Below are 57016 nucleotides of genomic sequence, written 5' to 3' on the forward strand. Positions count from 1 at the left end.
CTGGTCTCGTTCGCCGGCAGCGCGACGGTCCTGGTGCCCGCGTCCGCCGACCGCGAGTCGGTCCGCGCCGGCATCCACGGCCTGCAGCTCGGTCCCGCGACCGCCGTCGGCGAAGGAATCTTCGCCTCGCTCCAGGCGATCACCACCGCCGGCAAACGGTTCTCCGACACGGGGCAGAGCGCGCCTCCGGCCGCCATCGTGCTGCTCTYCGACGGGGAGACCACCCGTGGGCGGCCGAACAACCAGGCGATCGAGGCGGCGCGGCAAGCCCGTATCCCGGTGGACACCATCGCCTACGGCACCGCCGACGGAACGCTCGACGTCGGCGGCCAGGAGGTGCCGGTGCCGGTCAACGAACAGGCGCTCCGTGACATCGCGGAGCAGACCGGCGGCTCGTACCATCGTGCCACCTCCGGCGACGAACTGCGTTCGGTCTACCGGGGGCTCGGTAGCTCGATCGGCTACCGGACCGAATACCGGGAGGTCACCACCTGGTTCCTCGGGCTGTCCCTGGGGCTGGGATTCGCCGCGGCGGCGACGTCCCTGGCGTTCACGTCCCGGCTTCCCTGAGGGGATCGACGCCGACGAGGGGGTCAACCGGACGCCCCGGGGCAGGTCGACCCCGATCGGGCGGGAGCCGTCGCTATCCGCCTCGCTGGGTGGCTACGCTGACTAACGTGGGGCAGCTCGACGCGGCCGGAATCATCGATCCTCGACTACGTTCCTCCTATGCGCGGGCCCGGGCGCTCAATGCCGCCCACGGCCGCACGTACTACCTGGCCACCCTGCTGCTGCCAGGGTGGAAGCGGCCCCACGTCCACGCGCTGTACGGCTTCGCCCGCTACGCGGACGAGATCGTCGACGATCTCGACTCCACGCTGACCGAGGCCGAGCGGGCGCGCTGGCTGCACGAGTGGGGCAGCCGGTTCCTTGCGGCGCTACGGGCGGGGACACCCGCCGTTGACGTCGGCACCGAGATGGCCGGCACCGGGAGGGACCGGCACCGCGCGGAGGTCTCGGTGCTGCCCGCGGTGGTCGACACCATTCACCGCTTCAAGATCGATCCGGACCACTTCGCGGCGTTCCTGGCCTCGATGGCGATGGACCTCACCGTGACGGAGTACGCGACCTGGGACGAGCTGACCGTCTACATGCACGGATCGGCCGCGGTGATCGGCCTGCAGATGGTGCCGATCCTCGAGCCAGTGGACGACAGCGCCCTGCCCTATGCCCGCGACCTGGGGATGGCCTTCCAGCTCGCCAACTTCATCCGCGACGTCGGCGAGGATCTGCGGCGCGGCCGCGTCTATMTGCCCCGGACTTCGCTGGACCTGTTCGGGGTCACCCGGGAGCAGCTGGCCGCCGGCGTCGTTGACGGGCCGGTCCGCCGGCTGCTGGCCTTCGAGATCAGCCGGGCGCGGGAGCTGTTCCGCGCCGCCGAGCCCGRCATCCGCCTGCTGCACCCAACCTCACGCGACTGCCTGCGGACGGCGTTCGTCCTCTACCGGGGCATCCTCGACGAGGTCGAGCGCGCCGACTACCGGGTGCTCGAACGCCGCGTGTCAGTCGGGCTCCCGCGCCGGCTGGCGGTCGCCGGACCCGCCCTGGTCCGGGCCGTCCGGGCGCGTCGCGGCCAGGGCCACGGGATGCCTCAGATCAGCTCACGGCCCCCCAGGTAGGGCCGCAGCACTTTGGGAACGCGTACCTCGCCGTCGGCGGTCTGGAAGTTCTCCAGCAACGCCGCCAGCAGCCGTGGGGTCGCCACGGCGGTGTTGTTGAGCGTGTGCGCAAAACGCACGGTGCCGTCGGTGTCGCGGTAGCGCAGGTTCGCCCGGCGCGCCTGCCAGTCGTGCAGCGTCGAGCAGCTGTGCGTCTCGCGGAATCGACCGAGCGAGGGGAACCAGGTGTTGATGTCGTTCATCCGGAACTTGCCGACGCCCATGTCCCCGGTGGCGCATTCGACGACCTCGTAACACAGCCCGAGGTCGGACAGGATCCGCTCGGCAGTGGCCAGCAACTCGGCATGCCAGCGGGCCGACTCGGCCTCGTCAGCGGCGCACAGCACGAACTGTTCGACCTTCTCGAACTGGTGGACGCGCAGCAGACCGCGGACGTCCCGGCTGGCGCTGCCGATCTCCCGGCGAAAGCACGGCGAGATGCCGGCGTAGCGGATCGGCAGGCGGCCCACATCGAGAATCTCCCCGGCATGCAGGYCGACAAGAGCCACCTCGGCAGTCCCCGCCAGGTAAAGGTCGTCGGCGGGGATCGCATAGATCTCCTCGCGGGCCTTGGGTAGCATCCCGGTGCCGACGAGCGGCTCCTCCCGGACCAGGGCGGGCACCGACACGGGGGTGAAGTCCAGCCCGCGCAGCAGGTCGAGCGCATAGGAATGCACCGCGCGCTCCAGCATGACCATGTCACCGACGAGGGCGTACGCCCGCTCCCCCGCGACCCGCCGGGCCCGGGCGAACTCCGCCCACCCTCGTTTCTCGGCCAGTGCCGTGTGGTCGAGCGGGGTGAAGTCGAACTCCGGCGGCTCGCCGACGGTCCGCAACACCACGTTGGCCGACTCGTCGGCTCCCACCGGCGCACCCGACCACGGGATGCCCGGCACCAGCAGCATCAGCTCGGACAGCCGGCCCCCGGTTCGGGCCAGCTGCTCGCGCAGGTCCTTCAGCTGGCGGTCGAACGCCTCGTGCTCGGCCCGCAGCTCGGCCCGCCGGGCCGCGTCGGCCCCGGCGAACTGCTTCGCGAAGCTCTTGCGCCGAGCCTGCGCCTCGTCCACCTCGAACTGCAGTTTGCGATTGTCCCGGTCGAGCTGCAGCAGTTCATCGACATCCAGATCAATGCCTTTGGCCGCGACCGCGTCTTTCACGGCCTGCGGATTCTCCCGGATAAAGCGCTTATCGAGCATGGAATCGCGTCAGCCTCTGATCGGTACCGCATTGTGCTTTGCGGTAACGCTACCAGCCGTCCGGCCCGCGCACCGGTCCGCTCCCGGCCCGGCGGGCACCCGCCCCGGCAGGCACCATGCGGGGCGATCCGCCGCTCACCGGTTACGGTGCACAGACCACACCAGAACCAGACCACACCAGAACCAGCAGACCGCATCAGAAGCGAGGGAGGCCGGCGACGGTGGCCAGTTCAAAGGAGCGACGTCAACGCGAGCTCGCCGAGGCCCGGGCGGCCCGGCAGGCGCAGCGGCGCCGGCTCGCCCATCGCCGTCGTCAGCAGCGGCTCGCGATCGTCGCCGGATTCATCGCGATCGTCGTCGCGGCATCGACGATCGCCGCGATCCTGCTCACCGGCAAGGACGACCAGCCCGACGTGGCCGCCGCCGGTGCCGCGACGACACCCACCGCGACCGCACCCACCGCGACCGCACCCACCGCGACCGCACCGACACCATCGGCCGCCCCCCGTCAGACCAGCAGGGTCGGGCAGTGCACCTACACCTCCAACGGGGAGGCCCCGGCCCGCGGCGCCACCCTGCCGGCGGCCGCGGCCACCGTCGACACGTCCCCGGCGACAATGGTGATCATCACCGACGCCGGCACCATCACGGCCGCCTTGGACGCCCAGAAGGCACCATGCACGGTGCACGCCCTGCGCACGCTCGCCGACGCCAGGTACTTCGACGGCACCACGTGCCACCGCCAGACCGGGGGGGCCGACGCAGGCATCTCGGTCCTGCAGTGCGGCGATCCCACCGGAACCGGCAACGGCGGCCCGGGGTACGGGTACGCCAACGAGAATACCCAGGGCGTGACCTACGACCGAGGCGTGCTGGCGATGGCGCACAGCCAACTGCCGGACAGCAACGGCAGTCAGTTCTTCATCAACTACCAGAACCCGACCCCGCAGGGCGCGGCGGCGCTCGCCGGCAATTACACCGTCTTCGGGAAGATCACCAAGGGACTCGACGTGCTCGACAAGCTCACCGGGCCCGGCGTCGAGGGCGGCGGCTCCGATGGTGCCCCGGCGAGCAAGCCGAAGATTCTTTCGATCACGATCACCCAGGGCGGCTGACCCGCCGGTCAACCGGCCCAGCGGCGGATGGTGTCGATGCGGGCCTGGAGCTGCGCGGCGGTGGCCTGGCCGCTCGGCGGACCGCCACAGGTCCGGCGCAGCTCGGCGTGGATCATCCCGTGCGGTTTGCCCGTGCGGTGGAAGTGTGCGCCGACAAGCCGGTTCAGCTCCTTGCGCAGCTCGCCGATCACCTCGTGCACGGGCCGGGTGGCCGCCTCGACCGCCGGCTGCACGCCCTCGCGGGCCGGCGGGACGACCGGCGAATCCGCGGCACGGGCAGCGGCACGGCGCGTGGCGGCCTGCTGGGCGGCCTGCTGGGCGGCCTCCCGCTGGCGCAGCAGAACCGCGACCTGATCGGGCTCCAGCAGGCCCGGCAGGCCCAGGAAGTCCTCCTCCTCGATGGACCCGGGGGCCGCCGGGGTGCCGAACTCGCCGCCATCGAAGATCACTCGGTCGAGATGGGCCGAGGATCCCAACGCCGTGAACAAGGTGTCCGGCTTGTCGGGGATGTCCTTGCGCCGGTTGGCGTCCCGCAGCGCGTCGTCGTCGAAGGCGTCCGGATCGCGCGGGGACTTCTCCAGGGCGTGGTCCCGCTGGACCTCCATCTCGCCAGCCAGCGCCAGCAGGGACGGCACGCTCGGGAGGAAGACCGACGCCGTCTCCCCGCGACCGCGGCCCCGAACGAACCGCCCGACGGCCTGGGCGAAGAACAGCGGGGTTGACGCCGAGGTCGCATAGACCCCGACCGCCAGGCGAGGCACGTCCACGCCCTCACTGACCATCCGTACCGCCACCATCCACCGGTCGGCCGACCGGCGAAAGTCATCGATCTTGGTCGACGCGGTCGGGTCGTCGGAGAGGATCAGCACGGGCGAGGTGCCGGTGATCCGGGTGAGCAGCGCGGCGTAGGCGCGCGYGGCCGCGTGATCCGTGGCGATGACCAGCCCGCCCGCGTCGGGCATGCCGCCGGCCCGCACCTGGGACAGCCGGGTGTCGGCGGAGGCGAGCACCGCCGGCATCCAGTCCCCGCCCGGGTCGAGCGCGGTGCGCCACGCGGCGGCGGTCTGCTCGTTGGTGAGCGGCTCCCCGAGTCGGGCGCTCAGTTCCGCGCCGGCACTGGTCCGCCAGGTCATCTCGCCCGAGTAGGCGAGGAAGAGCACCGGGCGGACAACCCCGTCGCGCAGCGCCTMGRCATAGCCGTAGKAGGAGTCCGCGATGCTGCGCATCACCCCGTCGGGGCCCGGCAGGTAGGTGACGAAAGGGATCGGGTTGACGTCGGAGCGAAACGGAGTACCAGTCAGGGCGAGGCGACGCGCGGCCGGGGTGAACGCCTCCCGGATCGCCTCACCCCATGACAGCGCGTCGCCGGCGTGGTGGATCTCGTCCAGGACGATCAGGGTGCGACGCGCGGCGGTCCGGGCACGGTGCAGGGCCGGATGCGCCGCCACCTGGGCGTAGGTCACGGCGACACCGGTGTAGTCGGAGGATGTCGCCCCGGCCGAGTTGCGGAAGTCCGGATCGAGGTCGACACCAACCTCCGCCGCGGCCACGGCCCACTGGCGTTTGAGGTGCTCGGTGGGCGCGACGACGGTGATCCGACTGATCTCGCCGGCAGTGAGAAGGTCGGCGGCCACCTGCAGGGCGAAGGTCGTCTTCCCGGCGCCCGGGGTGGCGACCGCCATGAAGTCCCGGGCGCCCGACGACGACCGTGACCGGTAGATCTCCAGGGCCGCACGCTGCCACGCGCGCAGCGGTCGGGCTGGTGGAACGGGACGTCGTGGACGAGGGCTTCGGTCGAGGGGGCCGGCTCTCACGCCATCACACTCTAGAAGGCGGCACTCGGCGAAGACGCTGGCGGCCGCAGGCGCGTCGGGATGACCACACTTTTGCCGTGGATGGTCCCGAAGGGACCACGCCCGAGCATGACCGTCTTATCTCACAGAGGGTTAAGCTCCTGGAGTCAACCGATTGACTTCGGAGGCCCCGATGCAGCTCACGACCGGTCCTTCGGCAGTTCCCCGCGCACCGGTGGCCTCCGCGCCAACACCTGAGGTATCCGGTGGTGACAGGACGCCCACCACCCGCACACCCAACACCCGCACACCCAACACCCGGCTGCGACTGAGTCGGGAGGAACGGGGCTGGTCGCAGGAACGGCTCGCCACCGAGATCCGTCGGTTCTCCGTCATCCACGAGGGTCGCGAGGCCGGGGTGACCGGCAACATGATCTGCAAGTGGGAGAAGGGCGACAAGAAACCAAGCCTGCGTTATCAGCGGTTGTTGCGGGCGCTATTCGGCCGGTCGTCGGCGGAGCTCGGTTTCGTGGATGACGAAGCGCTTCCCGCCGCCGTCGGAGCACTGCGGGGCGGAACCGGTCAGGGTACGGCCGTCGCCGCGTCGATGAACCTTGAACAGGCGGCCTGCGAGACGGGCGCCGCGGGCACACTCGTACTTCACCCCGGCACCGACATGATCGACACGAACGGTATTCCCGTGGAACGTCGGGACTTTCTCCGGCTCTTCGCCGCGGCGGGCGGCGTCGCCGTCGTGCCCATGAACGGCGTCACGGACACCCCGCCCTGGGAGCGCCTCTCGGCGGCGCTGCGTCGCCGTAGCACGGTGACCCCRGAGCTCGTCAACGAGCTGGGCCAGCTCACCGCGGGGCTGTACGGCTTAGAGGAACGCGTTCCCGCCCGGATCCTGATACAGCGGGTCACCGGGCATCTGAGCAGGCTCAGTCAGCTGCTGGAGACCACGAGCCGGTCCCCGGTGCGCCGTGAGCTGACCTCCACCGCCGGGGAGACGGCGGCGCTCGCCGGATGGCTCTCGTTCGACATGAACGACCTGCCCGCGGCCGTCGCCTACTACCGGGTGGCCATCGAGGCCGCCCGCGAGGCCGATGACCACGCCCTGTGGGCCTGCGTACTCGGTTACGAGAGCTACCAGACCGCCAGCCGTGGCCGCCACGACCAGGCCTGCGCGCTGCTCGGTGAAGCCCAGCGGCGAGCCGCCACGGGCAGCACGGTGATGACCAGGGCCTGGCTGGCTGCCCGGGAGGCCGAGGAGCAGGCCGCTCGCGGCGAGGGCCGGGCGGCGCTGGCCGCCCTCGACCGTGCCCAGGATGCCTTCGACCGGGGTGAGAGCGACGGGGACCGGGTCTGGACGCAGTTCTTCGACCGGGGCCGGCTCGATGGCCTGAAGGTCACCACCTACACGCGGCTACGGCGACCCGCCGCGGCCTACGCCGCCGCCACCGAGGCACTGCGGGCGGCCGCTCCCGGTGCGACGAAGAAGCGGTCGTTGCTGATGAGCGACATCGCGGAGGTGCACATCCAGCGGCGGGAGATCGAGGCGGCCTGCCACTTCGCGGCCGAGTCCCTCGCGATCGTGCTCCAGACGGACTTCTCGCTGGGCCTGGCCCGTATCCGCCGCGCCCGGGAGCACCTGCGGCCCTGGCAGCACACCCAGGCCGTGCGCGAGTTCGACGAGCAGCTGCGGGCACTCACCTGACGGTGGGTGCCGTCTCGGCGCTGATCCAGCCCAGATAGTCGGCATGGCCGGCGACGATCGGCGTGGCAATGATCTCGGGATTTTCGTAGGGGTGGAGGACCACGAGCCGCTCATGTAGCTCATCGAATCGTTCGGTGGTCGTTTTCGCCAGACAGAGCCATTCCTCGGCCTGCTCGATCTGGCCCTTCCAGCGGTAGGTGCTGCTCATCGGTCCGATCACCTGGAAACAGGCGACCAGACGCGCCTCCACCAGGATCCTACMGATACGGTCAGCGCTTTCCCGGGAGTCGATACTCACGATGACCTGAAGGTGACCCACGCGCACTCCCATCTCTAAAACGATGGATACGCAAGATACCCTACATCGATCAGTGGCGGTAGCCGTTGAATTTACGGCGTCCGGTAGGATGGTCCGTATTCTCCGCGTGACATTCCACCCGGATCCACCCGGAATGGGCGGTTCAGTCGCAAGCCGTTTACCGCCGGTTGATCGGGAGGGTACATTCCGGCGCGGAAAGGCCACGCTGGGCGCAAGAGACAGCACCCCACGCCGGCCGGAGAAGACCGGCCTGCTCCCGTAACCAGCCTGGTCTCACCCACCGGTTGGTCCTACCGCTGCCGCGGTCCCCCGCCCGGGTCGGTGCCACCGCCGCCCTGCGCTGGCTTCACCCGTCCCCGGCGGGCGCGCCGTGAGCCGACGACCCCTGGGTCTGGCACACGCGGTAGCAGTCGTAGACACCGCCGACGCCGCGCACGGCGCCGAGCACCTTGTCCAGTTGCTCCGGCCCGGTGACCTCGATCGTGAAACGCGCATGCGCGACCCGATCATCGGATGTGGTCGTCGAGGCCGCGCGGACGGACGCCGAGATCTCCGAGAGCACCTCGGTGATGTCCGCGAGCAGCCCGTAGCGGTCGAACGCCTCGACGGCGATCTCCGCGGGAAAAATCTGCGCCTGTGGTGCCGACCAGGTCGCCACCGCGACGCGCTCGCGGTCCGACCCCGCCTCGGTGGCGTTCATGCACTCCCGGCGGTGCAGAGACACGGTGCTGCCGTGCGTCGCGAAGCCGACGACCACGTCTCCGGGCAGCGGAAGGCAACATCGCGCCAGCCTCGCCGGCACCCGACCACCCACCCCGTCGTCTGCCACGGCCGCGAGGCTGGGCATCCCACGCCGGGCGATCGGACGGGTCGGCGACGGCAGGCCCGACGAGGCGCCGTCCGCGCCGCCGGCGGTCCGCGCCCCGCCGCCGCTCCCGGACCGGGTGGTCGTGACGCCCGGCTCGGCCGCCCCGGCGGCGGTGTCCCTGCGCTGCCGGGCCAGCCGGCGCCGGATACGTACCCGGGCCCGGGAGGTCCTGACGAAGTGCAACCAGTCCTCCGACGGTCCCGCGCCGGGGAGGTTGGAGGTCAGGATCTCGACGACGTCGCCGTTGCGCAGCCGGGTATGCAACGGGACGAGCCGACCGTTGACCCGGGCGCCGATCGCCCGGTGCCCGATGTCGGTGTGCACGGCGTAGGCGACGTCCACCGGGGAGGACCGGGCCGGCAGTGCGAGCATCCTGCCCTTGGGCGTGAACGCCAGCACCTCGTCGGCATCCAGGTCTGAGGACAGCGACTCGAGGAACTCGTCCGAGTCGACCTCCTCCTGCCAGTCCAGCAAGCTGTGCAACCAGGACAGGCCCTCCAGGCGGGCGCCGTCCGCGCCGGGGCCGACCGGTCGGGCGACGATCCCGGTCTCGGCCAGCCGGTGCATCGACGGCGTCCTGATCTGGATGTCGAGGGAGCGGCCGGCGCCGTCGGTCACCGTCGTGTGCAGGGACTGGTACATGTTGAACTTCGGGGTAGCCACGAAGTCGCGCAGCCTGCCGGGCACCGGTCGCCACAGGGCGTGGATGACACCCAGCGCCGCGTAACAGTCCGTCACCTCGTCAACGAGCACGAGGACGCGGACGAGGTCGGTGTAGTCCTGGACGGGCCGGTTGCGCTCCTGAGCCCGCTTGTAGATCGAGAACAGGTGGCTGACCCGGATGGAGACGGCGCCGTCGATGCGAGCCCCYGCGAGCCCGGCTCGCAACCGTGCCACCAGCGCCGCGACGGTTCCGGCCGCGCGCTCAGCGGCGGTGAACTCGTCCACCGTGGCGGCAATCCGGGCGTGCTCGGCGGGATGGAGCACGGCGAACGCCCGGTCCTCCAGCTCTCGCTTGATCACACTGACGCCGAGCCGGTGGGCCAGCGGGGCCAGGACCTCGAGCGTGACCCGGGAGATCTTCACCTGTTTGGGAGGGGACATGAAGGCGAGCGTGCGCATGTTGTGCAACCGGTCCGCGATCTTGATGACCAGTACTCGGTAGTCCCGGGCCAAGGCCACGATCAGCTTGCGCAGCGTCTCGGCCTCCGCGGCCTCCCCGAACCGCATCTTGTCCAGCTTGGTGACACCGTCGACGAGGTTGGCCACCTCCGCGCCGAACTCCTGGGTGACGGAGTCGAGGGTGTACCCGGTGTCCTCGACCGTGTCATGCAGCAGGGCAGCGATCAGGGTAGTCGTGTCCACCCCCAGCTCCGCGAGGACCTCGGTGACGGCGAGGGGATGGCTGATGTACGGATCCCCGCTGCGCCGCATCTGACCGGCGTGCAGCCGCTCGGCGACGCCGTAGGCGTGCACCAGCAGGCCGATGTCGGCGCGCGGATGATAGTCGCGATGCGCCTCGACGATGTCACGCAGCTCCGGCGGCACCTGGGACATCCGCGGTGTCGCCATCCGCCGGGCCAGGTGGGCGAGACGCACGCTCGCCTGCCGGGCCGCCGACAGGGCCCGGGAGGCCTCGTCGGCACCRCCGTCGGCCCGGGACAGCGCGGGGGTCAGACCGCCGCCGGCCGGCAGACCCGCACCCACGGTCTCAGCATCCACGGCACCCCCCTGATTCGACCCGTTAGACCTGTACGCCCGAGGTAACGCGGAAACAGCCGTATACGCCCTCGATGGCACGCACCGCACTCAGGATGTGCCGGAGATGCTTGGCGTCTCCCATCTCGAACGTGAAGCGGCTGACCGCCACCTGATCCCGTGTGGTGGCCACCGACGCCGACAGGATGTTCACGTGCCGGTCGGACAGTACCCGGGTGACATCCGAAAGTAGTTTGGTACGGTCCATCGCCTCGACCTGGATCACGACGAGGAACACCGAGCCCGACGACGGCGCCCACTCGACCTGGACCGTGCGGTCGTGCGGCCCGCCGCGCAGCCCCGACAGGTTGGAGCAGTCCGTCCGGTGGACCGACACGCCCTTGCCCCGGGTGRCGAAACCGGCGATCTCGTCGCCGGGCATGGGGGTGCAGCAGCGGGCGAGCTTCGTCCACACGTCGGGAGCACCGGTGACGAGCACCCCCGCCTCCCCGGTCGAGCGACGCAGCGTGCGGATCGGCAGCTCGGTCTCACCCGCGTCCTCCTCGGCCCCCTCCGGACCGCCGAGGGCCACGAGCAGCCGCGAGACCACCAACTGGGCGCTGACGTGGTTCTCCCCCACGGCCGCGTAGAGGGCGGCCACGTCGGCGTAGCGCAGGTCCTTGGCCAGGTTCAACAGCGCGTCCCCGCTCATCAGGCGGGACAGCGGCAGGCCGTGGCGGCGCATCGCGCGGCCGATCGCGTCGCGGCCGGCGACGATCGCGTCCTCCCGGCGCCCACGGGCGTGCCACTGGCGGATCTTCGTCCTGGCCCGCGACGAACGGACGAACATCAACCAGTCCTCGCTCGGGCCGGCCGAATGGGCCCGCGAGGTGAAGATCTCGACCGCGTCGCCGTTGTCCAGCGGGGTGTCCAGGGCCGCGAGACGGCCGTTGATCCGGGCCCCGACGCACTGGTGGCCGATGTCGGTGTGCACCGCGTAAGCGAAGTCCACCGAGGTCGACCCGGCAGGCAGCGGGATGACGTCGCCCTTGGGGGTGAAGACGAAAACCTCGTCGGTCTCGGCGGCGAACCGCAGGCTGTCGAGGAACTCTCCCGGGTCCGCGGTCTCCCGCTGCCWGTCGAGCACCTGACGCAGCCAGGTCATGAGGTCCGCATCGGGTCCGCCCTTGCGCCGACCGGCCCGCCCGCCCTCCGGGGTCCCCGCCGAGGGCCGGGCCGCAACCCCGTCCTCCTTGTACTTCCAGTGCGCGGCAATGCCGTACTCGGCCCGGTTGTGCATCGCGTGCGTGCGGATCTGCAGCTCGACCGGTTTGCCCTCGGGACCGATGACCGTCGTGTGCAAGGACTGGTACATGTTGAACTTGGGCATCGCGATGTAGTCCTTGAACCGGCCGGGAATCGGCTTCCAGGTCGCGTGCACGGTACCCAGCGTGGCATAGCAGTCCCGGACCGAGTCGACCAGGACGCGGATGCCGACCAGATCATAGATGTCGTCGAAGGAACGGCCGCGCACCACCATCTTCTGGTAGATCGAGTAATAGTGCTTCGGCCGCCCGGAGACGACCGCCTTGATCCGCGCGTCCCGCAGGCCGACCTGTACCTGCCCGATCACCTCAGCCAGATAGACGTCCCGGCTCGGGGCCCGGTCAGCGACCAGCCGGACGATCTCGTCGTACCGTTTCGGATACAACGCGGCGAACGAGAGGTCCTCCAGCTCCCACTTCAACGAGTTCATGCCGAGCCGGTGGGCGAGCGGGGCGTAGACCTCGAGCGTCTCCCGAGCCTTGCGTTCCTGCTTGTGCTCGGGCAGAAAGCGCAGGGTACGCATGTTGTGCAGGCGGTCGGCGAGCTTGACCACCAGCGCGCGTGGGTCGCGGGCCATCGCGACGACCATCCGGCGGATGGTCTCCGCCTGGGCCGCCTCGCCGACCTTGACCCGGTTGAGCTTGCTGACCGCGTCGACGATGAGCGCGATATGGTCACCGAAGGTGTCCCGGATTGCATCGACGGTAAGCGTCGTCTCCTCGAGGGTGTCGTGCAGCAACGCCGCGGACAGCGTCGCGGTGTCCATCCCCAGATCGGCGAGGATGCTCGCGACCGCGATCGGATGAGTGATGTACGGGTGGCCGGAGAAGCGCACCTGGCCGGCGTGCGCGGCGTCGGCGACCTCGAACGCCTGCTGCACCTGGGCGATGTCGGCGCGCGGGTGGTTCGCGAGCAGCCCACGCAGCACCGGGTCGAGAGCCGAGGGAGGCGTCGCCCGGTGCGTCGCAAGGCGGGAGAGCCGACCGCGTACCCGACGCGGCAGCGGCGGCGACTCGTGCCCCAACCGGGGGACGACCGGGGAACCGTCCTCGGGACGCCGTCCCATGCCGACCGCGGTGACCAGCTCGGACCCCCCCGGGGATCCACCCGGCGGCTCCTGCCCGCGGACGTCGCCACCATCCGCAGCCGGCGGCTGTGCCGGCCCGTGGACTGCCGGCCCGTGGACTKCCGGCCCGTGGACTGCCGGCCCGTGGACTGCCGACTCACGCGCCGCCGATCCGGCGGTGGCCCGCGCGGCATCGCCCACCGGCCGGGGCTCCCGGAAGGGAGTGACGGYGGGCTGCGAAACTCCGGTGGTCACCGGCGCTGCCTCGGGCACGGACCGCTCCTGCGTAAGGACTAGACACCGAGCCTAACGCCGCACTGGTCAGAAGCCTTCCGCGGACCTCGCCCGGGCGAGGTCAAATCGTCAGAAGGGAGACGACATCGAGCGGCGCGACCCGATCACGGCCCGGTAGGAAGGACAGCTCCATGAGGACCGCCAGCCCCACGACCTCCCCGCCACCAGCCGCGAGCAGGCTGTGTGCGGCGGCCGCGGTGCCACCGGTGGCCAACACGTCGTCAACGAGCAGGACCCGGTCGCCGTCGTGCACCGCGTCGGCGTGGATCTCGATCGTGGCGGCGCCGTACTCCAGGTCGTAGGAGGCGCTTCGGGTCGGCCCCGGCAGCTTGCCCTGCTTACGGATCGGCACGAGGCCGGTGCCCAGCCGGTCCGCGACCGGCGCGGCTAGCAGGAAGCCCCGCGCCTCGATGCCGGCGATCGTGGTGGCCCCCAGCGCCCGGGCCGCGTCCGCCAGCGCACCGATGACCACCCCGAAGGCGGTCGGCGTCGCGAGCAGCGGGGTGATGTCTTTGAACACGACCCCTGGCTGCGGCCAGTCGGGAATGTCGCGGATGTGGCCACGCAGGACCTCGGCGACCGCGTCGTGCGCGGCGGACCGCTGCGGTGCGTCGTCGATGCTCGTCATCGTGCCGCTTCTCCCACCTTCAGGGTCGTCTGGACTTCAGGGTTGCCCGGACATCAGGATCGTCCCGACATCAAGATCGTCCGGAGATCCGCGGCCACCCGATCGGAGCCCCGCCCAGATCCGCGCGGCCGGCGACCTGGCTCACCGGCGTTTCTTACCGCTCGGCCGTCCGCGCCGCCCGGGTTTGCGCCCCGCGGCGCGCCGGGCAGGGGGCGCGCCCGACGGTCGTCGGGCGGCACCGCCCAGGTTCGCCCCGGCCGGAACCGGTTCACGCGCGCCGGAGACGGGAGCGTCCTCACCCCAGCCGGCCGGATCGACCGCCGCGCCGGCGGGAACAGCCGTGYCCGGCACACCCGCGGCGGCCCGGACCCGCCTGGCGCGCTCACGGGCGACCCGCGCATCCAGCGCCCGCACGGCGGGATCGCCGCGCYTGAGGTCGACGAGCAGCGGCGTGGCAAAGAACAGGGAGGAGTATGTACCGGAGGCGATACCGACGAACTGGGCGAGCGCGAGGTCCTTCAGCGTGCCGGCACCGAGCAGACCGGCGCCGACGAAGAGGAGGGATGCGACCGGGATGAGGGCGATGAGGGAGGTGTTCAGTGAACGCACCAACGTCTCGTTGAGCGCGTCGTTCGTCGCCTCCGCGTAGGTCCGCCGCGTCGACGTGCCCATGCCCGCGGTGTTCTCCCGCACCCGGTCGAACACCACCACCGTGTCGTACAGGGAGAATCCGAGGATCGTCAGCACGGCGATGACCGTCGACGGCGTCACCTCGAAACCTACCAGCGAGTAGACACCCATGGTGACGACGAGGTCGTGAACAAGAGCGGCCATCGCCGCGAGCGCCATCCTCCACTCGAACCGTACCGAGAGGTAGATCACGACGAGCACGAGGAAGACGGCCAGGCCCTGGAGGGCCTTGTTCGTGATCGTCGATCCCCAGGACGAGCCGACGGTCGACACGGCGATGTCGCGGTCCGGGTTCGACACCGAGAAGCGCTTGGCCAACGCGCCGGTCAGCTCACGGGTCTGGGCGTCGGAGAGGGTCGGCGTCTGGATCCGGAACTGGTGGGAGGTCTCCAGTTGCTGGACCACACTGTCCGCCGGGTCGAGCCCGATGCCGGACAGCGTGTCCTCGACCTGCGCGACGGTACCGCCACCGCTGGGYAGCTGGAAGACCGCGCCACCGGAGAACTCGATACCGAAGGTGAAGCCACGGAAGATCATGCTGATGATGCAGACGGCGACCACGACGCCGGAGACGGCATACCAGGCCTTGCGCCGGCCGACGAAGTCGACGTTGAAGTCGCTGCGGTAGATCCGCCCGACCAGTGCCATCTCAGCTCTCCCGCCTCTGCCCGGCCGGCGCCGGCCGCTTGGCCAGTCGCGCCCGGGTGGAAGCGRCCGGTGCCACGCCACCGCCACGCCCGCCGAGGGTCTTCGGACTCAGGCCCGAGTACCGGCTGACCGAGAACAGTCTGCGCCGCACCAGCAACGTCACCAACGGCCGGGTGAAGATAAACATGATCACGACATCGCTCAACGTCGACAGCCCGAGCGTAAAGGCGAAGCCGCGCACCGAGYCGATCGACAGGATGTAGAGGACCGCGGCGGCCAGGAAGGAAACCGTGTCCGCGGAGAGCATCGTGCGCCGCGCGGCGGGCCAGGCACGATCCGTGGCCGCCCGGACCGTGCGACCGGCCCGGACCTCGTCTTTGATCCGTTCGAAGTAGACCACGAACGAGTCCGCCGTGACACCGATCGACACGATCAGGCCGGCGATGCCGGCCAGGGTCAGCGTGAACCCGATCGCCACGCCGAGCAGCACCACCGAGGCGTAGATCAGCAGACCGCTGACGGCGAGGGAGATGATCACGACCATGCCCAGCGCCCGGTAGTACAGGAAGGAGTAGGCGATGACGAGAACGAGTCCGATGGCGCCGGCGAGCAGTCCGCCGTGCAGCGAGTCACGACCGAGGGTCGGCGAGATGGACTCGGCCTGGGAGCGCTCGAAGGCCAGGGGAAGGGCACYGTAGCGCAGCACGTTGGCGAGGTCCTCGGCGTCGGACTGGCTGAAGCCGCCGGAGATCTGGGCCGATCCGGGGATGCGCTCGTTGGTCTGCGGCGCGGACTGCACCACCCCGTCGAGCACGATCGCAACCTGCTTGCCGATCGTGCTCTCGGTCAGCTTGGTGAACTTGTTCTGGCCCGGACCGGTGAACTCGACGTTCACGACCCACTGCCCGGTGGTGATGCCCGTGGTCCCGCCGCCGCCCTGCAGGCCCGCGGAGGCGGTCTTCACATCCGTCCCGACCACCGTGGCCGGCTTGAGCAGGTACTTCGTCGTCCCGGTCCGGTCACAGGCGGCGGTCCAGTCCTGCGGGCGGTCGGTGCTGACCGAGGCTTTGCGGACGTCGGCCGCTGCGCACGTCAGCGACTCGTAGCGAGCGAACACGTCGGCAGGCGGGCTGTCCCCGGTCGACCCGGTCGACCCGGTCGCCGCCGGCGCGGGGGCCGGGGCCGGAGAAGCCGAGGCCACCGGAGAAGCCGAGGCCGCGCCCACCGCGGGTGTGCCCGCGGCGGTCAGCGACACCGGCTGGGCGATCAGGCCGCGGCCCGTGCCGTCACCGAGCGCGGCCGGTTTGTTCGACGCGGCGGGTGCCGGGGATGACGGCGCGATGCTCGGCGTGCTCTGGCCGGCCGTCGGGGCCGGCTGGCCCGTCGCACCCGGCGTGGGTGCGGAGGCCGCCCCAGTGGGGGTGGGCACCGGGGTGGCCTGGCCGGACGTGGCGACCTCACGGAAACGCAGTTCAGCGGTCTGCCCGACCAGATCCACGACGTCGTTGCGGCCGCGGCCGGGCACCGAGATCTCGATCTGGTTGCCGGTACGATGAACCTCGGACTCGGCGACGCCCAAGCCGTCAACGCGCTGCCGGATGATGTCGACGGCCTGGTTGACGGCACCACTGTCGACGTTGTTTCCCTGCGTGGCACGAGGCGTGAGGATGACGCTCGTCCCGCCCTGCAGGTCGAGCCCGAGCCGGGGCTTCCAGTTTCCGGTAGCGGCCATGAGGCCGTAGAGGACGACGATCAGACCGCCGAGGATCCCCAGCCGGGTCCAGACGGAGATCCCCCTGGGTACCCGTGCCGAGCCGCGTGCCACCTGCGAGTCCCTTCCTCACGCGCCGGTGTGCCGGCGCTCGTTCGTCTCGCCGCTGCCCGGACCGGCGGTGCCCAAAGTATCCGAACGAATGTCACCGAGGGTGCGTTCCGCTCCCCGAACGGTAGTGCTCGGTCAGGTGACCGGCGATCACAGCTCCTTGCGGGGCGGGTGTGTCGTTTCACCGCCCGTGCCGCCGTCCCCACCGGGGAGGCCACCGCCGGGATGCGACGCCTCGGCGCCACCGGGGCCGTCGGAACCGTCGTCGTGTGACCGGGGTTCCCCGGAGGACTCCCCGCCGTCCCCGGCTCCGCCGGGCGTACTGATCACCCGAGCGACCGCGCTGCGCGAGAAGCGGCAGACGACATCGGGCGCAACCTCCAGCAGGAGGTCGCCGTCCTCCATCTCGACGACCGTGGCGTAGAGACCAGCGGTGGTCATCACCAGGGTACCGGGAACGATCCGCGATATCTGCTGCTGTTGCGCCTTGGCGCGGCGCCGCTGCATCGAGAAGAAGTAGACGATCACCAGGATGAGGATCAGCGGGAACAGAAGCCCGCTGATCGAACTGCCCCCGTCCTTGCCGGCCGCCACCGAAGCTGCCACGAGTACGTGCACGTCCTGCCCTCCTGATGTGTTGCGGCGATCGTACGTATCGATCGGATGCCTGTGGTGGGCAGGGCGGTTGTGCCCGGCACACAGGACCTCCTCCGGCCGGAATGGCCGATGCTACGGGGACGACTCATCCCGGACGGAGTAATCACCTTCAGTGACTACTCCCCGGCCGACCGACCCTCTCACAGTCATTCTCCCTCGGTGAACAGCGAGACCTGGGTACGACCGAGCGGATCGGTGACGGGGTCCAGACCGAGGTGCTCGAAGGCGGCGGGAGTGGCCATCCGGCCCCGGGCGGTACGGATCAGCAGGCCGGCACGCAGCAGGAACGGCTCGGCCACGTCCTCCACCGTCTCCGGTTCCTCCCCGACCGACACGGCGAGCGTGGTGAGCCCRACCGGACCGCCGCCGAACCGGGTGACCAGCGCCTCCAGCACGGCCCGGTCGAGACGGTCCAGTCCGAGCCCGTCGACGTCGTAGATCCGCAGCGCCGCCTGGGCGATCTCGCGGGTGACCACGCCGTCGGCCCGCACCTCCGCGTAGTCGCGCACCCGGCGCAGCAACCGGTTGGCGATGCGGGGCGTACCACGCGACCGGCCAGCGACCTCGGCGGCTCCCTCGGCGGTGAGGGTGACCCCCAGCAGGCCGGCCGAGCGAGTCAGCACCCGGGCGAGCTCGTCGGCGTCGTAGAAGTCCAGATGGGCGGTGAACCCGAACCGATCCCGCAGCGGGCCGGTCAGCAGGCCCGACCGGGTGGTGGCCCCGACCAGCGTGAATGGCGACACGTCGAGGGKGATCGCGGTCGCGCCCGGGCCCTTGCCCAGGATGACGTCAACCCGGAAGTCCTCCATCGCGGCGTAGAGCAGTTCCTCGGCTGGCCGGGCGATCCGGTGAATCTCGTCGAGGAACAGGACCTCTCCCGGGGAGAGGGCAGTGAGGATCGCGACGAGATCCCCGGCGCGTTCGATCGCCGGCCCACTGGTCATCCGCAACGGAACCTCGAGCTCCTGCGCCATGATCATCGCAAGGCTGGTCTTGCCCAGACCGGGCGGGCCCGACAGCAGGACGTGGTCCGGCGGGCGACCACGCGCCCGCGCCCCCTCGAGCATGATTGTGAGCTGCTCGCGCACCTTACGCTGGCCGACGAACTCGGCCAGGGTGCGCGGACGCAGCCCGGCCTCGAAGGCGCGCTCCTCGGGACTCGCCGCGGCGGACACCAGGCCGTCGTCACTCATGTCCCACCTCCGCGTACCCCCGCCCCTCGACRTACCCCCGCTCCGACCGACCGCCGCCCCGGCTGACCGCCGCCCCGGCTGACCACCGCCCGACGCGGTCGCGCGCCGCATGGCGGCGTCATAACGGCCCTCACCTGCGTAGCACGGCAAGACTCGCGCGCAGCAGGGTCGCGGTGTCGGGCGGAGCGCCGCCGGTTCCCGAGTCGGCCCCGGCCCGGGAACCCGGGGCGCCTTCCTTTCCCGGGACGTCTCCCTTGCCCGGGGCGGCCTGCTCGCCACCGGCTGCGGCGCCCTCGCCGACGGGCGCGGCCAGGACCACGAGCGCCCGGGACACGGCGGCGTCGGCCTCACGACCCGAGTAGCCCAGGCCCACCAGCGCCTCCCGCACGGTCGCCGCGACCCCGACGGCATCGGCCGGCATCGGTTCCGGTCCCGACGTCAGGCGCGGGCCGGGCAGCGGCGCACCGTCACCCGGCGGACCGAGCCGGTCCCGCAGGTCCAGGACGATGCGCTGCGCGCCCTTGCGCCCGATACCGGGGACCTTCGTCAGCACCGCGAGATCCTCCTCGGCGACGGCGCGGCGCACCGTGTCGGGATCGTGCACCCCGAGCACGGCCTGGGCGAGCTTGGGCCCGACCCCGGCCGCGCTCTGCAGGATCTCGAAGACGTCGCGCGCATCGGCGTCGGCGAAGCCGTAGAGGGTCAGCTCGGTCTCGCGCACGATCAGGGTGGTGGCGAGGGAGGCGGACTCCCCCACCCGCAGCCGCGACAGCGTCGACGGCGAGCAGTGGACGAGCAGGCCCACCCCGCCGACCTCGATGACGGCGGACAGCGGGGTCAGCGCGGTGACCGTGCCGGCCAACGACGCGATCATCGGGTGGGTCCGCCCGGCGCGGCGGAACGGAACCGGGCCAGCGCCGGCCCGCGCCACAGGTGGCAGAGCGCCAACGCGAGGGCGTCCGCCGCGTCGGCCGGGCGTGGCGCCTCGGTCAGCCCGAGCAATCTGGTGATCATAAAACTGACCTGCGCTTTGTCCGCCCGGCCGCTGCCGGTCACCGCGGCCTTCACCTCACTGGGCGTGTAGAGACSCACCGGCAGGCCTCGCCGGGCGGCCAGCACGATGGCGACCGCCCCGGCCTGCGCGGTGCCCATCACGGTACGCATGTTCGCCTGGCTGAAGACCTTCTCGACCGCGACCGCCTCCGGGCGGGTGCGATCGAGCCAGGCGTCGATGCCATCGGACACGGCGCACAACCGTTCGGCGACCTCGGCGGTGGCGGGGGTGCGCACCACCCCCACCTCGACCAGGTGGGCCCGGATGCCGAGGCCACCGTCGACGACCCCCAGGCCACACCGGGTCAGCCCCGGATCGACCCCCAGCACCCGCATCCACCCTCCCGACCGCACGTTCACAAGAACATTCGTTCGATTCTAGGGGCGGCGGCACAACCGGACATCCACGACACGCCCAACAGATCGCCCGAGAGGACGATCAGCTGCCGACGAGCTCCATCACGTCATCGGAGATGTCGGCATTGAACCAGACGTTCTGGACGTCATCGAGATCCTCGACCGCCTCGATGAGCTTGAGGACCTTGGCGGCGGGTTCGGCCTCCAGCGACACGCTCACACTCGGCAGCCAGGAGATGTCCGCGKAGGTGACCGCCAGGCCGGCATCGGTGGCGGCCACCCGCACGGCGTGCAGATCGGTCGCCTCGGAGACCACCTCGAAGGCCTCCCCGACGTCGTTGACCTCCTCCGCGCCGGCGTCGAGCACAGCGAGCAGTACGTCGTCCTCGGTGAGGCCGGCGGTCTTCTCGATAAGCACGACACCCTTGCGGTTGAACAGGTACGACACCGACCCCGGGTCGGCCACCGTGCCGCCGTTACGGGTGATCGCCACCCGGACATCCGACGCCGCCCGGTTACGGTTGTCGGTCAGGCACTCCACGAGGATCGCCACCCCGCCCGGGCCGTACGCCTCATAGGTGATGTCCTCGTAGTTCACCCCACCGGCGAGCTCGCCGGAACCCCGCTTGACGGCCCGTTCGATGTTGTCGTTCGGCACGGACTGCGACTTCGCCTTGGCGATGGCGTCGGCGAGCGTCGGGTTGCCCGCGGGGTCTCCGCCGCCCGTCTTGGCCGCCACCTCGACCGTCTTGATCAGTTTGGCGAACAGCTTGCCCCGGCGGGCATCGATGACCGCCTTCTTGTGCTTGGTGGTCGCCCACTTGGAGTGGCCGCTCATGACCTGCCTCTCTTGCGCCCGATCATCGACCGGACCCGGACGATCGGACGCTGTCGACGAATAGCCGGTGCACCCGGGCATCACCGGTCAGCTCCGGATGGAACGCGGTGGCCAGCAGCGGTCCTTGGCGGACCGTCACCGGCGCCTCGGCGACACGGGCCAGGACCTCGACCGCGTCTCCTGCCTTTTCTACCCATGGTGCCCGGATGAAGACCGCGTGCACAGGTGGCCCCGCCACCCCGACGACCTCGAGGTGTGCCTCGAACGAGTCCACCTGCCGGCCGAAGGCGTTACGCCGGACGACGATGTCCAGTCCGCCGATCAGTGGTTGATCCGGCCGACCGCCCACGACGTCCCGCGCAAGCAGGATCATGCCAGCACATGAACCGAACACGGGCAACCCCGCGGCCACCGCCGCCCGCAACGGCTCCAACAGCTCGAACACGCGCAGCAACCGGCCGATCGTGGTGGATTCACCTCCGGGCAGGACGAGCCCGTCGACCTCGGCGAGCTCCACCGCGTGGCGCACCGCCACCGGCCGCGCGCCGGCCTCGGTGAGCGCCCGGGCGTGCTCGCGCACATCCCCCTGCAACGCGAGGATGCCGATCCGCGGGCCACTCACCAGCCGCGGTCGGCGTAGCGGGCTTCCGGGGGAAGCTCGGTGACGTTGATGCCCACCATCGCCTCGCCAAGGCCCCGGGAGACCTTCACCAGAACGTCGGGGTCCTTGAACATGGTGGTCGCCTCGACGATGGCCCGAGCGCGGCGCGCCGGGTCCCCGGACTTGAAGATCCCGGACCCGACGAACACCCCGTCCGCGCCGAGCTGCATCATCAGCGCCGCGTCCGCCGGGGTGGCGATACCGCYGGCGGTGAACAGCACGACGGGCAGCCGACCGAGCCGGGCCACCTCGGCGACCAGCTCGACCGGGGCGCGCAGCTCCTTGGCCGCCGCGTAGAGCTCCTCGGCGGGCAGCCCCGACAGCCGGGCGATCTCCGCCCGGATKGTACGCATGTGCACCACGGCGTTGGACACCTCGCCGGTGCCCGCCTCACCCTTGGAACGGATCATCGCCGCGCCCTCGGCGATCCGGCGCAGCGCCTCCCCCAGGTTGGTGGCTCCGCAGACGAACGGCACCGTGAAGCGCCACTTGTCGATGTGGTGGTGCGGGTCGGCAGGCGTGAGAACCTCGGACTCGTCGACGTAGTCCACCCCGAGCGCCTGCAGCACCTGTGCCTCGACGAAATGCCCGATCMGGGCCTTGGCCATGACCGGGATGGAGACCGCCTCGATGATCTCCGAGATCATGTCGGGATCACTCATCCGCGCCACCCCACCCTGCGCCCGGATGTCGGCGGGAACCCGCTCCAGCGCCATCACCGCGACGGCGCCGGCGTCCTCGGCGATGCGGGCCTGCTCGGCGGTGACCACATCCATGATCACACCGCCCTTGAGCATCTCCGCCATGCCGCGCTTGACGCGGGCGGTACCGGCATGCCGGGCGGAGTCGGTCGCCGGGCCGGCGGCGGGGGCAGTCTGGCCCTCGGACATGATGTGCCGTCTCTTTTCACTGGGTCGGGTCGCCAGGGCCGCTGGGTACCGGCATGTCTGGCACCTGCATGTCGGCTACCCCACCGGATGGTTCCCGTACGGGTGGGTCGGTTTTCCATGGTACGGCGATCTCGCGACCGGCCGGGCCATCAGGAGGCCAGCCCCGGCAGGTCGTCGCGAGGGACGCCCTCGCCACGGATCGGCAGGGCGTCGTCGATCTCGAAGTAGCTGGCCGGCGGCCGGCGGCCGGCCAGGTGCGCCATCCGCACCACGCGTCGACCGGCGAGTGYCCGCAGGTCGCGGACCGCGTCGTTGTGGAACTGCCGGGCGAGCGCGACCCGGGCCGCGCAGGAGTCGACCGCATGCAGCTCGGCGGGGTGGTGCTGGCCGGCCGCGGCGACCTCGGCGGACCGTAACGCCCGGCTCAGGGCATTCTCGCTCTGCTCGACCGCGGCGTCCAACGCCCCCCCGGCGAGCAGGTCCGGATAGGCCGTTCGGGCCCGGGCCACGCTCTCGCCCAGCTCGGCCAGCTCACATCGCAGGGCCAGCTCGCGCGCGGCGTCGGCGCGGGCGACCAGGTGCGCCACCAGCCCACCGCGGGCGTCCGCGACCCGGGCCGCGAGTCGGTCGAGCCGAGTGGCCAGCCAGGTCAGATAGGTCGCGATCGCCACCACCAAGGCGACCACCACCACGACGACGGTCATCCCGCGCAGCGTAACCAACGGCCGAATGTGACGTGGCTCTGGTACCGGGGCAGGTCAGTTACCACTCCTCGCGTCGCCCCGGACCGGCAACCGCGTCGCCGTCGCGAYCGACACCCGCATGTCCCCGGAGACCATCTGGTACACCCCGACGATCCGCTCGGCGATGGCCCGCCAGTCGTAGGCGGTGACGACGGYGCGACCGCGTTCCACCAGCCGCGYGGCGCCGGCGGGATCACGCAGCACCTGGGCCAGGGTCGCGGCCAGCCGCGCGGGATCGCCGACGTCGAACAGCCTGCCGGCGCGCCCGTCATCGAGGACCCGGCGGAAGGCGTCGATGTCGCTGGCCACCACCGGGGTCCCGGTCGCCATCGCCTCGAGCAGCACGATCCCGAAGCTCTCCTGACCGGTGTTCGGGGCGCAGTAGACCTGCCCGGAGGCGAAAACCCGGGGCTTGTCAGCGTCGGAGACCATGCCGACGAGGTCGACCCGCGAGCGCAGGGTGGGCTCCAGCCGGGCCCGCACCGCCGCCCCGTCACCGGGCCCCGCCACCAGCAGCCGGACACCGTCGATCTCGGCGGCGAGCGCAGGCAGGGCGGCGAGCAGCACGTCAAGGCCCTTGCGCGGCTCGTCGATACGCCCGAGGAACACGACGGTGGGCCGCCCGTCGTCGTAGTCGGGCAGGGGCCGGGCGCCGGCGAAGTTCTGCACCGCCACCCCGTTCGGGATCAGGATGGCGTCGGCGCCCAGATGCTCGACGAGGGTGCGCCGGGCCGCCTCGGAGACCGCGATCCGAGCCCGCAGCTTCTCGAACGACGGCTGCAGCGCGCCCTGGGCCGCGGTGAGGAACCGCGACCGGGGGTTGGCGGTGTGGAAGGTGGCGACGATCGGTCCATCGGCCAGCATGYAGGCCAGGAGGCTGACGCTGGGCGCGGTCGGTTCGTGGGCGTGCAGGACATCGAAGTCGTGCTCACGCAGCCAACGGCGGACCCGGGCGGCCGAGACCGGGCCCATCAGGAGCCGGGCGACGGAGCCGTTGTAGGGCAGCGGTAACGCCCGACCCGCGTCCACCGCGTAGGGCGGCAGGGTMCGTTCGTCGTCCACCGGGGTGATGACGGACACCTCGTGACCGGCGGCGATCAGGGTCTCGGCGAGGTCACGCACGTGCGCCTGGACCCCGCCCGGTACGTCCCAGGCATAGGGGCAGGCCAGACCGATCTTCACGGCGGCGTCATCCGTCGTCGCGCCAGATCCGCTGGAGCATGTGCCAGTCCGCGGGGTGCGCGGCAACGCCGGCGGCGAAGGCGTCCGCGAGTCCCTGCGTCATCGTCGGGATGTCGCTCGGCTCGACGGCGGGATGGATCCGCCCGCTCCACCCGTCATGGTCGAACCAGAGCGTGGCGGGCAGCAGCGCCGCTCCGGTGCGCAACGCGAGCGCCGCGGGCCCGCCGGGCATGGTGGCCGTGGCGCCGAAGAACCTCACCGGGATCCCGCCACGGGAGAGATCCCGGTCCGCGAGCAGGCAGAGCATCCCCCCGGCCAGCAGGCGCTCGGTGAGCAGGTCGAACGGAGGAGCCTGCCCGCCGGTCAGCGGGACGACCTCCATGCCGAGTTCCGAGCGGAAGGCCAAGAACCGCTCGAAGAGCGCCTCCGGCCGCAGGCGTTCGGCGACGGTCGTGAACGGCACGCCATTCGCCACCAGCCAGGCGCCCGCCTGCTCCCAGTTGCCCATGTGCGGCAGCGCCACGATGGTCCCTTTCCCGCGGGCGTGCGCATCCCACAACCGATACTGGTCCAGCAGCCGCAGCCGGCCGACGACACGGTCCAGACCGATCTCTCGGAAGCGGAACACCTCCAGCCAGTACCGCGCGTAGGAGCGCATCGCCGCCCGGGTCAACCGGTCCAGATCGGTTCCCGGCGGCGCCACCCGGGCGAGATTCGACCGCAGCCGGCGCACCCCCCGCCCGTCGCGGCGGTAGGCCAGGTCGGCGCCGAACCGGAACGCCGCGGCGGCCACGGGCTGCGGGAGCAGCCGGACGCCGCGCCAGCCCAGCGCGTAGGCGAGGTCGGTGAACCGCCCGGCTGCCGCCGCCCGCCCAGCCGCCGTCGCCCGCACGCCCGTCGTCAACGCTCGGCTCTTCGTCGGGTCGTCTCGATGACCGCTCAGCGGCCGTTGCGGCCGGGGCCGAAGGTGGTCGCGCTCCGGGACGCAGCCGTGGTCCGGGACGCGGTGGTCGGGGCCGCCCTTGACGTCAACGGGGAGGGAGGGTCCCCCGCACGGTACCACTGCCGGTAGACGTGGACGACCCGCTGGACGACCGTCAGCGTGGTGGCACCGACGAGGAACCACAGCGCCGCGGGCAGGAGGTAGGGCACCCCGAGGCCGTACAGCCCGGCGGCGACCAGCAGGATCAGCAACCGCTCGCCCCGTTCGGCGAACCCCACGTCACAGGTGAAGCCGAGTCCCTCGGCGCGGGCCTTGACGTACGAGGTGATCGACCCGGCGACCAGGCAGATCAGGGCCGCACCCGCCAACGGCAGGGAATCGCCGTCGCCGGCGTACCAGAGGACGAGCGATCCGAAGATCGCGCCGTCGCCGACCCGGTCGGACGTGGAGTCGAGAAAGGCCCCCCACTTGGAGGAGATGCCGCGGGCGCGGGCGATGACCCCGTCGATCAGGTCCGAGAAGACGAACAGCGTGACTACCACGGTGCCGAGGAAGAACACCCCGCGGGTGAAGAACCCCAGAGCCCCGCCCGCGACCCCGACCATGCMGATGATCGTCACGACATCCGGCGACACCGACGACCGGGCGGCCCACTGGCTCACCGGGTCGAGCAACTTCTGGATCTGCGGTCGTGCCTTGCTAGCGAGCATGTCCGTCCCGTCGTCCCGCGTGGTCGTCCCGCGTGCGCCCGACTTCGGGCGGTCTTCACAGTACAGCCGCCACGATCCGCGCATTCCCGACCACGGCCGCCCTCGGGCTTGTGTCCCAGGTAACAGGGGAGGACTCTGCCGTTACCGAACAGGCCGTTACCTCCCAGTCAAGGAGGCGAGGATGTCATCAGCCTCGTGCGATGTGCGCAACGTCGTCCTGGTAGGCCACACCGGYGCGGGCAAGACGGCTCTGGTGGACCGTCTACTCGCCACCGCCGGGCCGCCGGACCGCCAGAACGGCGACCGTCAGACCGCCCAGACCAGCTACGTCGGCCATGCCGATCCCGAGCGTCGCCCGGCACGGTCGGTCAGCCTCACCCTGTGTTCGGTCAGTCATCGCGGGCTCACGATCAATCTTCTGGACACCCCGGGCTATCCCGACTTCGTGGGCGAGCTGCGGGCGGGCCTGCGGGCCGCCGACGCCGCTCTGTTCGTCGTCAGCGCGATCGACGGGGTGGATGGCGCGACCGGCATGGTGTGGGCGGAGTGCGCCGGGGTCGGCATGCCCCGCGCGATCGTGCTCACCCATCTCGACCATCCCCGGGCCGATTTCGCGGCGGCCGTCGAGGGCTGCCAACGGGCCTTCGGGGCCGGTGTGCTGCCGGCCTACCTGCCCGAGCGGGAGGCCGGCGCCTCGATGCGGCTGGTGGATCTGCTGTCCGGGCGGGTGCGGGAGTACCCGGACGGCGGCTGCCGGGAACTCGCCACCCCGGCCGACCTCACCGGCCGGTACGCCTCCGCCCGCGCCGCCCTGGTCGAGGGGATCATCGCTGAGAGCGAGGACGAGGCCCTCCTCGACCGGTACCTGTCCGGTGATGAGCCCGACACCAAGCTCCTGCTCGGCGATCTGGAGACCGCGGTCGCCCGCGGGACGTTCTTCCCGGTGTTGCCGGCCGGTCTGCTTCCGGGTTCGACCTCGGGTCCGGGCGCCGGTGCAGGGAGCGATCGGGGCGTCGATCGGGCCGGCGGTTTCGGCTCCGTCGAGCTGCTGGACCTGTTCGTGCAGGGGTTCCCCTCGCCGCGGGAGCATCTCCTGCCGCCGGTGAGCCGCCCTGACGGCTCCCCCTGCGAGCAGAGCCACGGTGATCCGGCCGGGCCGCTCGTGGCCGAGGTCGTGAAGACGACCACGGACCCTTACGTGGGCCGGATGTCGGTGATTCGGGTGTTCTCCGGCACGCTGCATCCCGACGATGCGGTGCACGTCAGCGGGCACGGCAGAGCCACGGCCAGGCACGCCGACCACGACGACGACGAGCAGGTCGGGGCGCTCTCCCGGCCGTACGGCTCGGTTCTGCACACGGTGGGCGAGTGCCCGGCCGGCGGCATCTGCGTGGTGACGAAGCTCAGCACCGCCGAGACCGGCGACACCCTCTCCGATCGCGACGACCCGCKCTACCTGCCCGCATGGTCGATGCCCGAACCGCAGCTCCCCGTCGCGATCAGTGCCCGAAGCCGCGCGGACGAGGACAGGCTGTCGACCGCACTCGGCCGGCTGGCCGTGGAGGACCCGACGCTACGGATCGAGCAGAACCCCGAGACCGCCCAACTCGTCCTGTGGTGCATGGGCGAGGCCCACAGCGACGCGGTCCTGGAACGGCTCGCCCAGCGCTACGGCGCCGCGGTGGACCGGATCGCGCCCCGGATCCCGCTGCGGGAGAMACTGCGTGCCCCGGCACGCGGACTCGGCCGTCAGGTCAAGCAGTCCGGTGGGCACGGTCAGTTCGCGGTATGCCAGATCGAGGTCGAACCGCTCCCGGCGGGCGGGGGCTTCGAGTTCGTCGATGAGGTGGTCGGCGGCGCGGTTCCCCGGGCCTTCATCCCGTCGGTGGAGAAGGGCGTCCGGGCGCAGATGGCGCAGGGCGTCCGCACCGGCCATCCCATGGTTGATCTACGGGTCCGCCTCGTTGACGGCAAGGCGCACAGCGTCGACTCCTCGGACATGGCCTTTCAGATCGCCGGCGCACTGGCGCTCAAGGACGCGGCCCGGGCCGCCGGCGTCGTCGTGCTCGAGCCGATCCTGGCCGTTGACGTCCTGGTACCCGACGAGTACGTCGGGGCCGTGATGGGCGACCTGTCCACTCGCCGAGGACGGGTCGTCGGGATGGAACCCATCCCTGGCAGGCCCAGGGCCACCCCCCGGGCGGTCATTCACGCAGAGGTCCCTGCGAGCGAAATGATCAGATATGCGATTGAACTACGATCCTTGAGCCACGGCACGGGTAGCTTCACGCGGAACCATCGCGGCTACGAGCCGATGCCACCACAGCTTGGGGATGCCCTGTCGGCGTGAAGCGAAAAAATCGGCATAAAGCAGGAATCGGACATAAAGCGGGAAAGGCGGACGACTGGCAACCTTCGGCCCAACTCAGGAAGGATCGCCGACGGGAGACATCCGTGACCGCACACCCGCCGCACCGGGCAGGACGCCGGGCGGGACCCGGTGCGGCGGGCAGCCCCGACGGGGGCGCCCCGACCCGGCTGCGGCCTCCACCGGGCCCGGCGCTATCCGCCCTGCTCGTCGGACGCGGTCTGCGCCCAGGCCTGGGCGAGCATCTGCCTGGTCTGCCCGAGCAGGGCGGGCAGCACCCTGGTCGCGCCCACCACGGGCATGAAGTTCGTGTCACCGCCCCACCGCGGCACCACGTGCTGATGCACGTGCGAGGCGATCCCGGCGCCGGCGACATCCCCCAGGTTCATGCCGGTGTTGAACCCGTGGGCCCCGCTGGCGGCCCGCAGCGCACGGAGCGCGTGCTGAACGAAGAATGCCATCTCGACGATCTCTTCGGGGTCCATGTCGGCGTAGTCCGCGACGTGGCGATAGGGCACGACGAGAAGGTGTCCGGCATTGTAGGGGTACAGGTTGAGGACCGCGTAGACGCTTTTACCCCGGGCAACCACGAGGCCGTCCTCGTCGGACATCCCGACAATGGAGCAGAATGGGCATTCATCGTCACGGGAGCGGCCCTCACCCCTGATATAAGCCATGCGATGCGGGGTGTAGAGCCGCTGGAAAGCATCCGGACCGCCGACCCCCGCCTGCTCCTCCAGGGGAACCCCCTCGGGTGAGAGCTCGGCCGTCACGGGGCGACCGCCACGACGCCGCCCCGGCCGAGCCGAGTGAACACGCAGGCAGCGCCCATCGAGCGGGCCATGGACACCGGAACCTGCTCGGCCGTCAGCAAGGGCACCGCCTCCCCGGGACGAGCTCCCCGGGGGGGAGCAATATCATCTCGTCAATTTATCAGGATCTGAGCGACGAGAGACGCCCCCGGTAGGCGAGGAGGCTCGCGTGCGGGTGCGGTCCGGCGCATGAAGAGGGAGACTGACGGCGTGGGGGGGTCGCCGCCAGTCCCCCTCAAGTGACGTAATCGGTTTCGAACCACGGCGCCCTGGATCTGACGCGCGGATGATGCGCACGAGAGGTCCGCGACCGAGAGGAGCCCTCCCGGCGCAACCCCGCGAGAAGCCATCACGACAACCTTGCGACAGCCCGAGCCCGTTACGCCCTGCCCGACCAGCTTAGCGGACGTTAAGCCGATCTGTACAGCGTCAGCGGCACCTTCATGGGGGAAAACGCCAATCGGACCCGGCGTGGACCCCGCTCGCAAACCAGTGACCTGCGGAAAGGGGCGGGACGCACAACGATGCCGATCAACCATGGACCAACCGGTATATCAACGACCACCGGAATCGTTCCACGGCGACGCACGGCGGCGACCATCTCCAGCACGCGGAACTCCACGGGCACCACGAATCAACAGCATGCGCCCGAAAGGTGGACAGGCCCGCTCCCAAGGGCCGCGACGCATCGCGGTGGCGGCTCGCGCGATRCACCCAGGGGCACGGCGACGCGGGCTTGGACGTCACTTTCCGTGAAGAACGAGGCTCGGAGCCGACCCCGGGTCGAGGTATCGACGCGCTCGTCGCCCACACTGTCTCCCGKGCTGGAGCATCGGCCGGGACCCCCTCCGGGATCMGCCTCCATCGGCGATGTCCCCACCAAAGTGGGGGTAGATGTCGATTCGTCGCCAGCCCACGACGTCGCAGCCCAGACACCCAGAAACCGGCCAATCGGGGATATTTCGCACCACTCCCCGAGGCAGGCGCCCCACCGGGGGCGGACAGCTCCGACCACCCTTCGAGCCACAGCACGCCGCGAGGGCCGGGGGCACACCCGGGCAGACCTCGGACGGGACCGAGACGGCCTGCCACCGGGGGAAACGTGCCGAGTCCCGCCGGCGGGAGAGGACACCGCCGAGCTGCACCACCCGTTTGGAGTAGCCCCTCCCAGGCACCGACAAACCCACCCGGACCAGGAAAAACGCCGCATCGCGGGGGGCGCGAAGATCATCCATCGGACAGATATCTCATGGGAGCACAACAAGCTCCCGGCCCGGGAGCGGAGCATGGCAAGCCCAATCGCGTGGGCGTACGTGGTTTCGAACCACGGACCTCTGCCGTGTGAAGGCAGCGCTCTACCACTGAGCTATACGCCCTTGCCGGTGGGACCACCCTACACGCCGGGGATACGGGCCGACGAAGGGGGGCGGCAGCGGGGGGTCGACGGACGGATGGGGCGATGTCCACCGTCCTGTCCGGTGGCCGGACTGGGTCAGGTTCGCCGCGACTGGYCGTGGTTGGGAAGGGTCCCGATGGGGAAGGCTCACGGGGGAACGGCCTTGGCGGGATGACCTGGCGCTCGGGGACGTTCGGACGCTACGGACAGTAATCATCTATAGGATATAAGTAGAAGATCCGTCCGATAGTCGACCGAACCATGATCACTCGAAGCAGGTTCACCCTTCCGGGCCAGGCAACTCGCCCGAACTACCGTAACGGATGTTGTCTTGGCATAATCTTGTTTCCAACGGGACTCGGAGAGGGAACTATCCCGTTACACGGGTGCTCGCCCGCACCATCGCACCATGAGAGGCCGCCCGATGACTATTCGTCACGATTCAATCACCGCAGAACTCGCCCTCCGCCTTGTCGTTCCCGGCGGGGCKCCCGTGCCGGTCGCCGCCACCGTCCGGTACGAGCCGGCCGATCCGTACGCGATCAGCATCGGCTTCCGCACCGGTGCGGACGAGGTCGTGGAGTGGACATTCGCGCGCCAGCTCCTCAGCGACGGTGTGCGCCGACCTGCCGGGGATGGCGACGTGCAGGTGTGGCCTGCCGCCCAGTCCGGGGGACGGATCGTCTGCCTGTCCCTGTCCAGCCCGTCCGGGCATGCACTGTTCGAGATGCCGCGGTCCGAGGTGCTGGCCTTCCTACGGCGGACGTATTCAGCCGTCCCCYTCGGCGGGGAGAGCGACATCATCGATCTTGACGCCGAACTCGCCCTCCTCATCTGGGGCGGCCCCGAGCGGTGATCTCACCGGGGTCGGGACCGCTGTCCGATCCCGGCAAGCCGGTGCGGGCATTTTGCGACCAGGGGAGGCCCTTCCCCACCTGCATCCGAGGTAGCTTCCACCCGGTCACACACAGACCAGTCACACACAGAGCACCCGCCCGCCTGGCCGGCCTAGCGCCGCCAGGCGGGTCCTTTTGTCCTCGGCCCACCGCCGGTGCCCGGCTTATCGTCCGATCGGCTCGCCAGCCCCACCAGCCGGTCGGCCTTCAGCTCGGTCTCACGCCACTCCGAGTCCGGATCACTCCCCCACGTGATACCAGCGCCGGTACCGAACCAGATCCGGTCGTCCTCGATCCAGAACGTACGAATACCAACAGACAGCCAACCCACGTTCCGGTCGGCATCMACCCAGCCGATCCCMCCGCAGTAGTAGCCCCGAGAGGCCGGTTCCAGTTCTCGGATGATCCGCAGCGCACTCGACTTCGGCGCACCGGAGACGGAACCGGGCGGGCAGGTCGCCRCCAGGAGGTCCCGCCAGCCCACCCCCGGCCGCAGCCGGGCCCGGACGGTCGAGACGAGGTGCACGAGACCGGGGTGTTTCTCCACAGCACAGAGTGAAGGCACCGTCACGCTTCCCGGGTGGGCAACCCGCCCGAGATCGTTGCGAACAAGATCGACAATCATGATGTTCTCGGCGACGTCCTTCTCCCGCAGATCCGCCGCCGTCCGACCGGTTCCCTTGATGGGCCTGGAGCTCACGACGTCGCCCTGGCGGGAGAGGAACAGCTCCGGGGAGGCGCCGACGATGCGCACCCCGGCCTCCGGCACGTCCAGGACGACCGCGTACGGCGCGGGATTGCCGGCGGCGACGACGGCCGCCAGGGCACCGAGATCGACACCGGCGGCACCGACACCGGGACCCCCCGCGCCTTCCGCCGCGGGCGCCGACAGGGGCGCCGACAGCAATCGGCAGAGATTGACCTGGTAGACCTCCCCCGCCGCGATGCGCTCACGGATCGCCGCAACCCCGTCAAGGTAGGCTGCCCGGTTCATGGTCGTCGCCCATGCGGCTCGCGACGGTCCGAGCCAGGGGCCACGCCGCAGCGCCGCGACACCACCGGGAGGCGCCGGCCGCACGTCGGCGAACCGGATGCAACGGACGGCCCCCTTGAAGTCGACGACGACCGCCCAGAAGCCATCTCGATCCAGCACCGCGGCGTCATCGCTGATCTCCACGACCTCGGTCGCGAACCGGCCGCCGGCGAGCAGGAACGAGGAGGCATCCCACGGGGGTGACGGTGCCACACGCCMGAGAGGGCTCGTCTCCCGAGCCGCCACGTTCGTCTCGCTCATTCCGATCACGCTACCGCCGCCCGAGGTGACCCGCCGCCCAGGGCATGGACCAGCCCCTCGACGGCCGCCAGCCGCATGGACGTGCCGTGGGCGAAAGCCGGTGTTCATCCGGAGAACCTTGACCCAACGCAACATCTCAGCGATGCCCGCCGGAYGGTTCGACGTCTGGCCCGATCGTCCGCTAGAGTGCTACCTGCACCGCCGAGAAGCGCGGAGCAGCGCGGACGTGGCTCAGTTGGTAGAGCATCACCTTGCCAAGGTGAGGGTCGCGGGTTCGAATCCCGTCGTCCGCTCGGGAGCAGAGAGGCTTGAGGTCCGTCCCCAGCGGCCTCCCACGGCGGAGTGGCCGAGTGGTTTAGGCAAGGGCCTGCAAAGCCCTGTACGCGGGTTCGATTCCCGCCTCCGCCTCTGATCCYTTCGCGGGCGATTAGCTCAGTGGGAGAGCGCTACCTTGACACGGTAGAGGTCACTGGTTCAATCCCAGTATCGCCCACCGCGAGAAACGTTTTGGCTGTCCTATGAGGGCCACCCGTCACGGGTGGCCCTCTGCGTGTGCGACGGCCGGTGGGCGGTGGGCCGCCCGGAAATCCGGCGATGGGCCCGGCCGCCCGCCGCGCCCATCGCCGGACGAAGCCGGGTCAGCCCGGGCCGGGCGAGGACGCCTCGTCCCCCAGCAGGAACGACGTGATCCCGTCCACAAGGCCCGCCGCCGCCCGGGCCCGCCAGGCCGGGTCGGCGAGCTCGGCCGCATCGGTGCGGTTGCGCATGTTGCCGCACTCCAGGAAGACCTTCGGCACCCGCGAGAGGTTGAGCCCACCGAGATCGGAGCGGATCGTCATACCATCCTCGCCCAGGTAGTCCGCCAGTGGCTGCCCGGTGGCCCGGCCGAAGGCGGATCGCACCATCGCCGCAAGACGTGCCGACGGGGCGAGGATCGGTGCGTTGGCCCGGTCCGGGCTGAGCGCGGGCGCGATGACATGAAAGCCGCGCCCGTCCGCCGGTCCCCCGTCGGCATGTATCGACACCACCGCGTCGGCCGAGGTCCGGTTGCCGATGCGGGCCCGCTCGTCGATGCACGGGCCCACCCCGGAGTCGTTGTCGCGCGTCAGGATCACGCTCGCGCCCCGGGAGCGCAGAATGGCCGCCGCCCGCCCAGCGACGTCGAAGGTGAAGGCGTGCTCCGGGTAACCACTGTCGGTCTCGGCGCCGACGGTGTCGCATTCCTTGTCGAAACCGCCGGCCGGAACCCGCCGGTTGATCGACCCCGCGGCGGCGCCGTTTCCTCCGTTGTGCCCGGGATCGAGAACGACCTTCCGGCCGGACAGGGCGGTTGGTGAGGTCCCGTCCACGCCGGGCCGGGGGCCGGGTGCGCCCGCCCCGGCGGACCCGCCCACCACGAGATGCAGAGCCACCCCGGCGACCAGGGCCACGGCGACCAGGGCCACGGCGGCCGCACCGACAATCCGAAGCAGGATCGATGGTCTGATCCGTGCCGGCATTCGGTGTCTCCCGCCTACGGAGGGGGCCCGTCCCCACCGGAAGTGACCGTACGCGGTCGGCTGCGCGGCGCGCGTACGGGGGCCGCCCGGGCCCGGCCGTCAGCCGGTGACGAAGTCGATCAGTCGTTCCACCGCGCCGAGCAGGCCCACCTCAAGGTCGGTGTAGCTGTCCACCGAGGCCAGGATCCGGCGCCACATCTGCGCCGGGTCCTCCACACCGAGGGCCTGACAGACCCCTTCCTTCCAGGGCTGGCCGCGGGGAATCTCGGGCCAGCGGGGAATGCCGACCGACGCCGGCTTCACCGCCTGCCAGATGTCGATGTAGGGATGACCGGTCACCAGGACGTGGTCACCGGCGACGGAGGCGGCAATCCGGCTCTCCTTCGACCCCGGGACGAGATRGTCCACCAACACGCCGAGCCGGCGGCCGGGCCCCGGGCGGAACCCCGCGACCACCGACGGCAGGTCGTCGACCCCGTCCAAGCTCTCCACCACCACCCCCTCGATGCGCAGGTCGTCACCCCAGACCCGCTCGACCAAGGCGGCGTCGTGCAGACCCTCCACGTAGATACGGCTCGCCCGCGCGACCCTGGCCCGGTGGCGGGGCACCGCCACGGACCCGGACGCGGTGCGCGCCGCGGGGGCCGGGGTCCCGCGGCGGGGGCGCACGAGGGTCACCCGCGCGCCCTCGATCAGAAAGGCGCCGGGTTCCAGGGGGAAGACCCTCCGGATGCCGTGGYGGTCCTCCAGCGTCACCCCACCGTTCTCGCTGCCTACCACAGCCCCGCAGAAACCGGTGGCCACGTCCTCGACCACGAGGTCACGCTCGAGCTCGACCTCCGGCGGGCGCACCGGGCGCGGGCGGGCGGCGGGAGCCAGGACGTCCGGCCCGTAGTCTCGACTACGCATCCTGCGAACCTAAGCCGACACACCATCATGATCAGGGATATCGACGCGGGCGTGTCGAAAATGTGACAGTGTGGTCGTACCGAACGGACGGGTACGCCGGGACAGGCGGGCGTATCGGAACAAACGGGTGCATCGAGATGAACGGGTACATCGGGACAGATTGGTACACCGGGAGAGGTGGGTACACCGCGACGCGAGGGCGGAGCGCGGCGGAGGGGACAYGACGATGAGTCAGCGTTACGGGCCGGGGACCGCCCTGCTGATCGTGGACGTGCAGAACGACTTCACCGATCCGGCCGGCAGCCTCTACGTGGCCGGCGGTGAGCAGATCATCGCCGGGATCAATGCGGAGATCGCCGCGGCGGTGGCCGCCGGCTCCCCGGTCTTCTACAGCCAGGACTGGCACCCGCACGAGACCCCGCACTTCGTCACCGGCGGCGGGATCTGGCCGCCGCACTGCGTCGGGGACACCCCCGGCGCCCAGTTCCATCCCGACCTGATCGTCAAGGGTGAGGTGATCCGCAAGGGGGTCGACGGCAGCGACGGCTACTCGGCCTTCTCGGTGCGTGACCCGGCATCGGGGCGGCGGGCCGCCACGGTGCTCGGTGAACGGCTGGCACAGCTGGGCGTGTCGAGGGTGGTGGTCGTCGGGCTGGCCGGCGACTACTGCGTCCAGGAGAGCGCGCTGGACGCCCGGCTGCGGGGCCTGAAGGTGCTGCTGCCACTCGACCTCACCAGGTTCGTCAACCTGCGCCCGGGCGACGACGAGCGAGCCGTGGCACGCCTGCGGGACGCCGGCGTTCTGGTCGGGTRAGAAGCCGGACCAGACGAGCCCGAACCGCCGGTAGCGGTCGAGCCCGAACTGATCGTGGAGCTGTCCTCGGCGGTGGAGACTGACCAAGAGCCGATCGGACCATGCGGTCGGTCAGGCCGCGCAGTCCCGGCAGATCATCCGTCGCTCGTCCACGAGCTGGCTGCGGTGATGCACCAGGTAGCACTGCGTGCAGGTGAACTCGTCGGCCTGGCGCGGCAGCACGCGGACGTTCAGCTCCTCRCCCGACAKGTCGGCGCCGGGYAGGCCGAGCTCGGTTTCGAACGGATCAACGTCGTCACCGAGATCAGCCGCCGCGTCCGCCCGCCGAGCCTTGAGGGCCTCGAGGCTCTGCTCCGAGGCGTCCTCGATGTCAGCTGTACGAGGGGTGTCGTAATCGGTGGCCACTGAAGTAACTCCCAGAGAAGTTGTGCGTAGTCGTGCGCAACCCACAACGCACGACCGCCGGGGTATGTGCCCGTCAGACCCGCGCTACCCCGATGTGGGCTTCACCACACCCTCGGCCCTCAGACGCCCCGGAGAATCCCCTGGCCTTGACCGACGACGTTGCCGCACTGATCTTCCGCAGCCCAGGAGCCTCGTCCACCCCGCCAGCCCGCCCGGCCGACGTCCGGCAGCTCTCCCGCGGCAGCCGGACGGCACGGCCGGCGCCCCGGTCACCTGGCTGCCCCCACCCGGCTACCCGGTCCGGCGCAGCCAGGTGACCGGGGCGCCGTGGGCGCCCCGGCGCAGCGGTTCGAGCACGTCGTCCCAGGCGGTTCCGAGCAGCCGGTGCAGGCCCCGGGAGAGCGTCTCCCGGGCTTCCCCCCGTTCCAGCAGAGCCCGCAGCGCCGCCTCCCCCACGACGACGTCCCCGTTCGCGGCGATCGCGGCGCGGTGCAGCCCTAGCTCGGGGGTGTATGAGTACCGCTCGGCGTCACACCCTGGTGAGGGTCCCTCGACGGTCTCGAACGTGACATGCCCGAGCCGGCGCAGCGCGCCAGCCACCCGCCCCGCGGTAGCAGGCGACGCCCGCCACTCCAGCCCGGCGAAGAGAAATCCGGGCATGCCGGGCTGCGCCGTCCAGGTCAACGACACTGGCGACGACAGAACGCCGGACACGGTGAACTCCAGGTGCGGGCACAGCGCCGGCGGACAGGYGAGAACCGCCAGCTTGCCCGGCACGGCGAAGGACGACGAGCCGGATGACAGCTCACGAGCTGTCGGGGACATTGCGACCACGCGGGACCTCCGTCGACGAGGAACGCCTTCCCCTGCGCCCGTCGACCCGCCCCCGTTCGGCTGAGTGAATCGTCCCATGGTCCGGCTCAGCGGACTAGCCCTACCTCCTCCTGAAGTATCACTAAATGGCCGGAAGTCTTGTCCGCACCAACCATTGGTGACGGGCTCGGGATGGGCCGATCGGGCAGGTCATCCGAGGAGGCGGGTCACCCGAAAAGATCAGGCGACGACGGCCGACGAGCCGCCGGACCGCCGAGCCGCCGGACCGCCGGGCCGGGAGACCCGGGAGTTACGAACCGGTTGACGGAGGTCCCGCGGACGGGCCCTCGGAGGGCGCGGGACGGGTCCCGACGGTCTTGTCCGCCTGGTCCGCACCGCCGAACAGGCCACCGAGGCCGCCGAGGGCGGTGGTCAGCTCGCTGGGCACGATCCACAACTTGCTCGCCTGCCCCTGGGCGATCCGCGGCAGCGTCTGCAGGTACTGGTAGGCCAGCAGTTTCTGGTCCGCGTCACCCTCGTGGATCGCCCGGAAGACGGTGTCGATCGCCTGGGCCTCGCCCTGAGCGGTGAGGATCTGCGCCTCCCGCTCCCCCTCGGCCCGCAGGATCGCGGCCTGCTTCTCCCCCTCGGCCCGCAGGATCTCGCTTTGCTTGACGCCTTCCGCGGTCAGGATCGCGGCCCGGCGGTCCCGCTCGGCCCGCATCTGCTTCTCCATCGAGTCCTGGATGGACTTCGGCGGATCGATGGCCTTGAGCTCCACCCGGTTGACCCGGATTCCCCACCTTCCGGTGGCCTCGTCGAGCACGCCGCGCAGCTGCCCGTTGATCTGGTCCCGCGAGGTGAGGGTCGCCTCCAGGTTCATCCCACCGATCACGTTGCGCAGAGTGGTGACGGTCAGCTGCTCGATCGCCCGGATCACGTTCGCGATCTCGTAGGTCGCCGCCCGCGGGTCGGTGACCTGGAAGTAGATCACCGTGTCGATCCCGACCACCAGGTTGTCCTCGGTGATCACCGGCTGCGGCGGGAAGCTGACCACCTGCTCCCGAAGGTCGATGCGGTCACGGACCCGGTCGACAACCGGGACCAGGATCGCGAGGCCCGGCGTCAGCGTGCGGTGATACCGGCCCAGCCGTTCGATGACCATCGCGCGCGCCTGCGGCACGATGCGCACCGCCCGGACCAGAAAAATCAGTAGGACCACCGCGATCACCGCGGCGGCGATCACTCCTGCCATGGCGTACCCCTCACTGTCAGCCCCCTCGATGTCGGCCGTCCCGATGCCGGCCGGTTGAAGGCCGGCCGGCCCGATGTCGGCGCTGTCACATCCACTGGCATCGCCGGGGGCGCCGGGGCCCCGGTCGTCAGAGCTCGAAACTGTGGACGATGGCGGTGGCACCATCGATGCGCAGCACCCGCGCCTCGCTGCCGGCCTCGAGCACGGTGGTGGTGGGGTAGGACCGAGCCGACCAGATCTCTCCTTTGATCTTCACGCGACCCCCGCCGCCGTCGACCCGCTCCACCACCATCGCGCGCTCTCCGACGAGCGCGTCGGCACCCGTGAGCAGGGGCGGCGTACGTTGCAGCTGACGCTTCGCCACCGGACGCAGTCCCAGCCCAAATCCACCCGCCGCGACCACGAAGGCGACGATCTGCCAGACCAGATCGACGCCGAGCAGCGCGACACCGGCCCCGATGAGCGCGGCCAGCGCGAACATCGCCAGCGTCAGGTCCAGCGTCAGTAGTTCGCCGACGACCAGGGCGCCGGCGATGACGATCCAGATCGTCCCGTCGGACATGACTCCATGATAGACTGCGGCGTTCAGCAGGCGATCAAAGAATCTTCAAGGATCGCAGGCCCCGCGAACCCGGGATGAAGCGACCCCGGCCCGCGAATACCGTTCGGCCCGTAGGCTTCGGTCGTATGTCACAGGTATGGCCCGGCAGCCCCTATCCCCTGGGCGCCACATACGACGGATCGGGCACAAATTTCGCGATCTTCTCCGAGGTCGCCGACCGGGTCCAGCTGTGCCTGTTCGACGACGCGGGCAACGAGGAGCGGATCGACCTGCGGGAACGGGACGCCTTCGTCTGGCACGCCTACCTTCCCACCGTGGGACCGGGCCAGCGCTACGGCTATCGGGTCCACGGGTCCTACGACCCCGCCCGAGGGCTGCGCTGCAACTCCACCAAGCTCCTCCTCGACCCGTACGCGAAGGCGGTCGACGGGGAGGTCGCCTGGGACCAGGCGGTGTTCCCCTACACCTTCGGCGACCCCGACAGCGTCAACGACRCCGACTCCGGCCCCCACATGATGAAGTCGGTGGTAATCAGCCCGTTCTTCGACTGGAACGGGGACCGCCCGCCACGCCGGCCCTACAACGAGTCGGTGATCTACGAGGCGCATGTCCGGGGGCTGACCAAGAACCATCCCGGCCTGCCGGAGGAGTACCGCGGGACCTACGCGGGAGTCGCCCACCCGGTGATGATCGACCACTATCGCAAGCTCGGCGTGACCGCGATCRAGCTGCTGCCGGTGCACCAGTTCGTCCATGACGAGCATCTGGTCAGCCGCGGGCTGYGCAACTACTGGGGCTACAACTCCATCGCGTTCCTGGCGCCGCACAGCGGCTACTCCGCCTCCGGCGGCCACGGCCGCCAGGTGCAGGAGTTCAAGGGAATGGTCAAGAACCTGCACGAGGCCGGAATCGAGGTGATCCTCGACGTCGTCTACAACCACACCGCCGAGGGCAACCACATGGGTCCGATGCTGTGCTTCCGCGGCATCGACAACAGCGCCTACTACCGGCTCGTGGACAACCGTCCCCAGTACTACATGGACTACACGGGCACCGGCAACAGCCTGCGGGTACGACACCCGCACGTGCTACAACTGATCATGGACTCGCTGCGTTACTGGGTCACCGACATGCACGTGGACGGGTTCCGGTTCGATCTCGCGGCGACCCTGGCCCGGGAGTTCTACGACGTCGACCGGCTGTCATCGTTCTTCGACCTCGTCCAGCAGGATCCGGTGGTCTCCCAGGTCAAGCTGATCGCGGAACCGTGGGACCTCGGCGAGGGCGGTTACCAGGTGGGGAACTTCCCCCCGCTGTGGACCGAGTGGAACGGTAAATACCGCGACACCGTCCGCGGCTTCTGGCGCGGGCAGGACCACGGGATCGCCGAGTTCGCCTCCCGGCTGACCGGATCGAGCGACCTGTACGAGAACAGCGGGCGCCGGCCGTGGGCATCGATCAACTTCATCACCGCGCACGACGGGTTCACCCTGCACGACCTGGTCTCCTACAACGAAAAACACAACGARGCCAACGGCGAGGACAATCGGGATGGCTCCGACGACAACCGGTCGTGGAACTGCGGAGTCGAAGGGCCCACCGACGACCCGACCGTCCTGTCCCTGCGCGCCGCGCAGACCCGTAACCTGCTGACGACGCTGTTGCTGTCCCAGGGGGTGCCGATGCTGGTCGCCGGAGACGAGATGGGACGCACCCAGCAGGGCAACAACAACGCGTACTGCCAGGACAACCCGATCTCCTGGCTGGACTGGTCCGACGCCGAGCGCAACGCCGACCTGATCGAGTTCACCGGCATGCTGTCAAGGCTGCGCCATGATCATCCGATCTTCCGCCGCCGCCGGTTCTTCCAGGGCAAGTCGCTGCGCGGGCAGGGCGGCACGACGCACGGCGCGGCCGAGGCGGTCACCGGCGGGCAGGCGGGCGGCCAGGACGCGGACGGCAGTGGCGGGCGCTCCGGCGACGACCCCGCCGTCAAGGACGACCCCGCCGTCAAGGACATCGCCTGGCTCCGCCCGGACGGCACGGAGATGTCCGACAGCGACTGGGAGTCCGGGACGGCGCGATCACTCGGCGTCTACCTCAACGGTGAGGGGATACCGGACCCCGACGCGCTGGGCCAGGCCATCATCGACGACTCGTTCCTGCTGTTCTTCAATGCCCACCATGAACCGGTCGGGTTCCAGGCGCCGGCGACCAGTTTCGGCAGTTCGTGGGAGATCGTCGTCGACACCCGGGCGTCGACGGCCGAGGTCGACGCCCGGCTCAGCGACACCGCGCTGCTCCACTCGGCCCTCGATCCCGCGAGCATGGGAAGGGCCGTGAAGGCCGGCGATCCCATCGAACTCGACGCCCGCTCGACCGTCGTGCTGCGCCGTGTCAGCTGACCCGACGCACCCCGACGGGGGGTACGGCGCCGACCGGGTGGTACCGACCGCCACCTACCGGCTCCAGCTCAACCTGGACTTCTCCCTCACCGATGCGGCGGTCGTCGTCCCCTACCTGGCCACGCTCGGCGTCTCCCACCTGTACCTCTCGCCCGTGCTGGAGGCCGCGCCCGGCTCGACCCACGGCTACGACGTCGTCGAGCACGGGCAGATCAATCCCGAGCTGGGGGGAGCCGGCGGGCTGCGCCGGCTCGTCGCCGCGTGCCGCAAGGCGGGACTCGGCCTGATCGTCGACGTCGTCCCCAACCACATGGCGATCGCCCCGGAAACGACGAACGCGGCCTGGTGGTCGGTGCTGCGCGAGGGACCCGAATCCCCCTACGCCAGCTGGTTCGACATCGACTGGGCCTCCCCCGACAACCCCGGCCGGGTGTTGGTGCCGATCCTGGGCGCCGGGCTCGCCGACTGCCTGGCGGCCGGGGAGATCTCCGTCGAACAGGACGAGGACGGCGACTGGGTCGTCGTCTACTACGACCACGTGCTGCCCGTCGCCGCGGGCACCGCCAACCCCGACGACGTCGCCGCGACCCTCGACGCGCAGTTCTACCGGCTGTGCTGGTGGCGGGTCGCCGCGACCGAGCTGAACTACCGGCGGTTCTTCGATATCACGACCCTGGCGGCGCTGCGCCAGGAGGACCCGGACGTGTTCGCCGCCACGCACCGGATTCTCATCGAACAGGTCCGCGCGGGGACCTTCGACGGGCTGCGCATCGACCATCCGGATGGGCTCGCGGACCCGGAAGATTACCTGCGCCGGCTGTCGGAGGCCACCGGCGGGGTGTGGACCGTCGTCGAGAAGATCCTGGAGGATGACGAGGCGCTGCCGGACACCTGGGCCTGCGACGGCACCACCGGCTACGAGGGGATCGGCCGGCTGACCCGGCTGTTTCTCGACCCGATGGCGGGTCATCCCCTCGCGGTGCTCTACGGCGAGATCACCCGTGCGGACCCCGACTACGAGGCCGAGGCGCGGGCCGCCAAGCTCGACGTCCTCGCGGGCGTGCTCCAGCCCGAGGTGGACCGGCTGACAAGCCTCGCGCTCGGGGAGGCCAGGGAGGCCCGGGCCGACCTCACCCGAACCGGTCTGCACGAAGCGATGTGCGAGATCCTCGCCGCCTTCGACGTCTACCGGGCCTACATCCGCCCAGACGGCACGCCGAGCCTGGAGGCCCGCGGGCACGTGGTCCGCGCCTGCGAGCAGGCCCGGTCCCACCTGCCGGGGCGGGCGACCGAGGTCGATCTCATCGAGGACCTGGCGCTGGGCGGGCCGGCCGAGTTCGTCGTCCGGTTCCAGCAGACCTGTGGGCCGGTGATGGCCAAGGGCATCGAGGACACCGCCTTCTACCGGTATGCCCGGCTGCTGGCACTGAACGAGGTCGGCGGCAACCCCGGCCGCTTCCCGGCGTTCACGACCGGGCACCCACGCAGCGCCGTCACCGAGTTCCACGAGGCGAACCTGTCGGTCCAGCGAAACTGGCCACTGACGATGACCACCCTGYCCACGCATGACACCAAGCGGTCGGAGGATGTGCGGGCCCGGCTCGCGGTGCTGTCTGAGGACCCCCGCGGCTGGGCCGAGGTGGCCGGCCGGCTCGCGCGGCTCGGGGAACGCCACCGCGACACCGAGCAGGGCTGGCCCGACCGGGTCACCGTCTACTTCCTGCTGCAGACCCTGGTCGGCGCCTGGCCGCTGCCCGCCGACCGGGCCACGCAGTACATGCTCAAGGCCGTCCGGGAAGCGAAGACCCACACGAGCTGGACCGACCAGGACCCCGGCTACGAGGCGGCCCTGACGAACTACATCGAGTCAGTGCTGGAGGACGAYGAGTTCGTCGGCATCCTGGAGCGGTACGTCGCCACGCTGGTGGAGCTGGGCCGGCAGAACTCGCTGGCCCAGAAGCTGCTCCAGCTGACCATGCCGGGGGTGGCGGACGTGTACCAGGGCCAGGAGCTGTGGGATCTCTCCCTCGTCGATCCGGACAACCGGCGGGCGGTCAACTACGGTGACCGCACCAAGCTGCTCGCCGAGATCGGTGTGGAGTCGACCGCCGAGACCGGTGCGCCGCGGCGCCCGCCGACCCTCGACGACTCCGGCGCGGCGAAGCTGCTCGTCGTCGCCCGGGCGCTACGGACCCGCCGCGACCATCCCGAATGGTTCGGGGCGGACGCGATCTACCGGCCGCTGTGGGCCTCCGGCTCGGCCGCGGAGAACGTCGTCGCCTTCAGCCGGTCCGAGTCCGTCGTCACCGTGGTGCCCCGGCTTGTCCTCGGCCTGCGCCGCGGCGGCGGTTGGCGGGACRCCACCATCCCCCTGCCCGAGGGACGCTGGACGGACGTGCTCACCGGCCGCAAGCACGACGGCGGCACCGCCTATGTGCTCCGGCTGCTACGCGACTTCCCGGTGAGCCTGCTCGTCCGCGCGTAGCACGCGGCAGGCCGGCCCCGRCCAACATCTGGTGGCCCGCGGCCGGGCTGGCAGGGGCGGCTCACGGCTGGGTCGCCTGCCTCTCACCGACCCTGAGCCAGACCGTTCAGCCGCCCGTGCGTTCCACCGCGCGTGCGGCAAGGTCCCGGCAGCCGCAAGATGGTCCCTAGGTCATGGCAAGACCCTGGTCCCAGGCTCCTGGCAAATGACATCGCGCACCGGCTCACGCCCGTCATGTTGCAATCCCTCGTAGGGATCATGAGGACCTGGTGGTGGCCCACCCGCCGGTTCGTCATGGTCATGTTGCAATCCCTCGTAGGGATCATGAKGACCCGAAAATCAACGCGCAGGTGGGACGGCGTGTCGTAGGCCCGGCGGAGGGGCGGGAGTGCAGCGAACCTCCGGTCGAACATCACGACAGCAAAATCATGGCATAACGGTGCCATACGATCAAGATGTGGAGGCATCGCGCGGCGGCTGCCCYCCCCTCCGGGGACTACCTCGCTGCCATCTCGCTGCCATCTCGGTGCCATCCGGCTCGGCATGCCGGGCAGCCGGGCGCCTTCGGCCGGGGACCGATGTCGTCACCATTGTCGCCGTCACGGCGTGTCCGACGGCTCTGGCAGGTAGACAAGACCGATGAGCACCCTGCGGCTGTGGGCCCCTGAGGCGAAGACGGTCAGCCTGGTCGTGGCGGGCTCCGCCGGCGACTCGACGCACGAGATGACCGCCGGGAAACGGGGGTGGTGGTGGGTCAACGTCCCGTCCGCGAAGCATGGCACGGACTACGCCTTCCTGCTCGACGACGGCAGCGAGGAGCTGCCCGACCCCCGATCGGCCTGGCAGCCGGGGCCGCTGGGGGTTCACGGCCGGTCGCGGCTGGTTGACCACTCGACCTTCCCCTGGACCGACGGGACCTGGCGGGGCATCGCGCTGGCCGGCAGCGTGCTCTACGAGCTGCACGTCGGGACGTTCACCCCGGAGGGCACCTTCGACGCGGCCATCGGCAAGCTCGACCATCTCGTCGAGCTCGGCATCGACGCCATCGAACTGCTGCCGGTCAACGCCTTCCCGGGCCGGCACGGCTGGGGTTACGACGGCGTCGGTCTGTTCGCGGTGCACGAGCCCTACGGCGGCCCGGACGGGCTCAAGCGCTTCGTCGACRCCGCGCACGCTCGCGGCCTCGGCGTGATCATGGACGTCGTCTACAACCATCTCGGTCCGGACGGCAACTACCTCGGCCGCTTCGGGCCCTACTTCACCGACCGCTACAGCACTCCGTGGGGCCCCGCGGTCAACCTCGACGCCCCCGGCTCCGACGAGGTCCGCACGTTCATCATCGACAGCGCCCTGTCCTGGCTGCGCGACTACCACTGCGACGGGCTGCGTCTCGACGCCGTCCACGCCTTTCAGGACAGCCGGGCACTRCACCTGCTGGAGGAGATCGCCGAGGCGGTCCACCGGCTCGGCGCCCAGCTGCGCCGCCCGCTGTTCGCCGTCGCCGAGTCGGACCTCAACGACCCGAAGCTGGTCGCCRCACCCGAGGCCGGCGGGTACGGCCTGGACGGGCAGTGGTGCGACGACATCCATCACGCGCTGTGGGCAACCCTGTCCGGCGAACGGCAGGGGTACTACGGGGACTTCGGTTCGATCTCGACCCTCGCCCACGCGCTGACCAGTGGGTTCGTCCACGACGGCGGCTACTCGACGTTCCGCGGGCGCTCCCACGGCCGGCCGATCCCCCCGACCACGCCCGCCTACCGGTTCGTCACCTTCCTGCAGAACCACGACCAGATCGGCAACCGGGCCGCCGGCGACCGGGCGTCAGCCACGCTCAGCGACGGCCTGCTCCGGATCGGTGCGGCCCTGCTGCTCACCTCGGCGGTCACCCCGATGCTGTTCATGGGCGAGGAGTGGGGTGCCCGCACCCCCTGGCAGTACTTCACCGACCACACCGCCCCCGGGCTGGGGGACGCGGTGCGGGAGGGTCGGCGCGCCGAGTTCGCCGCCCACGGCTGGGAGCCGCAGGACGTTCCCGATCCCCAGGACCCGGCGACCTTCCAGCAGTCGAAACTCGACTGGTCCGAACCAGGCCGGGAGGGTCACTCCGACCTGCTGGACTGGCACCGCCGGCTGATCGCGCTGCGTCGCCGGCTGCCGGCGCTGACCGACCCGGCGTGGTCCTCGGTCGCGTGCACCTTCGACGAGGAGGCCCGCTGGCTGGTGGTCCGTCGCGGCGACGTGGCGATCGTCGTGAACCTGGCCGCCGAACGGCAGGCCGTCCCCCTCGACGGCGTCCCGTTCGACGCCCCGGCCGCATCCGCCCACGGGTTCACCTACATGCCGGGACGGGTGGAACTCGACGGCGAGCCGGTCGTGATCATCCGCCTGCTCCCCCCGGTCGAGCCGACCGCTGGCTGACCTGTCCGCGCACCAGCCCTCAGCGCACCAGCCGTCAGCGCACCAGCCGTCAGCGCACCAGCCGTCAGCGCCGGGTGTGGTCCCTGGACAGCACGAAATAGAGTCCGCCCAGCACCGCCAGCCCCACCAACAACACCATGACGAGCAGCACGACGTAGGTTCCCATGCACCCATGGTCGCAGGCCTCGGCACAACCGCCAGCGGGTCGTCCACGCCCGGAACGGCGAACAGATACTCCGGCCGGTCCGGCGTCCGGACCGCAGGCTCCGACACCCCACTCGGGTGCGTCAGCCGCACGTTCGGGCCGCCGCACCCGGCCGGGTGCGTCAGCCGGGCAGCATCCCGGCGACGCGGCCCGCGGTGTCGTTCCCCGCCGCRGCGTCCCGAGCCAGCGCGCTCAGCCGGGACATGGCCCGCTGGTACTTCTTGCGATGCGGCCCGGCGAGCAGCTCCGCTCCGAACAGCTCCCCGAAGGGCACGCCGGAGGCCACGACCGGGATCGACCGGTCGTAGAGCCGGTCGGCGAGGACCACCACCCGCAACGCCACCGCCTGATCCTCGACCGGCACGACCCGGTGCAGGCAGACCAGGGTGACCCCGGCCACGAGCGCGCCGTACCGGGAGGGGTGCAGCCCGGCGAGGTGCTCGCACAGCGCGGCGAATCCGTCCTCGGTCGCCCCCTCCACGGCAGCCGCCCGCGCGCCGACCTCGTCGTCGGTACACGGCGGGGGCGCGGCCGGAAGACCCCGGTGCCGATAGTCCTCCCCGTCCACCCGGAGGATGTCGAAGCTGGCCGCCAGACCCTGGATCTCACGGCGGAAGTCGGCGGCGGCGAACCGACCGGCACCGAGGTCCTCCGGCTGGGTGTTGCTCGTCGCGGCCAGGTGGACACCGGCCTCGACGAGCCGAGTCAGCAGGCTGGACACCAGCACCGTGTCGCCGGGATCGTCGAGCTCGAACTCGTCGATCGCGACCAGGCGCAGGCCCGCGAGGGCCCGCGCGGTCGCGGCGAATCCCAACGCGCCGACCAGGGAGGTCAGTTCTACGAACGTGCCATACGCCTTCGGACCGGGCACGGCGTGCCACAGCGAGGCGAGCAGGTGGGTCTTACCGACGCCGAAGCCGCCGTCGAGGTACACCCCCGGCCGCATTCCGGACGGACCGGCGCTTCCGGAACGGCGCGGGCCCGATCCGAACGGACCCGACACCCCCGTCCCCCGGGTCAGGAGCCCGCACAGGCCGCCMTTCCCAGAATGGCCCGCATACCTGGAACGGCTGGAACGGCTGGAACGATCTGAACGGCTGGACCGCCCGGACGAGGCGGTCAACCGGTCGGCGAAMGCGGACAGCGCCATGACCGCGGCGGCCTGGCTCGGCTCGGCCGGATCGGGCAGGTAGCCGGCGAACCGGACCGCRTCGAACCGGGGCGGCGGGACGAGCGCCGCGACCAGGTCCCCGGGCGGCACAATCGGCCGGCGATCGACGAGACGCTGCGCCACCCGCCCAGCGTACGGAGACGCCCGTACCCGCCGTCCCGGCCCGCGGTATCGCGGCCGACGTCACAACGACCGCGATACCACAACGGTTGATCGGCCCCGGGCCGGCCATGGGCTCGCCGCCGACCTGGGTTCGCCGCCGATCGGATGACCAGCACCGTCGCCCGTTACAGTCGGCCCGGTGCGACGTATCTTCCCGGTTCCACCCCCGTTCGCCGGTTCCGCGGGGGCCGCCGGGGCGGTGGCCCCCGGAAAGGCCGCGGCGACCACAGACGCCGCAGCGACCACAGACTCCACGGCCGCGGCGGGCGCCGGGCTCGCGAGGAAGRCCATCGAGGACATCGAGGCCGTCGAGGACATCGAGGACATCGATCTCGACGAGGTGTACGCCTACCCCCCGTCCGCCGCGCATACCCCCTACATCCGGGCAAACTTCGTGGCCTCGGTCGATGGGGCCGCCGAGGTGGGCGGCCGCTCGGGCCCCCTGGGCGGGGAAGCCGACCTGCGGGTCTTCCGGTTGCTGCGCTGGCTCAGCGACGTGGTGCTGGTCGGTGCCGGCACTGCCCGGACGGAGAACTACGGGCCGGTGGTCATCCCGCCCGAACGGAGGGAGCGGCGCGTCGCCGCGGGGCTCGCGGCGGTGCCCCCGATCGCGGTCGTGACCGCGACGGCGGGCTTCGACCCGGGTGCCCGGCTGTTCCGCGGGGAGATCCGACCGGTGCTACTGACCTGCGAGACCGCGCCCCTCGATCGGCGCCGGCGGCTGGCGGCGGTCGCCGACATCGCGATCTGCGGCGGCAGCGCCGTTGAACCCGACCTCGCCGTCCGGGCCCTGGCGGAACGGGGAATGACCCGCATCCTCACCGAGGGCGGTCCGCTGCTGCACTCCCAGCTCGCCGCGGCGGGTCTCCTCGACGAGCTGTGCCTGACGATCGCCCCGGTACTGGCCGGACCGGGCCGACTCGGGATCATGAAAGGCGAGCCGTGGCCGGCACCGGCCGCGCTCACCCTGACCCRGATCCTCGCCGAGGACGACKTCCTGTTCCTGYGTTACCGGCGCTGAACCGGCGTTACCGGCGCTGAACCGGCACCGGCGTCATCCACAGGCGGCCGAACCGGCACCGGCGTCATCCACAGTCGCGTCGCCGCGCGGGCGCGGGCGGGCGGGCCGCTGTTAGCGTCGCCACCGGTAAACCTGATCACGACCTGGGTGGTGTGCGCATGACGGTGCCCGAGGGACGTCGCGCGACGGTGGCCGTCGCCCTGACCCAAGCCCGGCGTGCCCGGCTGGACGTAGCCGCCGCGCTGGAGCGGATCTCGGCGGTCGGTGCCGAGGCCTGGGAGGGTCGTCAGGCCGAGGTCTGGCAACGCCGGATGCGGCGGCTCGCGGCGGAGGCGGCCATGGCCCTCGATCGGTGCGTGCAGGCCTGCGAGACAGCGTTGCAGGTCCGCGAGACAGCGTTCGCCCCGGCGGGCCCCGGCGGGCCGCGGAAGGTCGGCTGACGCGCATGCCCGGACCAAGCGACCGGGTGCTCGTCGACCCCGACCGGATGCGTGTGCTGGTGTCCAGCGTGGCCGAGGCCGGGGATCTGCTGCGCTCCTGGTCCCGCTCCCTCGTCGCGGCGTTGACGGATGCCGGGTTGCCGCCCACCCCGGCGGAACGGCTCGGCGCGCTGGAGGACGAAGTCAAGGCCGAGGTCACCATGCTGCGGCGCCGGCTGCGTCTCGCCGAGGGTGTCGACGACGGGATCGGCATCACGATCAGGCCGACATCCGCCCCGCTTCGGCGGCCGGTGCACCGCGAGGCGCCGGGCATTCCTGGTACCTCCGAGGCGCCCCGCACCTCCGAGCAGGCCGTGGCCGCCGGACGGGCGTTGGCGCACTCGCTGCGGGGGGACGAGCCGGACCGGCACGGATCAGGCCGGCACGGAACGGGCCGGGGCGGAACGGGCCGGGGCGGAACGGGCGGAAACGCCTCAGGCATGGTCACCCCGCGTGACGCGCTGACCGTGCTGCGGTCCCGGATGAACGATCCGGACTTCGTCCTGGGCTTTCACGACGCGCTGGGACCCGACGGGCTCGCGCGGCTGCTCTACCGGGTGGAGGGACTGTCGCGGGGGCCGATGGTCCACCGTCCACCCGAACCGCTCGGCTTCGACCGGCGGGAGGCCGAACGGATCCTCGGCGCCACCCTGGCCTCCTACAGCCACCGGCGAACTCTCGACGCCGCCTGGCTCGGTCGGTTCAACACCGCCGGGAGGACCGACACGGCCGAGACGGTCCTACTGACCCCCCTGCTCGCCTCGGCCCGCCTCGACAGTGCGCTGCTAGACCGGCTGGGCCGGATGGCCTTCGGACCGGGTGACCGACCGGGTAACGGACCAGGTGACGCCGCGGTCGCCCCGTCGGCGCCRCACGACGTCGGCCTGCTCGCCCCCGCCGCGGCCGGGCCCACGAGCCGGGGCCGACCGACCGTCACCGACTACCAGGGGGTGCTGCTGGACGCCATCGCCGCGACCCCGGCGCTGGCCGCCCGGTTCGCGGCGGACCACATCGACACCATCCTGCGCGGCGCGGCCGTGCTCGCCCTTCCGCTGCCGGTGGATCTCGCGACGGCCCGATCCCTGGAAGATGCCTGGATCCGGCTGGTGGCCGCGGCGGGAAGCCAGGAGAGCCGCCGTGCCGATCCGCGGGCCTCGGCCTCGTTCGTCTCCCGGCTGGCCGGGGCCGTCCAGGCGACCGGTGACCGGCCATTGCTCCTCCGGCTGCGGGCGGCCCTCGTCCCGGCGCTACGGACCTATCGGGACGAGCTCTACGACGCCGTCACCGCCGTGGTCCCCGGTCCCACGGTGGACCCGCAGGCCGGGGCCGCGGCGGCGCAGTCCGCCCTGGTCGAGCTGATCCCGCTCGAGGCGTGGGAGTCGCTGTTGCGGGAGTGCCTGCGCGGCGGGGCGCTGGCCGGTCTGCTCGCCCAGGATGTCACGACCTACGGTCTTCGTCTCGACGACCAGGTGGCCGCCTCGGTCCAGGGCTGGAAAACGGCCCCCGGCGGGTATTCGTCGAGCCCCCTGGCATTGGGCTACCTGCGGGTCGAACGCGCGCAGGCGTTCTTCGCCGGCGCCCTCGCCGATGCGACCGAGGCGGTGCTGCGCGAGCATGCCGACGCGGTCGGCGCCCACCGCCGGCAGCAGGCGGTGCTGCTCGACGTGCTCGGGGAGGTGGGCAAGTCCATCGATCCGACGAACCCACCGGGCACCTTCGTCCATCTGGGCGTCGGGGTCACCGTGGAGATGATCGAGGCCTGGATCCGGGCCCGTTACAGCGACCTGCCGACCACCCGCCCCGCCCAGGTCGTCGCGGACCTGCGAGACGCCTCCCGGGTCCTGCCCGGCTGGGCGGCGGCCTACGAGACCAGCGCCCGCCGGCTCTGGGCCCGCCGGGATCGTGACCCGCTCCGGCCGATCGCGGTGGCCCCCGCCGGCGGGCCGTGCCGCGTCTACACCGGCGATCCGAGGGCCGACGGGTTCATCACCTCGCCGGCGGAGAACTTCCTCGACGCCTCGGGGAATCCGCGTCCGTCCGCGCGGATGACGCCGACCCAGCGGCGTGCCTATGCCGCCTGGCTCGCGAGCCCGGCGATGGTCGCGAACAACGACCGCATCTCGTTCCTCGACGGCCGGGCCGGCAGCCGGGGATCCTCCCTGCCACCGGACTGGGGGCGGCGGCCGGGCTGACCCGGCCCCCGGCTCTCCCCGTCGCCACCGGCTAGATGATCATCCCGGCGCCGAGAGTGGTCCCGGTCGACTCGTCGATGAGCAGCACGCTGCCGGTGTTCCGGTTGCGGCGGTACAGGTCGTAGCACAGCGGGGACGTCGTCCGCAGGGCGATCCGGCCGATGTCGTTCAGACCCAGCGTCTCGACGGTCTCGTCGCGGTGCAGGGTGTCGATGTCGACGCGGTAGCAGATGTCGGTGACCATCGCCCGTACCGAACGGGTGGTGTGCTTGATCCCGATCCGGGCCCGGCGGCGCAGCGGGGCGTCGACCATCCAGGAGACCATCAGGTTGAGTTCCTGGCCGACGGTCGGCTGGTTCATCGGCCGGGCGATCATGTCGCCCCGGGAGACGTCCAGATCGTCCTCGAGCCGGATGGTCACCGACATCGGCGGGAAGGCCTCGTCAACCGGGCCGTCGAACGTGTCGATGCCGACGATCCGCGTGGTCAGCCCGGAGGGCAGGACGACGACCTCGTCGCCGGGCTTGAGCACCCCGCCGGCGACCTGACCGGCGTACCCGCGGTAGTCGTGCAGGTCGTCGTTCCGCGGYCGGACCACCCACTGCACCGGGAAGCGCACATCGATGAGGTTGCGGTCGGAGGCGATGTGGAGCTCCTCCAGGTGGTGCAGCAGCGAGCTGCCCCCGTACCAGGGAGTGCTCGGCGACCGGGAGACCACGTTGTCCCCGCCCAGCGCGGAGATCGGGATCGTCGTGACGTCGACGATCTCCAGTTTCGCCGCGAAGTGCYGGAACTCCTCCTTGATCTTCTCGAAGACGTCCCGATCGAAGTCGACGAGGTCCATCTTGTTCACACAGAGCACCAGATGGGGCACGCGCAGCAAGGACGTCAGGAAGGCGTGCCGGCGGGTCTGCTCGACGACCCCCTTGCGCGCGTCGACGAGCAGCAGCGCGAGGTCGGCGGTGGACGCGCCGGTGACCATGTTGCGGGTGTACTGCACGTGCCCGGGGGTGTCAGCGAGGATGAACGACCGCCGGGGCGTGGCGAAGTAACGGTACGCGACGTCGATCGTGATGCCCTGCTCCCGCTCGGCCCGCAGACCATCGGTGAGCAGCGCGAGGTCGACGTAGCCGTCGCCGCGCTCCCGACTGGTCCGCTCGACCGCGGCGAGCTGGTCGGAGAACAGCGACTTCGTGTCGTAGAGGAGCCGCCCGATCAGGGTCGACTTCCCGTCGTCGACGGACCCCGCCGTCGCGACCCGCAGCAACTCGGCCATCAGAAGTACCCCTCCCGCTTACGGTCCTCCATCGCCGCCTCGCTGACCCGGTCGTCAGCCCGGGTCGCGCCGCGTTCGGTGAGCCGGGTGGTGGCCACCTCGGCGATGACCTCCTCGACGGTCGCCGCGGTTGACTCGACCGCTCCGGTGCAGGTGATGTCGCCCACCGTGCGATAGCGCACCTGCCGGGGCGCCGCCGTCTCACCGGCCAGGGGGCGGGTCAGCGGCGTGACCGCCAGCAGCATGCCGTCACGCTCGAACACGTCCCGGCGATGCGCGTAGTAGATGGAGGGGATCTCCAGCCGTTCCTGGGCGATGTACMGCCAGATGTCGAGCTCGGTCCAGTTCGACAGCGGGAACACCCGGATGTGCTCACCGGGGCGGTGCCGGCCGTTGYAGAGCGACMACAGCTCGGGGCGCTGGTTCTTGGGGTCCCACTGGCCGAACTCGTCCCGGAAGGAGTAAACTCGCTCTTTGGCCCGCGCCTTCTCCTCGTCCCGRCGCGCGCCGCCGAACACCGCGTCGAACTTGTTGTCGGCGATGGCGTCGAGCAGCACCGGTGTCTGTAGCTGGTTACGCGAGGCTCCCGGACGGGTGTCTTCGGTGAGCACGCCCTCGTCAATGGCGGCCTGGACGGAACCGACCACCAGGCGGGCGGCGAGCTCCGCCGCCCGCCTGTCCCGAAACTCGAGGACCTCGTCGAAGTTGTGCCCGGTGTCGATGTGCAGCAGGGGGAACGGCAGCTTCGCGGGCCAGAAGGCCTTCTGCGCGACCCGGAGCATGACGATCGAGTCCTTCCCGCCGCTGAACAGCAGGGCGGGACGCTCGAACTCCGCGGCCACCTCGCGGAAGATGTGGACGGCCTCGGCCTCAAGCATCTGCAGCTGGGTGAGCTCGTAACCCATCACCGGCACGCGAAACCCCCCGTCGAGGCGATGTGTCCCACCAAAGTAGCGGACACGGCGGCCCTGCCGGCGGTTTCGGCGGCATTACGCCCCTCACGGTGGACCCACATCCACGACCGACGCCATCCAGAACAACCATGGATCGACAATCGCCACCCTCCGCGGCCGCTCCGAGCGCACTCCGCAGGCACGCGCCTCAACCGCCGGAGCCCCCCGCGGCGCCGATCGCCCGGAGAACCTCCGATGCCCAGCTCGCAGCACAGATGACCAGGTCGGGCAACAGCGGGTCGGGCTGGTTGTACCGCAGCGGCGAGCCGTCCAGCCGGCTGGTGTGCAGCCCCGCCGACCGCGCGACCGCCACCGGGGCGGCGGAGTCCCACTCGTACTGGCCGCCGGCGTGCAGGTAGATCTCGGCTTCCCCGCGGATGACGGCGCCGGCCTTCGCACCGGCCGAACCCATCGGGACGATGGTGGCGCCCAGTGCCTCCGCGACCTCCGTGACCAGCTGTGGGGCCCGGGTCCGGCTGACCACGATCCGTGGCGGACGCGCCCCGRCCAGCTGCGGCGGCAGCCCGCCCGCGCTGGACAGCGTCAACCCGAGCGCCGGCAGCGCCACCGCGCCCGAGACGAGCTCGCCGGCCTGCCAGAGCGCGACATGCACCGCCCAGTCCGACCTGCCGGGTTCGGCGAACTCGCGGGTGCCGTCCAGGGGGTCGACGATCCAGACCCGCTCCGCGGACAGCCGCGCGACGTCGTCAACGCCCTCCTCGGACAGCACAGCGTCCCGCGGGCGGTGCCGCGCCAACGCCCGGGTCAGGAGCTGATGCGAACGCGCGTCCCCGGCGTCACGCAGGGTCGCGGGTTCGGCGAACCCGACCTCCTCCCTGATCCGCAACAGCAGTTTGCCGGCGTCCGTGGCCAACCGTCGGGCCAGGACGTCGTCATCGAGTTCGTCGGTCGCGATGTCGACCGGCACGGTGGACGGCGGGCGGGTGTCATCGGTGTTCATTGGGATGGAGTCTGTCACCAGCTACCGTCGCAAGTGTGAGTACCACCTCCCATCCCGCCCCCGATCCTGATCACCACCCCAGGTCCGGTGCCAACGGTGCCGCCGGTGTGACCGGCGGATCTGGCAAGTCCGGCGGGTCCGGACCAACCCCCGTCCTGGCGACGCCGGCCCGGGGCGCGGAGCTGACGGCCGCGTCGGTCGCCTGGCCGTCGCTGACCCTGCGCCCGACCCAGCTCGCCGAGCTGGAACTGCTGCTGCTCGGTGCCTTCGGGTCGGAACCCGGTTATCCCGAGGACCCCGAGATCAACGGCGTGCCGGTGCCGACCCTCGTCGTCGGCGCGGCCGAGGCCGAGGCACTGACACCGAGTTCCACGGCGGCCCTGCGGGACACCGAGGGAGTGATGATCGCGGCGCTGCACCTCCGAACGACCATTCCCCTGCCGGACCAGCCGGGGGGGCCGGACGGACCCCGGGTCCGGCTAGTCGGCACGGTCGAGGGCATCCGGCTGCCCCACCACCCCGATCATCCCGGCCTGCGGCTCACCCCGGCCCAGGTCCGGGCCGAGCTGCTCGCCCGAGGCTGGATCAGCCTCGAGGCGGGTTCCGGCGCGTGCTGGGCGGTGTGGGCGGACGGCCTGCTCCACACGGCGGACGTGGGCCGGATCCGGGCGCTGACCCGGCAGGGCAAACGGTGTGTCGTCCTCGCCCCGGTGGGTGGCGCCGATCCCGCGGACGCCGAGCATCACCTGCGGGTCCGTTGCCTGCTCGCCGCTCTCAAGGCGGTTGACGCCCCGTTGCGGGCCGCCGAGGCGACGCTCTCCTCGGAGGCGCTCGCCGCCGACGCGATCAGCCCGCCGGGTGTTGCCGGCCGGCGGTCGGAACCGCCGCCAGACCCCTACCGGCGGCCGAAAGCCGGCGAGGCGGGAACGCCGGAGCACCGCAGCCTGCTGGTCCTCGTTCCGGTCATCCCGTCGGAGGCGCTGGCCACCCCCCGCGAACCGGGCATGAGCGCGACGGTCCTGAAAACATCCGCGAAACCGAGCGACGCGGCGGCAGGGGTACCGGGCCCGGCCACGGCCGTGACGCCCGCCCCCCCAGCGCCGACGGACCTGGCGGACATCGCGTGGGCGGCGGCGGGCGCGGCCTGGACAGGCGTGGAGACGGCGGCGAGCTCCGCCGACGAACTGGCGAAACTCGCCGCCCAGCGGGCGCATCTGGCCAGCTTCTACGGCCTGACCGGCAGCCTCATCGGGCCGGCGATCGGGGCACCCGGGCGGATGGAGCTGGCCTCGCTGCTCGACGCTGGCAACCCGATACCGGCCGAACTGACCCCGCCGACGGTGGCCGCGGAGCTCTCCCGCGCCATCCCACCACGTTCGAAGCGGGGCCTGACCGTGTTTCTCACCGGGCTGTCCGGCTCCGGGAAGTCGACGCTGGCCGGCCTGCTCGTCTGTCGACTGCTGGAATACGGCGGACGCCGGCTCACTTTGCTCGACGGGGACGTCGTGCGGACCCACCTGTCCCAGGGACTGGGATTCTCCCGCGCCGACCGCGATATCAACGTCCGACGGATCGGCTTCGTCGCGGCCCAGGTCGCGGGAGCCGGAGGCACCGCGGTGTGCGCGCCGATCGCGCCGTACGCCGACGTGCGCGCCCAGGTCCGGGGGATGGTCCGGGCCGCAGGCGGCGGATTCGTGCTGGTACACGTGTCCACACCGCTGGAGGTGTGCGAGGCGCGGGACCGCAAGGGGCTCTATGCCAAGGCGCGCGCAGGCGTCCTGCCCGCCTTCACCGGCGTGTCCGATCCGTACGAGACGCCGACCGACGCCGACGTCACGGTGAACACCGCGGAGCTCTCCGCCGAGGACGCCGTGGACCGGATCATCGACCACCTACGCCACGCCGGCTGGCTGACTAGCTGATCATGCGGGCCCCCTAATACGCCCCCTCGCGACGCAGCACGGCGAACACGGTGCGCCAGAGGATGACGAAGTCCATCGCCAGTGACCAGTTCTCGACGTAGCGCAGGTCGAGACGGACCGACTCGTCCCATTCGAGGTCCGACCGGCCGCTGATCTGCCACAGGCCGGTCAGCCCCGGCTTCACCATCAGCCGGCGGTGCACGTCGTCCTCGTAG

46 protein-coding genes and 4 tRNA genes (1 of these 50 only partly in view) are annotated in these 57016 nt (G+C 71.0%); 17 read left to right on the top strand and 33 right to left on the bottom strand.

What is annotated here, in order from left to right:
* Both Manayef4_RS21535 and Manayef4_RS21540 read left to right on the top strand, forming a co-directional pair.
* Positions 1 to 570: the 3' portion of a VWA domain-containing protein gene (locus tag Manayef4_RS21535; protein WP_070133132.1), read on the top strand. Its footprint begins 390 nt before the window's first position; 570 of the gene's 960 nt are visible here — the last part of the coding sequence; the start codon falls outside the window, past its left edge; the stop codon is at positions 568 to 570.
* A gap of 98 nt (positions 571 to 668) precedes the next feature.
* Positions 669 to 1679, top strand: a complete 1011-nt coding sequence (locus Manayef4_RS21540; protein ID WP_254665789.1) for a phytoene/squalene synthase family protein — start codon at positions 669 to 671, stop codon at positions 1677 to 1679.
* On the opposite strand, the gene serS is transcribed toward Manayef4_RS21540, so the two are convergent.
* Positions 1652 to 2914 carry a serine--tRNA ligase gene (gene serS, locus Manayef4_RS21545; RefSeq protein ID WP_070133135.1) on the bottom strand — a complete coding sequence of 421 codons (1263 nt, stop codon included), beginning with the start codon at positions 2912 to 2914 and terminating at the stop codon, positions 1652 to 1654. The two genes, Manayef4_RS21540 and serS, sit on opposite strands and share 28 nt — an antisense overlap.
* A gap of 221 nt (positions 2915 to 3135) precedes the next feature.
* On the opposite strand from serS, the gene Manayef4_RS21550 reads away from it, so the two are divergent.
* Positions 3136 to 4029 (top strand): peptidylprolyl isomerase, encoded by an 894-nt coding sequence (locus Manayef4_RS21550; protein WP_023840948.1) that lies wholly within the window; start codon positions 3136 to 3138, stop codon positions 4027 to 4029.
* Between the two features lie 8 nt (positions 4030 to 4037).
* On the opposite strand, the gene Manayef4_RS21555 is transcribed toward Manayef4_RS21550, so the two are convergent.
* Positions 4038 to 5843, bottom strand: coding sequence for a DEAD/DEAH box helicase (locus tag Manayef4_RS21555; protein WP_070133137.1), 1806 nt, complete (start codon positions 5841 to 5843; stop codon positions 4038 to 4040).
* 172 nt (positions 5844 to 6015) lie between these two features.
* On the opposite strand from Manayef4_RS21555, the gene Manayef4_RS21560 reads away from it, so the two are divergent.
* The gene (locus tag Manayef4_RS21560; protein WP_011435821.1) at positions 6016 to 7539 is read left to right on the top strand and encodes a helix-turn-helix transcriptional regulator; all 1524 of its coding nucleotides are present in this window, start codon (positions 6016 to 6018) and stop codon (positions 7537 to 7539) included.
* On the opposite strand, the gene cutA is transcribed toward Manayef4_RS21560, so the two are convergent.
* From cutA to pgsA, 17 genes are all read right to left on the bottom strand, one after another.
* On the bottom strand, positions 7532 to 7858 hold the full coding sequence (cutA, locus tag Manayef4_RS21565; RefSeq protein ID WP_070133214.1) for a divalent-cation tolerance protein CutA: 327 nt from the start codon (positions 7856 to 7858) through the stop codon (positions 7532 to 7534). The genes Manayef4_RS21560 and cutA overlap by 8 nt on opposite strands.
* A 346-nt stretch (positions 7859 to 8204) precedes the next feature.
* Positions 8205 to 10448: a RelA/SpoT family protein gene (locus tag Manayef4_RS21570; RefSeq protein WP_011435819.1), complete on the bottom strand. Its 2244-nt coding sequence runs from the start codon at positions 10446 to 10448 to the stop codon at positions 8205 to 8207.
* A gap of 22 nt (positions 10449 to 10470) precedes the next feature.
* A complete protein-coding gene (locus Manayef4_RS21575) occupies positions 10471 to 13089 on the bottom strand; it encodes a bifunctional (p)ppGpp synthetase/guanosine-3',5'-bis(diphosphate) 3'-pyrophosphohydrolase (protein WP_083282619.1) in 2619 nt (872 codons plus the stop codon).
* A gap of 82 nt (positions 13090 to 13171) precedes the next feature.
* A complete protein-coding gene (locus Manayef4_RS21585; RefSeq protein WP_011435817.1) occupies positions 13172 to 13738 on the bottom strand; it encodes an adenine phosphoribosyltransferase in 567 nt (188 codons plus the stop codon).
* Positions 13739 to 13879: 141 nt separating this feature from the next.
* Positions 13880 to 15076, bottom strand: a complete 1197-nt coding sequence (secF, locus tag Manayef4_RS21590) for a protein translocase subunit SecF (protein WP_070133216.1) — start codon at positions 15074 to 15076, stop codon at positions 13880 to 13882.
* Position 15077: 1 nt separating this feature from the next.
* Positions 15078 to 16901: a protein translocase subunit SecD gene (gene secD / locus Manayef4_RS21595; protein WP_070133143.1), complete on the bottom strand. Its 1824-nt coding sequence runs from the start codon at positions 16899 to 16901 to the stop codon at positions 15078 to 15080.
* Positions 16902 to 17048: 147 nt separating this feature from the next.
* Complete coding sequence (gene yajC / locus Manayef4_RS23630) at positions 17049 to 17516, bottom strand: preprotein translocase subunit YajC (protein WP_011435814.1); 468 nt, start codon at positions 17514 to 17516, stop codon at positions 17049 to 17051.
* A 185-nt stretch (positions 17517 to 17701) separates the two neighbouring features.
* Positions 17702 to 18748, bottom strand: a complete 1047-nt coding sequence (gene ruvB / locus Manayef4_RS21605; RefSeq protein ID WP_070133144.1) for a Holliday junction branch migration DNA helicase RuvB — start codon at positions 18746 to 18748, stop codon at positions 17702 to 17704.
* Between the two features lie 130 nt (positions 18749 to 18878).
* Positions 18879 to 19622, bottom strand: coding sequence for a Holliday junction branch migration protein RuvA (ruvA, locus tag Manayef4_RS21610; protein WP_011435812.1), 744 nt, complete (start codon positions 19620 to 19622; stop codon positions 18879 to 18881).
* Positions 19619 to 20137, bottom strand: a complete 519-nt coding sequence (gene ruvC, locus Manayef4_RS21615; RefSeq protein ID WP_070133145.1) for a crossover junction endodeoxyribonuclease RuvC — start codon at positions 20135 to 20137, stop codon at positions 19619 to 19621. Before ruvC ends, ruvA begins: the two co-directional genes overlap by 4 nt.
* 103 nt (positions 20138 to 20240) lie before the next feature.
* Positions 20241 to 20996 (bottom strand): YebC/PmpR family DNA-binding transcriptional regulator, encoded by a 756-nt coding sequence (locus Manayef4_RS21620; protein WP_070133149.1) that lies wholly within the window; start codon positions 20994 to 20996, stop codon positions 20241 to 20243.
* A 22-nt stretch (positions 20997 to 21018) separates the two neighbouring features.
* Positions 21019 to 21618: a pyridoxal 5'-phosphate synthase glutaminase subunit PdxT gene (gene pdxT / locus Manayef4_RS21625; protein ID WP_011435809.1), complete on the bottom strand. Its 600-nt coding sequence runs from the start codon at positions 21616 to 21618 to the stop codon at positions 21019 to 21021.
* Positions 21615 to 22547 carry a pyridoxal 5'-phosphate synthase lyase subunit PdxS gene (gene pdxS / locus Manayef4_RS21630; protein ID WP_070133151.1) on the bottom strand — a complete coding sequence of 311 codons (933 nt, stop codon included), beginning with the start codon at positions 22545 to 22547 and terminating at the stop codon, positions 21615 to 21617. Before pdxS ends, pdxT begins: the two co-directional genes overlap by 4 nt.
* 149 nt (positions 22548 to 22696) lie before the next feature.
* Positions 22697 to 23251: a hypothetical protein gene (locus Manayef4_RS21635; protein ID WP_070133153.1), complete on the bottom strand. Its 555-nt coding sequence runs from the start codon at positions 23249 to 23251 to the stop codon at positions 22697 to 22699.
* 54 nt (positions 23252 to 23305) lie between these two features.
* Complete coding sequence (locus Manayef4_RS21640) at positions 23306 to 24472, bottom strand: glycosyltransferase family 4 protein (protein WP_070133155.1); 1167 nt, start codon at positions 24470 to 24472, stop codon at positions 23306 to 23308.
* A gap of 7 nt (positions 24473 to 24479) precedes the next feature.
* Positions 24480 to 25376 carry a phosphatidylinositol mannoside acyltransferase gene (locus tag Manayef4_RS21645; protein ID WP_051623774.1) on the bottom strand — a complete coding sequence of 299 codons (897 nt, stop codon included), beginning with the start codon at positions 25374 to 25376 and terminating at the stop codon, positions 24480 to 24482.
* Positions 25377 to 25411: 35 nt separating this feature from the next.
* The gene (gene pgsA, locus Manayef4_RS21650; protein WP_070133157.1) at positions 25412 to 26125 is read right to left on the bottom strand and encodes a phosphatidylinositol phosphate synthase; all 714 of its coding nucleotides are present in this window, start codon (positions 26123 to 26125) and stop codon (positions 25412 to 25414) included.
* Between the two features lie 181 nt (positions 26126 to 26306).
* Between pgsA and Manayef4_RS21655 the strand changes: the two genes are divergently transcribed.
* Positions 26307 to 28475, top strand: coding sequence for an elongation factor G-like protein EF-G2 (locus tag Manayef4_RS21655; RefSeq protein ID WP_070133158.1), 2169 nt, complete (start codon positions 26307 to 26309; stop codon positions 28473 to 28475).
* 212 nt (positions 28476 to 28687) lie between these two features.
* On the opposite strand, the gene Manayef4_RS21660 is transcribed toward Manayef4_RS21655, so the two are convergent.
* Entirely contained in the window at positions 28688 to 29266 is a 579-nt protein-coding gene (locus Manayef4_RS21660; RefSeq protein ID WP_011435802.1) for an HIT domain-containing protein, read from the bottom strand.
* Positions 29267 to 30609: 1343 nt separating this feature from the next.
* Positions 30610 to 30681: transfer RNA gene (locus Manayef4_RS21665), tRNA-Val, on the bottom strand.
* 444 nt (positions 30682 to 31125) lie between these two features.
* Between Manayef4_RS21665 and Manayef4_RS21670 the strand changes: the two genes are divergently transcribed.
* Entirely contained in the window at positions 31126 to 31557 is a 432-nt protein-coding gene (locus Manayef4_RS21670) for an SsgA family sporulation/cell division regulator (protein ID WP_070133160.1), read from the top strand.
* A 152-nt stretch (positions 31558 to 31709) separates the two neighbouring features.
* On the opposite strand, the gene Manayef4_RS21675 is transcribed toward Manayef4_RS21670, so the two are convergent.
* Positions 31710 to 32891 carry a chorismate-binding protein gene (locus Manayef4_RS21675; RefSeq protein WP_254665785.1) on the bottom strand — a complete coding sequence of 394 codons (1182 nt, stop codon included), beginning with the start codon at positions 32889 to 32891 and terminating at the stop codon, positions 31710 to 31712.
* 220 nt (positions 32892 to 33111) lie between these two features.
* Between Manayef4_RS21675 and Manayef4_RS21680 the strand changes: the two genes are divergently transcribed.
* The 3 genes from Manayef4_RS21680 (at position 33112) to Manayef4_RS21690 (ending at position 33384) form a co-directional block, all read left to right on the top strand.
* A tRNA-Gly gene (locus Manayef4_RS21680) sits at positions 33112 to 33184 on the top strand.
* A 43-nt stretch (positions 33185 to 33227) separates the two neighbouring features.
* Positions 33228 to 33299 (top strand) — tRNA-Cys (locus Manayef4_RS21685).
* Between the two features lie 13 nt (positions 33300 to 33312).
* Positions 33313 to 33384, top strand: a tRNA-Val gene (locus Manayef4_RS21690).
* Between the two features lie 145 nt (positions 33385 to 33529).
* Here the strand turns inward: Manayef4_RS21690 and Manayef4_RS21695 are convergent.
* The gene (locus Manayef4_RS21695) at positions 33530 to 34390 is read right to left on the bottom strand and encodes an N-acetylmuramoyl-L-alanine amidase (protein WP_011435800.1); all 861 of its coding nucleotides are present in this window, start codon (positions 34388 to 34390) and stop codon (positions 33530 to 33532) included.
* A gap of 99 nt (positions 34391 to 34489) precedes the next feature.
* Entirely contained in the window at positions 34490 to 35299 is an 810-nt protein-coding gene (locus tag Manayef4_RS21700) for a DUF3097 domain-containing protein (RefSeq protein WP_070133161.1), read from the bottom strand.
* Between the two features lie 226 nt (positions 35300 to 35525).
* Here Manayef4_RS21700 and Manayef4_RS21705 point away from each other — a divergent pair, with 226 nt between their 5' ends.
* A complete protein-coding gene (locus tag Manayef4_RS21705) occupies positions 35526 to 36113 on the top strand; it encodes an isochorismatase family protein (protein WP_011435798.1) in 588 nt (195 codons plus the stop codon).
* Positions 36114 to 36224: 111 nt separating this feature from the next.
* On the opposite strand, the gene Manayef4_RS21710 is transcribed toward Manayef4_RS21705, so the two are convergent.
* From Manayef4_RS21710 to Manayef4_RS21725, 4 genes are all read right to left on the bottom strand, one after another.
* Positions 36225 to 36518: a DUF4193 family protein gene (locus Manayef4_RS21710; protein ID WP_070133163.1), complete on the bottom strand. Its 294-nt coding sequence runs from the start codon at positions 36516 to 36518 to the stop codon at positions 36225 to 36227.
* A 291-nt stretch (positions 36519 to 36809) separates the two neighbouring features.
* Positions 36810 to 37343, bottom strand: coding sequence for a DUF3145 domain-containing protein (locus Manayef4_RS21715; protein WP_070133164.1), 534 nt, complete (start codon positions 37341 to 37343; stop codon positions 36810 to 36812).
* A 298-nt stretch (positions 37344 to 37641) separates the two neighbouring features.
* Entirely contained in the window at positions 37642 to 38586 is a 945-nt protein-coding gene (locus Manayef4_RS21720; RefSeq protein WP_011435795.1) for an SPFH domain-containing protein, read from the bottom strand.
* 127 nt (positions 38587 to 38713) lie between these two features.
* On the bottom strand, positions 38714 to 39148 hold the full coding sequence (locus tag Manayef4_RS21725; protein WP_011435794.1) for an NfeD family protein: 435 nt from the start codon (positions 39146 to 39148) through the stop codon (positions 38714 to 38716).
* A 125-nt stretch (positions 39149 to 39273) separates the two neighbouring features.
* Here Manayef4_RS21725 and glgX point away from each other — a divergent pair, with 125 nt between their 5' ends.
* From glgX to treZ, 3 genes are all read left to right on the top strand, one after another.
* Positions 39274 to 41553, top strand: a complete 2280-nt coding sequence (gene glgX / locus Manayef4_RS21730; protein WP_070133165.1) for a glycogen debranching protein GlgX — start codon at positions 39274 to 39276, stop codon at positions 41551 to 41553.
* A complete protein-coding gene (treY, locus tag Manayef4_RS21735; protein WP_254665786.1) occupies positions 41543 to 44038 on the top strand; it encodes a malto-oligosyltrehalose synthase in 2496 nt (831 codons plus the stop codon). The genes glgX and treY overlap by 11 nt, the downstream gene beginning before the upstream one ends.
* A 639-nt stretch (positions 44039 to 44677) precedes the next feature.
* Positions 44678 to 46459 carry a malto-oligosyltrehalose trehalohydrolase gene (gene treZ / locus Manayef4_RS21740; protein WP_070133167.1) on the top strand — a complete coding sequence of 594 codons (1782 nt, stop codon included), beginning with the start codon at positions 44678 to 44680 and terminating at the stop codon, positions 46457 to 46459.
* Positions 46460 to 46785: 326 nt separating this feature from the next.
* On the opposite strand, the gene zapE is transcribed toward treZ, so the two are convergent.
* Positions 46786 to 47958, bottom strand: a complete 1173-nt coding sequence (gene zapE, locus Manayef4_RS21745) for a cell division protein ZapE (protein WP_070133169.1) — start codon at positions 47956 to 47958, stop codon at positions 46786 to 46788.
* A gap of 178 nt (positions 47959 to 48136) precedes the next feature.
* On the opposite strand from zapE, the gene Manayef4_RS21750 reads away from it, so the two are divergent.
* The 3 genes from Manayef4_RS21750 to Manayef4_RS21760 all read left to right on the top strand — a co-directional run bounded on the left by Manayef4_RS21750 (position 48137) and on the right by Manayef4_RS21760 (position 51689).
* Positions 48137 to 49018 (top strand): pyrimidine reductase family protein, encoded by an 882-nt coding sequence (locus Manayef4_RS21750; protein ID WP_070133171.1) that lies wholly within the window; start codon positions 48137 to 48139, stop codon positions 49016 to 49018.
* A 158-nt stretch (positions 49019 to 49176) separates the two neighbouring features.
* Positions 49177 to 49458: a hypothetical protein gene (locus Manayef4_RS21755; RefSeq protein ID WP_011435787.1), complete on the top strand. Its 282-nt coding sequence runs from the start codon at positions 49177 to 49179 to the stop codon at positions 49456 to 49458.
* A gap of 5 nt (positions 49459 to 49463) precedes the next feature.
* Entirely contained in the window at positions 49464 to 51689 is a 2226-nt protein-coding gene (locus Manayef4_RS21760) for a hypothetical protein (RefSeq protein ID WP_070133173.1), read from the top strand.
* 31 nt (positions 51690 to 51720) lie between these two features.
* Here Manayef4_RS21760 and Manayef4_RS21765 read toward each other — a convergent pair whose 3' ends face one another.
* The 3 genes from Manayef4_RS21765 to Manayef4_RS21775 form a co-directional block, all read right to left on the bottom strand.
* The gene (locus Manayef4_RS21765) at positions 51721 to 52965 is read right to left on the bottom strand and encodes a GTP-binding protein (protein ID WP_070133174.1); all 1245 of its coding nucleotides are present in this window, start codon (positions 52963 to 52965) and stop codon (positions 51721 to 51723) included.
* A complete protein-coding gene (gene cysD, locus Manayef4_RS21770) occupies positions 52965 to 53870 on the bottom strand; it encodes a sulfate adenylyltransferase subunit CysD (RefSeq protein ID WP_070133175.1) in 906 nt (301 codons plus the stop codon). The genes Manayef4_RS21765 and cysD overlap by 1 nt, the downstream gene beginning before the upstream one ends.
* Positions 53871 to 54066: 196 nt before the next feature.
* Entirely contained in the window at positions 54067 to 54879 is an 813-nt protein-coding gene (locus Manayef4_RS21775; protein WP_070133177.1) for a 3'(2'),5'-bisphosphate nucleotidase CysQ, read from the bottom strand.
* Between the two features lie 35 nt (positions 54880 to 54914).
* On the opposite strand from Manayef4_RS21775, the gene cysC reads away from it, so the two are divergent.
* Positions 54915 to 56801, top strand: a complete 1887-nt coding sequence (gene cysC / locus Manayef4_RS21780) for an adenylyl-sulfate kinase (RefSeq protein ID WP_035958213.1) — start codon at positions 54915 to 54917, stop codon at positions 56799 to 56801.
* A gap of 13 nt (positions 56802 to 56814) precedes the next feature.
* Here cysC and Manayef4_RS21785 read toward each other — a convergent pair.
* Positions 56815 to 57016 (bottom strand): sugar transferase (locus tag Manayef4_RS21785; RefSeq protein ID WP_139140177.1); only part of this gene is annotated, 202 nt, incomplete at its 5' end.

It is taken from the genome of Frankia sp. CgMI4, assembly GCF_001756285.1.
GTDB classification, from domain to species: Bacteria; Actinomycetota; Actinomycetes; order Frankiales; family Frankiaceae; genus Frankia; species Frankia casuarinae.

What these genes read in the sequence shown, in the direction of transcription:
- Manayef4_RS21585 (WP_011435817.1), bottom strand. Translation starts at nt 13,738, where the DNA reads ATGACGAGCATCGACGACGCACCGCAGCGGTCCGCCGCGCACGACGCG.
- ruvA (WP_011435812.1), bottom strand. Translation starts at nt 19,622, where the DNA reads ATGATCGCGTCGTTGGCCGGCACGGTCACCGCGCTGACCCCGCTGTCC.
- Manayef4_RS21695 (WP_011435800.1), bottom strand. Translation starts at nt 34,390, where the DNA reads ATGCCGGCACGGATCAGACCATCGATCCTGCTTCGGATTGTCGGTGCG.
- Manayef4_RS21720 (WP_011435795.1), bottom strand. Translation starts at nt 38,586, where the DNA reads ATGGCAGGAGTGATCGCCGCCGCGGTGATCGCGGTGGTCCTACTGATT.
- Manayef4_RS21725 (WP_011435794.1), bottom strand. Translation starts at nt 39,148, where the DNA reads ATGTCCGACGGGACGATCTGGATCGTCATCGCCGGCGCCCTGGTCGTC.
- Manayef4_RS21755 (WP_011435787.1), top strand. Translation starts at nt 49,177, where the DNA reads ATGACGGTGCCCGAGGGACGTCGCGCGACGGTGGCCGTCGCCCTGACC.